The organism is Agromyces archimandritae (assembly GCF_018024495.1).
Classification (GTDB): domain Bacteria; phylum Actinomycetota; class Actinomycetes; order Actinomycetales; family Microbacteriaceae; genus Agromyces; species Agromyces archimandritae.
In genome coordinates this window covers 1,542,478-1,599,366 of the sequence record NZ_CP071696.1, presented here as the reverse complement: position 1 = coordinate 1,599,366, position 56,889 = coordinate 1,542,478, and the positions used below count along the sequence as shown (strand labels likewise).

At 71.9% G+C, this 56,889-nt stretch carries 48 protein-coding genes and 1 pseudogene (1 of these 49 only partly in view); 23 read left to right on the top strand and 26 right to left on the bottom strand.

Annotated features, from left to right (window positions below):
• Window positions 1-431: 431 nt before the first annotated feature.
• A complete protein-coding gene (locus G127AT_RS07205) occupies window positions 432-1,382 on the bottom strand; it encodes a cation diffusion facilitator family transporter (protein ID WP_210901453.1) in 951 nt (316 codons plus the stop codon).
• Window positions 1,383-1,614: 232 nt separating this feature from the next.
• Here G127AT_RS07205 and G127AT_RS07200 point away from each other — a divergent pair, with 232 nt between their 5' ends.
• The gene (locus G127AT_RS07200) at window positions 1,615-1,830 is read left to right on the top strand and encodes a hypothetical protein (RefSeq protein WP_210901451.1); all 216 of its coding nucleotides are present in this window, start codon (window positions 1,615-1,617) and stop codon (window positions 1,828-1,830) included.
• A 39-nt stretch (window positions 1,831-1,869) separates the two neighbouring features.
• On the opposite strand, the gene G127AT_RS07195 is transcribed toward G127AT_RS07200, so the two are convergent.
• Genes G127AT_RS07195 through G127AT_RS07185 form a run of 3 tightly spaced genes read right to left on the bottom strand, consistent with a single transcriptional unit; the run spans window position 1,870 to window position 3,547 of the window.
• Window positions 1,870-2,454: a hypothetical protein gene (locus G127AT_RS07195; RefSeq protein ID WP_244857820.1), complete on the bottom strand. Its 585-nt coding sequence runs from the start codon at window positions 2,452-2,454 to the stop codon at window positions 1,870-1,872.
• 1 nt (window position 2,455) lies between these two features.
• A complete protein-coding gene (locus tag G127AT_RS07190) occupies window positions 2,456-3,031 on the bottom strand; it encodes a helix-turn-helix domain-containing protein (RefSeq protein WP_210901450.1) in 576 nt (191 codons plus the stop codon).
• Window positions 3,032-3,073: 42 nt separating this feature from the next.
• Window positions 3,074-3,547 (bottom strand): MarR family winged helix-turn-helix transcriptional regulator, encoded by a 474-nt coding sequence (locus G127AT_RS07185; protein WP_210901446.1) that lies wholly within the window; start codon window positions 3,545-3,547, stop codon window positions 3,074-3,076.
• A gap of 182 nt (window positions 3,548-3,729) precedes the next feature.
• Here G127AT_RS07185 and G127AT_RS07180 point away from each other — a divergent pair, with 182 nt between their 5' ends.
• Window positions 3,730-6,993: an efflux RND transporter permease subunit gene (locus G127AT_RS07180; protein ID WP_210901444.1), complete on the top strand. Its 3,264-nt coding sequence runs from the start codon at window positions 3,730-3,732 to the stop codon at window positions 6,991-6,993.
• A 179-nt stretch (window positions 6,994-7,172) separates the two neighbouring features.
• Here the strand turns inward: G127AT_RS07180 and G127AT_RS07175 are convergent, their stop codons facing one another.
• Entirely contained in the window at window positions 7,173-8,132 is a 960-nt protein-coding gene (locus tag G127AT_RS07175; protein ID WP_210901442.1) for a DMT family transporter, read from the bottom strand.
• A 33-nt stretch (window positions 8,133-8,165) separates the two neighbouring features.
• Between G127AT_RS07175 and G127AT_RS07170 the strand changes: the two genes are divergently transcribed.
• The 4 genes from G127AT_RS07170 (at window position 8,166) to G127AT_RS07155 (ending at window position 11,539) form a co-directional block, all read left to right on the top strand.
• A complete protein-coding gene (locus G127AT_RS07170) occupies window positions 8,166-8,747 on the top strand; it encodes a TetR/AcrR family transcriptional regulator (RefSeq protein WP_210901440.1) in 582 nt (193 codons plus the stop codon).
• Window positions 8,748-8,927: 180 nt separating this feature from the next.
• The gene (locus G127AT_RS07165) at window positions 8,928-10,304 is read left to right on the top strand and encodes an MFS transporter (protein WP_210901438.1); all 1,377 of its coding nucleotides are present in this window, start codon (window positions 8,928-8,930) and stop codon (window positions 10,302-10,304) included.
• A gap of 597 nt (window positions 10,305-10,901) precedes the next feature.
• Window positions 10,902-11,156: a type II toxin-antitoxin system Phd/YefM family antitoxin gene (locus tag G127AT_RS07160; RefSeq protein ID WP_210901436.1), complete on the top strand. Its 255-nt coding sequence runs from the start codon at window positions 10,902-10,904 to the stop codon at window positions 11,154-11,156.
• A 5-nt stretch (window positions 11,157-11,161) separates the two neighbouring features.
• Window positions 11,162-11,539 (top strand): type II toxin-antitoxin system VapC family toxin, encoded by a 378-nt coding sequence (locus G127AT_RS07155; protein ID WP_210901434.1) that lies wholly within the window; start codon window positions 11,162-11,164, stop codon window positions 11,537-11,539.
• Window positions 11,540-12,713: 1,174 nt separating this feature from the next.
• Here G127AT_RS07155 and G127AT_RS07150 read toward each other — a convergent pair.
• On the bottom strand, window positions 12,714-13,586 hold the full coding sequence (locus G127AT_RS07150) for a LysR family transcriptional regulator (protein ID WP_244857818.1): 873 nt from the start codon (window positions 13,584-13,586) through the stop codon (window positions 12,714-12,716).
• Window positions 13,587-13,785: 199 nt separating this feature from the next.
• On the opposite strand from G127AT_RS07150, the gene G127AT_RS07145 reads away from it, so the two are divergent.
• Together G127AT_RS07145 and G127AT_RS07140 are read left to right on the top strand one after the other, a co-directional pair.
• The gene (locus G127AT_RS07145; RefSeq protein ID WP_210901432.1) at window positions 13,786-14,721 is read left to right on the top strand and encodes an NAD(P)-dependent oxidoreductase; all 936 of its coding nucleotides are present in this window, start codon (window positions 13,786-13,788) and stop codon (window positions 14,719-14,721) included.
• 37 nt (window positions 14,722-14,758) lie between these two features.
• Window positions 14,759-16,288 carry a CoA-acylating methylmalonate-semialdehyde dehydrogenase gene (locus tag G127AT_RS07140; protein ID WP_210901430.1) on the top strand — a complete coding sequence of 510 codons (1,530 nt, stop codon included), beginning with the start codon at window positions 14,759-14,761 and terminating at the stop codon, window positions 16,286-16,288.
• Window positions 16,289-16,546: 258 nt separating this feature from the next.
• Here G127AT_RS07140 and G127AT_RS07135 read toward each other — a convergent pair whose 3' ends face one another.
• Complete coding sequence (locus G127AT_RS07135) at window positions 16,547-16,915, bottom strand: DUF4180 domain-containing protein (RefSeq protein WP_210901428.1); 369 nt, start codon at window positions 16,913-16,915, stop codon at window positions 16,547-16,549.
• A gap of 37 nt (window positions 16,916-16,952) precedes the next feature.
• Here G127AT_RS07135 and G127AT_RS07130 point away from each other — a divergent pair, with 37 nt between their 5' ends.
• Complete coding sequence (locus tag G127AT_RS07130; RefSeq protein WP_244857816.1) at window positions 16,953-18,275, top strand: MFS transporter; 1,323 nt, start codon at window positions 16,953-16,955, stop codon at window positions 18,273-18,275.
• 219 nt (window positions 18,276-18,494) lie between these two features.
• Here the strand turns inward: G127AT_RS07130 and G127AT_RS07125 are convergent, their stop codons facing one another.
• On the bottom strand, window positions 18,495-20,639 hold the full coding sequence (locus tag G127AT_RS07125) for a S9 family peptidase (RefSeq protein ID WP_210901426.1): 2,145 nt from the start codon (window positions 20,637-20,639) through the stop codon (window positions 18,495-18,497).
• 139 nt (window positions 20,640-20,778) lie between these two features.
• Between G127AT_RS07125 and G127AT_RS07120 the strand changes: the two genes are divergently transcribed.
• Window positions 20,779-21,492 (top strand): IclR family transcriptional regulator, encoded by a 714-nt coding sequence (locus G127AT_RS07120; protein WP_210901424.1) that lies wholly within the window; start codon window positions 20,779-20,781, stop codon window positions 21,490-21,492.
• Between the two features lie 577 nt (window positions 21,493-22,069).
• Here G127AT_RS07120 and G127AT_RS07115 read toward each other — a convergent pair.
• The 3 genes from G127AT_RS07115 to G127AT_RS07105 form a co-directional block, all read right to left on the bottom strand.
• Window positions 22,070-23,986 carry an FAD-binding monooxygenase gene (locus G127AT_RS07115; RefSeq protein WP_210901422.1) on the bottom strand — a complete coding sequence of 639 codons (1,917 nt, stop codon included), beginning with the start codon at window positions 23,984-23,986 and terminating at the stop codon, window positions 22,070-22,072.
• Window positions 23,987-24,198: 212 nt separating this feature from the next.
• Window positions 24,199-24,900 (bottom strand): oleate hydratase, encoded by a 702-nt coding sequence (locus G127AT_RS07110; protein ID WP_210901420.1) that lies wholly within the window; start codon window positions 24,898-24,900, stop codon window positions 24,199-24,201.
• A 116-nt stretch (window positions 24,901-25,016) separates the two neighbouring features.
• Window positions 25,017-25,529, bottom strand: a complete 513-nt coding sequence (locus G127AT_RS07105; RefSeq protein WP_210901418.1) for a LysM peptidoglycan-binding domain-containing protein — start codon at window positions 25,527-25,529, stop codon at window positions 25,017-25,019.
• A 218-nt stretch (window positions 25,530-25,747) separates the two neighbouring features.
• Here G127AT_RS07105 and G127AT_RS07100 point away from each other — a divergent pair, with 218 nt between their 5' ends.
• Together G127AT_RS07100 and G127AT_RS07095 are read left to right on the top strand one after the other, a co-directional pair.
• Entirely contained in the window at window positions 25,748-25,909 is a 162-nt protein-coding gene (locus G127AT_RS07100) for a hypothetical protein (protein WP_210901416.1), read from the top strand.
• 473 nt (window positions 25,910-26,382) lie between these two features.
• A complete protein-coding gene (locus G127AT_RS07095) occupies window positions 26,383-29,403 on the top strand; it encodes a helix-turn-helix transcriptional regulator (protein WP_210901414.1) in 3,021 nt (1,006 codons plus the stop codon).
• 87 nt (window positions 29,404-29,490) lie between these two features.
• Here the strand turns inward: G127AT_RS07095 and G127AT_RS07090 are convergent, their stop codons facing one another.
• The 3 genes from G127AT_RS07090 to G127AT_RS07080 form a co-directional block, all read right to left on the bottom strand.
• Window positions 29,491-30,441: a DUF389 domain-containing protein gene (locus G127AT_RS07090; RefSeq protein ID WP_210901412.1), complete on the bottom strand. Its 951-nt coding sequence runs from the start codon at window positions 30,439-30,441 to the stop codon at window positions 29,491-29,493.
• Window positions 30,442-30,526: 85 nt separating this feature from the next.
• Window positions 30,527-31,534 carry a DUF2804 domain-containing protein gene (locus G127AT_RS07085; RefSeq protein WP_210901410.1) on the bottom strand — a complete coding sequence of 336 codons (1,008 nt, stop codon included), beginning with the start codon at window positions 31,532-31,534 and terminating at the stop codon, window positions 30,527-30,529.
• Window positions 31,535-31,628: 94 nt separating this feature from the next.
• A complete protein-coding gene (locus G127AT_RS07080; protein ID WP_210901408.1) occupies window positions 31,629-32,066 on the bottom strand; it encodes a nitroreductase family deazaflavin-dependent oxidoreductase in 438 nt (145 codons plus the stop codon).
• A 338-nt stretch (window positions 32,067-32,404) separates the two neighbouring features.
• On the opposite strand from G127AT_RS07080, the gene G127AT_RS07075 reads away from it, so the two are divergent.
• The gene (locus tag G127AT_RS07075) at window positions 32,405-34,579 is read left to right on the top strand and encodes an ATP-dependent Clp protease ATP-binding subunit (protein WP_210901406.1); all 2,175 of its coding nucleotides are present in this window, start codon (window positions 32,405-32,407) and stop codon (window positions 34,577-34,579) included.
• 700 nt (window positions 34,580-35,279) lie between these two features.
• Here G127AT_RS07075 and G127AT_RS07070 read toward each other — a convergent pair.
• On the bottom strand, window positions 35,280-36,548 hold the full coding sequence (locus G127AT_RS07070) for an MFS transporter (RefSeq protein WP_210901912.1): 1,269 nt from the start codon (window positions 36,546-36,548) through the stop codon (window positions 35,280-35,282).
• Window positions 36,549-36,661: 113 nt separating this feature from the next.
• Complete coding sequence (locus tag G127AT_RS07065; protein ID WP_210901404.1) at window positions 36,662-37,327, bottom strand: GNAT family N-acetyltransferase; 666 nt, start codon at window positions 37,325-37,327, stop codon at window positions 36,662-36,664.
• Between G127AT_RS07065 and G127AT_RS16295 the strand changes: the two are divergent.
• The 3 genes and pseudogenes from G127AT_RS16295 to G127AT_RS07055 form a co-directional block, all read left to right on the top strand.
• A pseudogene (locus tag G127AT_RS16295) lies at window positions 37,317-37,733 on the top strand (type IV toxin-antitoxin system AbiEi family antitoxin domain-containing protein); the annotation flags it as partial. The gene G127AT_RS07065 and the pseudogene G127AT_RS16295 overlap by 11 nt on opposite strands.
• Window positions 37,734-37,757: 24 nt before the next feature.
• Window positions 37,758-38,129 (top strand): hypothetical protein, encoded by a 372-nt coding sequence (locus tag G127AT_RS07060; protein ID WP_244857814.1) that lies wholly within the window; start codon window positions 37,758-37,760, stop codon window positions 38,127-38,129.
• The gene (locus G127AT_RS07055; RefSeq protein WP_244857812.1) at window positions 38,126-38,875 is read left to right on the top strand and encodes a nucleotidyl transferase AbiEii/AbiGii toxin family protein; all 750 of its coding nucleotides are present in this window, start codon (window positions 38,126-38,128) and stop codon (window positions 38,873-38,875) included. The genes G127AT_RS07060 and G127AT_RS07055 overlap by 4 nt, the downstream gene beginning before the upstream one ends.
• Before the next feature lie 18 nt (window positions 38,876-38,893).
• Here the strand turns inward: G127AT_RS07055 and G127AT_RS07050 are convergent, their stop codons facing one another.
• Window positions 38,894-39,481 (bottom strand): nitroreductase family protein, encoded by a 588-nt coding sequence (locus G127AT_RS07050; RefSeq protein ID WP_244857927.1) that lies wholly within the window; start codon window positions 39,479-39,481, stop codon window positions 38,894-38,896.
• Between the two features lie 235 nt (window positions 39,482-39,716).
• Between G127AT_RS07050 and G127AT_RS07045 the strand changes: the two genes are divergently transcribed.
• Window positions 39,717-40,769: a zinc-dependent alcohol dehydrogenase family protein gene (locus G127AT_RS07045; protein ID WP_210901400.1), complete on the top strand. Its 1,053-nt coding sequence runs from the start codon at window positions 39,717-39,719 to the stop codon at window positions 40,767-40,769.
• Between the two features lie 79 nt (window positions 40,770-40,848).
• Here the strand turns inward: G127AT_RS07045 and G127AT_RS07040 are convergent, their stop codons facing one another.
• From G127AT_RS07040 to G127AT_RS07030, 3 genes are all read right to left on the bottom strand, one after another.
• On the bottom strand, window positions 40,849-41,922 hold the full coding sequence (locus G127AT_RS07040) for a threonine aldolase family protein (RefSeq protein ID WP_210901398.1): 1,074 nt from the start codon (window positions 41,920-41,922) through the stop codon (window positions 40,849-40,851).
• Between the two features lie 98 nt (window positions 41,923-42,020).
• The gene (locus G127AT_RS07035) at window positions 42,021-43,139 is read right to left on the bottom strand and encodes an ABC transporter permease (RefSeq protein ID WP_210901396.1); all 1,119 of its coding nucleotides are present in this window, start codon (window positions 43,137-43,139) and stop codon (window positions 42,021-42,023) included.
• Window positions 43,136-44,020: an ABC transporter ATP-binding protein gene (locus tag G127AT_RS07030; RefSeq protein ID WP_210901394.1), complete on the bottom strand. Its 885-nt coding sequence runs from the start codon at window positions 44,018-44,020 to the stop codon at window positions 43,136-43,138. The genes G127AT_RS07035 and G127AT_RS07030 overlap by 4 nt, the downstream gene beginning before the upstream one ends.
• Before the next feature lie 280 nt (window positions 44,021-44,300).
• Here G127AT_RS07030 and G127AT_RS07025 point away from each other — a divergent pair, with 280 nt between their 5' ends.
• On the top strand, window positions 44,301-45,731 hold the full coding sequence (locus G127AT_RS07025; RefSeq protein ID WP_210901906.1) for an MFS transporter: 1,431 nt from the start codon (window positions 44,301-44,303) through the stop codon (window positions 45,729-45,731).
• A gap of 394 nt (window positions 45,732-46,125) precedes the next feature.
• Here G127AT_RS07025 and G127AT_RS07020 read toward each other — a convergent pair whose 3' ends face one another.
• Together G127AT_RS07020 and G127AT_RS07015 are read right to left on the bottom strand one after the other, a co-directional pair.
• Complete coding sequence (locus G127AT_RS07020) at window positions 46,126-46,932, bottom strand: response regulator (protein WP_210901904.1); 807 nt, start codon at window positions 46,930-46,932, stop codon at window positions 46,126-46,128.
• A complete protein-coding gene (locus G127AT_RS07015) occupies window positions 46,926-48,449 on the bottom strand; it encodes a sensor histidine kinase (protein WP_210901392.1) in 1,524 nt (507 codons plus the stop codon). Before G127AT_RS07015 ends, G127AT_RS07020 begins: the two co-directional genes overlap by 7 nt.
• Before the next feature lie 201 nt (window positions 48,450-48,650).
• Here G127AT_RS07015 and G127AT_RS07010 point away from each other — a divergent pair, with 201 nt between their 5' ends.
• The 5 genes from G127AT_RS07010 (at window position 48,651) to G127AT_RS06990 (ending at window position 52,888) form a co-directional block, all read left to right on the top strand.
• On the top strand, window positions 48,651-49,181 hold the full coding sequence (locus G127AT_RS07010) for an EXPERA domain-containing protein (RefSeq protein WP_210901390.1): 531 nt from the start codon (window positions 48,651-48,653) through the stop codon (window positions 49,179-49,181).
• A gap of 198 nt (window positions 49,182-49,379) precedes the next feature.
• On the top strand, window positions 49,380-50,684 hold the full coding sequence (locus G127AT_RS07005) for a hypothetical protein (RefSeq protein WP_210901388.1): 1,305 nt from the start codon (window positions 49,380-49,382) through the stop codon (window positions 50,682-50,684).
• Window positions 50,685-50,772: 88 nt separating this feature from the next.
• Window positions 50,773-51,153, top strand: a complete 381-nt coding sequence (locus G127AT_RS07000; RefSeq protein WP_210901386.1) for a PadR family transcriptional regulator — start codon at window positions 50,773-50,775, stop codon at window positions 51,151-51,153.
• Window positions 51,150-52,007, top strand: coding sequence for a hypothetical protein (locus G127AT_RS06995; RefSeq protein ID WP_210901384.1), 858 nt, complete (start codon window positions 51,150-51,152; stop codon window positions 52,005-52,007). Before G127AT_RS07000 ends, G127AT_RS06995 begins: the two co-directional genes overlap by 4 nt.
• Window positions 52,004-52,888, top strand: coding sequence for a hypothetical protein (locus G127AT_RS06990; protein ID WP_210901382.1), 885 nt, complete (start codon window positions 52,004-52,006; stop codon window positions 52,886-52,888). The genes G127AT_RS06995 and G127AT_RS06990 overlap by 4 nt, the downstream gene beginning before the upstream one ends.
• 182 nt (window positions 52,889-53,070) lie before the next feature.
• Here G127AT_RS06990 and G127AT_RS06985 read toward each other — a convergent pair whose 3' ends face one another.
• The 4 genes from G127AT_RS06985 to G127AT_RS06970 all read right to left on the bottom strand — a co-directional run.
• Window positions 53,071-53,796 (bottom strand): SDR family NAD(P)-dependent oxidoreductase, encoded by a 726-nt coding sequence (locus G127AT_RS06985; RefSeq protein ID WP_210901380.1) that lies wholly within the window; start codon window positions 53,794-53,796, stop codon window positions 53,071-53,073.
• Window positions 53,789-55,243: a DUF6421 family protein gene (locus G127AT_RS06980; protein WP_210901377.1), complete on the bottom strand. Its 1,455-nt coding sequence runs from the start codon at window positions 55,241-55,243 to the stop codon at window positions 53,789-53,791. Before G127AT_RS06980 ends, G127AT_RS06985 begins: the two co-directional genes overlap by 8 nt.
• Window positions 55,244-55,425: 182 nt before the next feature.
• On the bottom strand, window positions 55,426-56,241 hold the full coding sequence (locus tag G127AT_RS06975) for an ABC transporter permease (RefSeq protein WP_210901375.1): 816 nt from the start codon (window positions 56,239-56,241) through the stop codon (window positions 55,426-55,428).
• 13 nt (window positions 56,242-56,254) lie between these two features.
• Window positions 56,255-56,889, bottom strand: the 3' portion of a protein-coding gene (locus G127AT_RS06970) for an aliphatic sulfonate ABC transporter substrate-binding protein (RefSeq protein ID WP_210901373.1). 382 nt of this gene lie beyond the right edge of the window; the window shows 635 of its 1,017 coding nt (coding positions 383-1,017); its start codon lies off the right edge, out of view — the gene reads right to left on this strand; the stop codon is at window positions 56,255-56,257.

Here is a 56,889-nt window from a genome sequence, read left to right as displayed (position 1 = left end):
AGGCGACCTGCCCGGAGTGCCGATCTCCCGCCGGAGTACCAGGAGGTCGGTACTCCGGCGGGAGATCGGCACTCCTGCGAATCGCATTCCGGGAGATCGGCCCGCCTGCGGGAGTTCGGTACTCCGGCGGTGGATGCCGGGCGCTGCATCTTCCGGGGGTCGTATCCCGCCACTTCCGGTGCGATCCCCGCATGCCGGTGGCAGAATCCGACCCCCGGAACGGTGGGTGGCAGGTGGCGGGAGCGCGGGCACGCGCGCATGCCGGGCGCAGTGGATGCCGGGTGGCAGTCGCCCCCGCATGCGCACCGGCGCTGCGGGAGCCGCCCCCCCCCGCATCCGCACCGGCGCTGGCGGCAGTCGCCCCCATCCGCACCGGCGCTGCGGGCGCCGCCCCCGCTCCAGCACCGGCGCTGCGCGTGCCGCCCGCCCGATCAGAGCGCGGGCGCGCCCGGCGCCGACAGGGTGAACACGGCGACGGCGATGTGCGGCCGCTCGGCCTCGATGTGCCGCTCGAGTTCGCGCAGGCGGTCGGCGACGGCGGCCTCGGGTTCGTCGCCGACGAGGTCGACGGCGGCGACGAGGAACACCGTGCCGGGCCCCGTGTATTCGATGTGCAGGAAGGTGATGCGTTCGATGCGCGGTTCGGCGAGCAGCTCGGCGAGGATCGCGCCGCGCGTTTCGTCGTCGACGGCTTCGCCGAGCAGGAACGCCCGGTTGCGGGCGATGAGCACGACCGCGATGACGCCGAGCAGGATGCCGACGAGGATGGAGCCGATCGCGTCGGGCACGGGCGAGCCGGTGATCTCGTGCAGCGCGATGCCGGCCGCGGCGATCGCGAGGCCGATGAGGGCGGCCGCGTCCTCGGCGAAGACGGCGCGCAGGGTCGGGTTCGAGCTCTCGAGGACGTGTTCGAGGGTGGATGCCGCACGCTTCCTCGCGGCCTGTCGCGCCTGCCCGAAGGCGCGCACGAATGAGATCCCCTCGAGCACGAACGAGATCGCGAGCACCGCGTAGGCCAGGCCGAATTCGCCTGCCGGTTCGGGGTCGAGGAGTTCCTGGATGCCGTGCTGGATCGATACGACCGATCCGACGGTGAACAGGCCGAAGGCGGCGAACATCGACCAGATGTAGGCGTCTTTGCCGTAGCCGAGTGGATGCCGCGAGTCCGGTTTCCGCTGCGAACGCCGTTCGGCGACGAGCAGCAGCAGTTCGTTGCCGGTGTCGGCCCATGAGTGGGCGGCCTCGGCGAGCATGGAGGCGGCGCCCGTGATCATGGCGACGATCGTCTTCGCGACGGCGATGAGGGCGTTCGCGAGCAGGGCGATGATGACCGTGACGAGGCTCTCGTTCGCCGGCGGTGCCGGTTTCGGTTCCGCGCTCATCGGCGCCCCCTTCCCCGTCGCCAACGCTACTCGCGCCGGCCGGCGGCGTCGCGGAAGCAGGCCGCACCGGCCGCCGGGATGCCGATTCGGCCTGCGTTCGGTGCCGCCCGGTCGATCCGGCCTGCTTCGGTGACGCGCGCGCGACGCGCGACGTCGAGCGGCGGCGAGTGGATGCCCGGGGGCGACCGCCCGGAGTCAGCACTTCGGCAGGTGGGCTCCGTAGGCTCGGGGCATGGCGCGCGAGAAACAGACCGGGTACGCCGGTTTCATCGACCGGTTGAACGCCCGGCTGCTGCCGTGGATCGGCCCGCCGCCGCTCGGCCCGTACGATGAGCCGGCCGTGCCGCCGGCCGCTCCGGGGTGCCCGCTGTGCGGTGCGCCGATGGCCGCGCACGACATCGACCGCAGCGGCGAGCGCACGCAGCTGCGCTGCCCGATCCCGGCCTGAGCGCGCCCGGCTGGCCGCGGCGCGGTCGGTCCGAGACGTTCAGCCGAAGTCGGGAATGTCGAGCGGTTCGGGCCGTAGTCCGGGACCGTCGGCGAGGATCGCGGTGACGATGCGCACTGCCCGGTCGGTGAGGCCGTCGCCCGGGTAGTACTCCTCGTAGAAGTCCTCGGCGTCCTCGAGGGAGGAGATGCCGCACATGGCGAGGAGGTTTCTGATGTCGCGGGTGTCGCGGCCTGGGCGGTTGGCTCGGAGCTTCATCGCGAGGAGTGCTTCTTTCGCCGCGGTTTCGATGATGACCGTGCCGTCGTCGTAGAGGGCCTCCCATTCGACGGTGCGCCCGAGGGTCGGCAGTGCGTCTGCGGAGTTCACGGCGAAGTTCAGCCAGTCGGAATCCCATCCTCGGCGTTCGGCCACACGGCCGGCCGCGGCGGCGACGGCCTCGTCGCTGCCGGGCTTCACATGCAGTGCGTCGAGGTCGTGGGTGGTGCCCCGATCGAAATGTCGCAGTGCGAGCGCCGCGCCGCCGACGAGTCTGATTCCGGCGACTTCTCCGGCGCTGTGGAGTTCGGCGATCAGTTCCCGGAGGCCGAGGATGATGTCGTCGCGGTTCAGCACGGTGGCCATGTCAGATGCTTTCGAAGGTGTCGCGCCAGGCGAGGACGCCTCGTTCGAGGAACTCGGGCGGGACGTCCTCGGCGTCGGGCACGGGGTCGGCTGCGTCGATGATGAAGGGGCGCGGTGGATCGAGTCGTCGTGCGGGGTCGCCGACCCAGGCGGGCAGCGGAAGCCCGTGGTCGGCGAGGCGCCAAGCGACGAGCGCCGCGAGCGCCGCATCCCAGATGCGTTCGCCGGTCGGTTCCGGTTCGGCGAGGCCCAGGATGCCGCGGACGAGGCCGTGCTCGGCCTGCAGGTCGTCGTTCAGCTGGATGAGGGCGCGAAGTGCACGATCGCGGTCGCCTTCGCGGAGGCGGGTGCGGATCTCTTCCGCGGCTCCTGAGGCGTCGGTGCGCCGGGTCGGTGCCGCGTAGAGACCGTACCCGGCTGCGGCGAGCAGTCGGTCGGCGGTCTGGAAGGCGAGGTCGCGGCCGCGTTCCGACCGTGAGACGTCTCCTTGGTCGATTCGGGCGCGCGCGGCGATCTGGGCTTGGGTGAGTCCTCGGCTTTTGCGCGCCGCGCGGATGAGGGTGCTTGCGTGAGACATGCTGCCCCCTCTCGAATATGGTGTCTACACCATAACATCCCACTACCCCCGCGGCCGCTCCTCCTTCATGACGGCGAGCAGGGCGCCGAGCCCCTGGGCGAGGGCCCGCAGGTCGTCGAGGGCGAGGCGTTCGAGGGGGGCGCGATCCATCTGCGGCCGGGTCGAGAGCAGCTGCTGCACGATCGCGCGGCCGCCGTCGGTGATGAGCACGCGCCGCACCCGGTGGTCGCGGGGGTCTTCGACGCGTTCGACCATCTCCTGCGTGGCGAGCCGGTCGACGATGCCCGACATGGTCGCCAGCGACACCTCGAGGTCGCGGGCGAGGGCCTGCACGGTCGTGCCGTCGGGCTGCATGGTGACGAGGATGACGAGCACCTTCAGCTGCTGCGTGGTCAGCCGGATCTGCAGGAACGGCTCGATGAGGTCGGGCACGATGCTCGTCTCCATCTCGGCCTCCAGGCCGAGCAGGCGTTCGAGCAGCGCGTCGCGCTCGGCGCGTTCGTTCCCGGTGTCCATGCGACGAGCGTACGTGCTCCCGGCCGTCGTGCCGCGGACCCGGGTGCGGATGCCGTGCCGCGCCCTCACGGCATCCACTCGCTCACAGGATCGACTCAGCCGAAGAAACGTAGCCTGAAGCGAAGCTTCGTGCGGCACGACGTTCGCGCGGCATCCACTCACGACCTCCAGGCGGCAAACCGATGTTCCGACTCGCTCGTTTCAGTCTCGCCAACCGCGTCCTCGTCGCGCTCATCACGATCGTGATCGCCGCAGGCGGCCTCTTCACGATGACCCAGCTGAAGCAGGAGCTCATCCCGTCGATCGAGCTGCCGGCATCCACCGTCGTCACCGTCGTGCCCGGCGCGAGCCCCGAGGTGATGGACGAGCAGGTCAGCCTGCCGATCTCGAAGGCGATCGAGAACCTCGAGCACGTCGAGACGGTCGCCGCCGAATCGTCGAGCAACATGTCGATGGTGTCGATCTCGTACGAGTACGGCACCGACGCCGACGAGTTCGAGGCGTCGCTGAAGTCGGCGCTCGAGGGCGTGCAGGATCAGCTGCCGGACGACGCCGAACCGAGCGTCATGTCGGGCAGCACCTCGGCGATCCCCGTCATGTTCCTCACCGCGTCCAGCGACACCGCCTCAGCCAGCGAACTGTCCTCGAACCTCGACGACGTCGTCGTGCCGCGCCTCGAATCCATCGAGGGCATCGGTGCCGTGGCCGTCTCGGGCGGCGAGACGGAACGCGTCGTCATCACCCCCGACCAGATGCAGCTCGGGATGCTCGGCCTCACCCAGCAGGACATCGCCGCCGCCCTCGAGGCCAACGGCATGACCATCCCGGCCGGTTCGATCACCGCCGACGGCGAGATCCTGCCCGTGCAGGGCGGCGAAGCCCTCACCACCCTCGACGAGCTCGCATCCATCCCGCTGGCGAGCACCACGCAGCCCGGCACCGTCGTCGCCCTCGGCGACGTCGCCACCGTCGAACGCGTCGCCGAGGAGCAGAGCTCCATCACCCGCATGAACGGCGACGCCGCCCTGTCGATCTCGATCACCGCAGCCGGCTCGGGCGACACCGTCGCGATCTCGCACGCCGTCGCCGAGGCGATCGACGAGCTCTCCGACGAGTACGGCGACGACCTCGTGCTCACCGTCGTCTTCGACCAGGCGCCGTTCATCGAGGAATCCATCGAGCACCTCGCGATCGAAGGCCTGCTCGGCCTCGTGTTCGCGATCGTCGTCATCCTCGTCTTCCTGCTGTCGGCCCGGTCGACGATCGTCACGGCGATCTCGATCCCGCTGTCGGTGCTCGTCACCTTCATCGGCCTGTACCTCGGCGGCTACTCGCTGAACATGCTGACGCTCGGCGCGCTCACGATCGCGATCGGCCGCGTCGTCGACGACTCCATCGTCGTCATCGAGAACATCAAACGGCACCTCGAATACGGCGAGGAGAAGACGAAGGCGATCCTCTCCGCCGTGCGCGAGGTCGCGGGCGCCATCACGGCATCCACCCTCACCACCGTCGCCGTGTTCGTGCCGATCGCCCTCGTCGGCGGCATGGTCGGCGAACTGTTCTCGCCGTTCGCCCTCACCGTGACGATCGCGATGCTCTCCTCGCTCCTCGTCGCCCTCACGATCGTGCCGGTGCTCTCGTACTGGTTCCTGAAGCGGCCGAAGTCGGTCGAAGGCGCCGACCCCGCCGAACTCCGGGCCGCAGTGGATGCCCAGCGCGCCGCCGCGGAGGAGAAGGAGCACAACTCCTGGCTGCAGCGCGCCTACAAGCCGATCCTGCGCGGCACCCAGCGCCATCCCGTCGTCACCCTGCTCTCCTCGGTGCTGCTGCTCGTGCTCACCGTCGGCATGGTGCCGCTCATGAAGGTCGACTTCCTCGGATCCACCGGGCAGAACATGCTCATGGTCAGCCAGGAGTTCGAGCCCGGCACCGACCTCGACGAGGTCGGCGAGGGCGCGACGAAGGTCGAAGACGCGCTCGCCGACATCGACGGCGTCGAAGACGTCATGATGACCGCGGGCTCCGGCGAGGGCGGCATGGCCGCGATGCTCGGCGGCGGCGGCGGATCGGCGACGTTCATCGTGAACACCGACTCCGGCGTCGACCAGACCGAACTGCAGGACGAGGTGCGCGAGCGCCTCGCCGAGATCACCGGCGCCGGCGAGATCTCCCTGATGGATGCCGCGAGCATGGGCGGGTTCGGATCCACCGTCGACGTCGTCGTCACCGCCGGCGACGACAGCGAACTGGCCGACGCCGCAGACCTCGTCTACGACGGCCTGCAGGACGTCGACTACGCGGCCGAGGTCGCCACCGACCGCGCACCCGCGCAGCCCATCCTGCAGATCACCGTCGACCGCGTCGCCGCCCTGCAGCAGGGCCTGACCGAGATGCAGGTGCTCGGCATGGTCGCCGGAACGGTGACCCCGCAGTCGATCGGGCAGATCCAGCTCGACGGCGAGGACTACCGCATCTTCGTCGACACCGGCATGACCGCCCCCACGAGCGAGGACGAGCTCGCGGCGCTGCCGATCCCGACCGCCGCCGGCATCCAGCCGCTGTCGTCGCTCGCGACCGTCGAACGCCAGACCGTGCCGACCTCGATCTCGCGCGACGCCGGCGACCTCGTCGCGACCGTCTCCCTCACCCCCGAGGAGGGCGAGCTCGGCGCGCTCACGACCGCCGTGCAGACCGAACTCGACGAACTGGACCTGCCGAGCGGCGCCAAGGCCGAGATCGGCGGCCTCGCCGAGATGCAGGGCGAATCGTTCGAACAGCTCGGGCTCGCCATGCTCGTGGCGATCGCGATCGTGTTCCTGCTGCTCGTGGCGACGTTCCGCTCGCTCGCACAGCCGCTCATCCTGCTCGTGTCGATCCCGTTCGCCGCGACCGGCGCGCTGCTCATGCTGCTGGCCACCGGACGCCCGCTCGGGGTGTCGGCGCTCATCGGCATGCTCATGCTCATCGGCATCGTCGTGACGAACGCGATCGTGCTCATCGACCTCGTCAACCAGTACCGGCGTCAGGGTCAGAGCGTGAAGGACGCCGTGTTCAACGGCGCCCGCCAGCGCCTCCGGCCGATCCTCATGACGGCGCTCGCGACGATCTTCGCCCTGCTGCCGATGGCGCTCGGCGTCACCGGGTCGAGCGGCTTCATCTCGCAGGACCTCGCGATCGTCGTCATCGGCGGCCTCATCTCCTCGACCGCGCTGACGCTCATCCTCGTGCCCGTGCTGTACGCGCTCTTCGAGGGCCGCCGCGACCGGAAGCGCTCGCGCCGCGAGCGCAAGGCCGAACGCCTGCACGAGAAGGCCGAGGCCGCGGCCGAGCGGGCGGCGCTCGCCGCGTCGCGCGCCACCTCGGCCGGGCCGGCGCACGGTGCGGGCCCGGCGGGCTCCGGCCCGGCGGCCGGCACCGCGCCCGCGGCCGGCGCGGCCGACTAGACCCGCGGCGCGCGGGCGGGGTTTTCGGGTTCCCCGCCCGCCGCCGCCGGCGGCTCCATCGGAGCCGCGGCCCCGCCCCGGGCGCGACACCGCCCGGGGCGGGGTTCCGCGTTGTGCGGGGGCCGCACTCCCCACCCTCTCCCGTTCCGGGGGGTCATTTCCTGCCATCCGGAAGCGGTTCAGCGCGGAATTCTGGCGGGATTCGACCCCCGGAAGGATGCGGGCGGGGCTGTGGCGGATGCCGCGGGGCGCCGCTCGGCGAGGGCGACGGCTGCGACGCCGACGCCGCAGCAGAGGATGCCGAGGGCGGTCGCGACCGTGAAGGGTTCGCCGTAGAGCAATGCTCCGCCGACCGCGGTGGTCGGCACGACGAGGAAGAGGAGCGCGTTGAACACGGTGATGCCGAGGCGGCGGAGCATCGTCCAGTAGAGGGCGTACCCGGCCAGCGCCGGCACGAGGGCGATGTAGAGCACGGCGCCCCAGAAGGCGGGGGAGACGGGCGGCGCGATGGTGCCGGTGGCGGCGGCGAGCACGGCGCTCGCGGCGAAGGCGGCGACCATGTGCACGGCGAGCACGACGACGAGCGGCATCTCGGCGGGGCGGCGGCGGTCGAGCAGGGTCGCGGCGACGAGCGAGGCGACGGCACCGACGGGTGCGAGGTATGCGCCGGCGGGGGCAGCGGTCTGCTCGAGGTCGGGCACGATGATGACGGTGACGCCCGCGAAGGCGATGAGGAGGCCGGCCCATTGCACGGGTCGCACGGCGAGGCCGAGCAGGGGGCCGACGAGGGTGGCGATGGCGAGGGGCTGCACGGCATCCACGAGGGCGGTCACGCCCGTGCTGACGCCGTGGGCGATCGCGAGATAGACGAAGGCGACGTAGCCGAACTGCGAGAGCACGCCGATGAGGGCCTGCCGCAGCACGGGCCCAGGCCGGAGCGGATGCCGGCGGGCGAACGGGATCGCGACGAGGCTCATCACGACGGCGAGCAGCGCGAATCGCCAGAACAGCACGGTGGCCGGCGGGGCACCTGCGACGCCGAGTTTGGCGCTCAGGAATCCGCTCGACCAGGTCGCGACGAAGGCGATGGATGCCAGGGCGAGCCCGGCTCCGCGAAGTACACCGATCGGTTTACTCATCCCTTCACTATACAGACCGGTATACTTGTTCGCATGACCGAGCAGACGACGCTCACGCCCGGCGCGCGGAAGGTGCTCGCGGCCGCCTCCGAGCTCTTCTACGCCGAAGGCATCCACGCGGTCGGAGTGGATGCCGTGGCGCACCGCGCCGGCGTCACGAAGAAGACCATCTACGACCGCTTCGGCTCCAAAGACGCGCTCGCCGTCGCCTATCTGCGCGGCCGCGACGACGTCTGGCGCGCCGCCCTCGACGAGGCGCTCGCCGCCATGCCGGCCGGCGCGGACCGCCTCCTCGGCTTCTTCGACTTCGCCGGAACCTGGTCGCGCGAGCGATCCCCGCGCGGATGCAGTGCCATCAACGCCCGCGCCGAGACCGGCGACGACACCCATCCCATCGCCCGCGAGGTCGCCCGCGAGAAGGCGTGGCTGCTCGAACGCCTCCGCGAACTCGTGCGCGAGGCCGGCATCCGCCGCGGCGTCGACGAACTCGCCGACGCGCTCATGCTGCTCTACGAGGGCGCGCTCGTCACCGTCGGCCTCGACACCTTCGGCGACCCCTTCGCCGCCGCGCGCACCGCCGCGGCGGCGCTCCTCGCGGCGCGGTCCGACCGGTAGGGGCGCGCCCGGGCATCCACTCGGGGAAGCCGCGCACGCCCCGCCGCAAACCTGAACCGCTCGTCAGGTTTGTGCGTAGATGCACGGGTGCTGTGCAGGATCCCGCCTTGTCGCACGGCGCCGTCGTCGGGAGAATCGGCGGAGCGCACCCGAGCGCTCACTACAAGGAGGTAGTCGCACATGGCTGTCAGCAGTCCTGCCCCGGCGGGCAACGAACAGACCTTCGGCCGCAAACACCTGCGCAAGGTCGTCGCCGCCGCGATGGCCGGCACCGTCGTCGAATGGTACGAGTTCTTCCTCTACGCGACCGCGGCGACGCTCGTCTTCAACCACATCTTCTTCCCCGAATCCGGCGACCCGCTCGACAACATCATCAAGGCGTTCCTGACCTACGCGGTCGGCTTCGTCGCCCGCCCCCTCGGCGGCATCGTCTTCGGGCACTTCGGCGACAAGTACGGGCGCAAGAAGCTCCTGCAGCTGGCGATCATCCTCGTCGGCGTCACGACCTTCCTCATGGGCTGCCTGCCGACCTTCGACGCCGTCGGCTACGCGGCGCCGATCATGCTCATCGTGCTGCGCTTCTTCCAGGGCTTCGCCGTCGGCGGCGAATGGGGCGGCGCCGTGCTGCTCGTCGCCGAACACTCGCCCGACAAGGAGCGCGGCTTCTGGGCCAGCTGGCCGCAGGCGGCCGTGCCCGGCGGCAACCTGCTCGCCACCATCGTCCTCCTCGTGCTCTCGTACACGCTGTCGAACGAGGACTTCCTCGCCTGGGGCTGGAGGATCGGCTTCTGGCTGTCGGTCGTCATCGTCGCCGTCGGCTACTACATCCGCACCAAAGTCACCGACGCGCCCATCTTCGAAGAGGCGCAGGCCGAGCTCGAGGCCGAGAAGAAGGCCTCGTACGGCGTCGTCGAGGTGCTGAAGCGCTACCCGCGCGGCGTGTTCACCGCCATGGGCCTCCGCTTCGGCGAGAACGTCATGTACTACCTCGTCGTGACGTTCTCGATCACCTACCTGTCGGCGCACGTCGGCATGGACACCTCCGGCATCCTGCTGCTCATGCTCGTCGCGCACGCGATCCACTTCTGCGTCGTGCCGTTCGTCGGGCGCTTCAGCGACAAGCTCGGCCGGAAGCCCGTCTACGCCGCCGGCGCGATCCTCGGCATCGTGTGGGGCTTCATCGCGTTCCCGCTGTTCGACACGCAGAACGACCTGCTGATCGTCGGCGTGCTGATCGTCGGGCTCATCATCCACGCCCTCATGTACGCCGGACAGCCGGCGATCATGGCCGAGATGTTCCCGACGCGGATGCGCTACTCGGGCGTCTCGCTCGGCTACCAGGTCACCTCGATCGTCGCCGGATCGCTCGCGCCGATCATCGCGACCGCCCTGCTCAGCGACTTCGGCAGCTGGGTTCCGATCTCGATCTACCTCGCCCTGTGCTGCATCATCACGCTCGTCGCCGTCGCGGCGCTGCGCGAGACGAAGGGTTCGTCGCTGCGCGCGGTCGACGAGGCCGACCGGGTCCGCCTCGCCGAGGAGGCCGCCGCCAAGTAGGGGTGTGGATGCCGGGGCGCACCGCCCCTCCCGGTGCCGGGGCGCGCTGCGCGCCCCGGCACCGCTGCGCGCGGGCGGGTGCGCCGCACTGTTGCGCGCGGTCGGCCTCCTGTGCGCGGCCGGCCCGCGCCGCATCTGCTGTGCGCGGTCGGCCCGCGTGGGCCGCACCGCTGCGCGCGGCCGGCCCGCGTGGGCCGCACCGCTGCGCGCCTCGGCATCCCGCCACGGGTCCGGAGATCGCCACGGATTCGGATGCGTCCAGTCCTATCCATCCGAATCCGTGGCGATCTCCGATTCGGTGGTGCGCGCATCGCGTGCACCCGTCTGTATCCGGCGCGGCCGCATCTGCCGTGCGCGCCGCACCGCGATGCGCGGTCGGCCCGCGTGGGCCGCACTGCTGTGTGCGCACACCTCGGCCCCGCCACGGGTCCGGAGATCGCCACGGATCCGGATGCATCCAGCCCTATCCATCCGATTCCGTGGCGATCTCCGATTCGGTGGTGCGCGCGGCGGGGCCGGCGCCGGCGCGGGGGTGCCGCATCCACCGCGCGCTCGCGGCACCCAAACTTAGTCAGGTAGACTTAGTCCGGAGGCACCATGAGCGCACGCACGGTCAACATCCACGAGGCGAAGACGACCTTCTCGAAGCTCGTCGAAGCGGCCCGCGACGGTGAGACCATCGTGATCGCGAAGGCGGGCGCGCCGGTCGCGAAGCTGACCCGCCTCGGCGCACCCGAGCACGCCGTTTCCCGCCTCGGCTTCCTCAGCGGGCAGGCGACCATTCCCGACGACTTCGACGCCTGGGCCGCCGACGAGATCGCCGCCGGCTTCGGCATGGGCCCCGTCGCATGATCGCGTTGCTCGACACCCAGCTGCTGCTGTGGGCCGCCTACGAACCGGAACGGCTGCCGGATGCGGCACGGGCGCATATCGAGGACGAGGCGAACGCGATCTGGTTCAGCGCCGCGAGCATCTGGGAGGTCGGCATCAAGCAGCCGATGGGGCGCGCGGATTTCACGGTCGACGCGCGAGTGCTGCGGCGCGGCCTGATCGAGACCGGATACCTCGAACTGCCGATCACGAGCGAGCATGCGATCGAGGCGGCCGCACTTCCGCCGCTGCATCGCGACCCGTTCGACCGGATGCTCGTCGGGCAGTCCCGTGTCGAGGGCGTCACGCTGCTCAGCTCCGACGCGATGGTCGCCGCATACGGGTCGCCGGTGCAGCAGGTCTGAGCCGGCACGGCATCCAGGGCGTTGCGCCTGACCGGTGCCGACCGCGCCGGGACGGGCAGCGCGTTGCGGAACCGGCACGCGCCACGGCGCCGTCGAACGTTGCGCAATGCAGGAGCGTACTCGGCGTGTCGCAGCCCGTGGATGGGCGCACGTGGGCGCGACACGCGCAGGCTCCTGCATTGCGCAGAAGGGGCATGCGCAGAACGGACGTGCGCGGAAGGGCCGGGGAAGACCGGGGCGGTGCGCCCGCGGCATCCACTGCGCCGGGCATCCGCCCGGGCATTCGGCTGATGCGCGGGCCTTCGCCAGCGACTCTCGCGTGGTCGAGCGCCCGCGTGCGTGCCGCGCCGCTGTGTGCGACGGCCCTCGTGCACCGTATCGCTGTGCGCGGCCGGCCCGCGTGCCGCGCCGCTGTGTGCGACGGCCCTCGTGCACCGTATCGCTGTGCGCGGCCGGCCCGCGTGCACCCTGCACTGCTGTGCGCACGCACCTCGGCATCCCGCCACGGACCCGGAGATCACCACGGATCCGGATGCATCCAGTCCTATCCATCCGAATCCGTGGCGATCTCCGAATCGGTGGCGAGCGCGCAGCGCGTGTGCCCGCCTGCGCCGGGCGCGGTCACATCTGCTGTGCGCGGCGGCTTGCGTGCGCGCGCGCCTCGGCATCCCGCCACGGATCCGGGGATCACCACGGATCCGGATGCATCCAGCCCTATCCATCCGAATCCGTGGCGATCTCCGAATCGGTGGCGAGCGCGCAGCGCGTGTGCCCGCCTGCGCCGGGCGCGGTCACATCTGCTGTGCGCGGCGGCCTGCGTGCGCGCGCGCCTCGGCATCCCGCCACGGATCCGGGGATCACCACGGATCCGGATGCATCCAGCCCTATCCATCCGAATCCGTGGCGATCTCCGAATCGGTGGCGAGCGCGCAGCGCGTGTGCCCGCCTGCGCCGGGCGCGGTCACATCTGCTGTGCGCGGCGGCTTGCGTGCGCGCGCGCCTCGGCATCCCGCCACGGATCCGGGGATCACCACGGATCCGGATGCATCCAGCCCTATCCATCCGATTCCGTGGCGATCCCCGAATCGGTGACGGGCGCGCGCAGCGCGTGTGCCCGGCCCGGTCGGTGCGCAGCGCGTGGCCGCGTCGCGCGCGCCCAGCGCCCCCGCGCCGCCTACGCCGGCCGGTGCTCCACGATGGCGCGGAACGCGGCGGCGACCGCGGGGTTCCGCAGCGCCTCCTCGCGGGTGACGGCCCAGTAGGCGAGGGTGTGCTCGTACTCGTCGGGCAGCACGCGCACGAGGCGTGGATCGGCTGCGGCGAGGAAGTCGGGCAGCAGCCCGATGCCGGCGCCGGCCTGCGCGGCGGCGAGGTGGGCGAAGACCGAGGTCGAGCGGATGCTCGGGGCCGGTTCGGGCAGGCGCGCGCCGGCGGCGTCGAGCTCGTCGACCTGCAGGGCCGAGTCGATGTAGTAGGCGACGCGGTGGTGGGCGAGGCCGGCGATGGATGCCGGTGCGCCATGCCGTTCGAGGTACTCCGGGGCGGCATACAGTGCGAGCATGTACTCCAGCAGCGGGGTCGCGAGGGCCTTGCGCACGTGCGGGCGACCGACGGCGATCTCGATGTCGACCCCGGATCGGTGCTGGCGAACGCGCTGGGTCGCGCTGATGAGTTCGAACGCGAGACCCGGATGCGTTTCCTGCAACGGGGCGATCGCCGGCACCAGGTGCAGGGCGGTGAACGCGTCGGGTGCGGCGATGCGCACGAGACCCCCCAGACCGGTGTCGTCGTCGGTGACGAGGCCGGCCAGATCGGTCTCGATGCGTTCGGCGACGGCGAGGGCGCGCTGCCCGAGCAGCGTCGCCTCCCAGCCGGCGGCGGTGCGGGTGAGGACGTGGCCGCCCATCGCGTCCTCGAGGGCGGCGATGCGGCGCGAGACCGTCGAATGGTTGACGCCGAGCACCTGCGCGGCCGCGGTGTACTTGCCGAGGCGCGCGACAGCGAGGAAGGTCATGAGCCATTCCGGGTTCGGGTCGCGTGAGGGCACGGCACCATCGTGCATGAATGCACGGCCGCGGTGCAAGATTCCCGGACGAATGTGCATTGAGCGATCATGCGTCGCGAACGTATCGTGAGGGGAACGGCGCCCCTGGCGCCGCGAGCACGCACCGCCCGCACCGCACGCGGGCACGGCCCGCCGCGGGTCGCGGCTCGCACTTCACGCCGAAGACGTCGAGGAGGACACGATGGCGAAGATCGCATGGATCGGGCTGGGCAACATGGGCGGCCCGATGACCGCGAACCTGGTGGGCGCCGGCCACGAGGTCGTCGGGTACGACCTCGACGAGGGCGCCAAGGCGGCCGCGGAGGCGCATGGGGTGCGGATCGCGGCATCCACCGCCGACGCCGTCGCCGACGCCGACGCCGTCTTCACGAGCCTGCCCAAGGGCGCCCACGTGCGCCAGGTGTTCGAAGGCGACGGCGGCGTCTGGGCCAACGCGCCCAAGACCGCCCTGCTCATGGACTGCTCGACGGTCGACGTCGAAACCTCCAGGTACTGCCACGAGCACTCGGCCGAACTCGGCTTCCGCTTCGTCGACGCCCCCGTCTCCGGCGGGATCTCGGGCGCCGCCGCCGGCACCCTCACCTTCATGCTCGGCGGCGCCGACGCCGACGTCGCCGAAGCCCGCGGCTACGTCGAGCCCATGGCCGGCAACATCTTCGCGGTCGGCGGCCCCACCATGGGCATCGCCGCCAAACTCGCGAACAACATGATGCTGTTCATCTCGCTGCTCGCCGCCTCCGAAGGCTCGCAACTGGCCGCATCCATGGGCCTCGACGCGAAGACGTTCTGGGACATCGCCCGCGTCTCCTCCGGCGACTCGTGGGCCATGCGCACCTGGTACCCCGTGCCCGGGATCGTCGACTCCTCGGCCGCGAACCACGACTTCGACGCCACCTTCTCGACCCTGCTCGCGCAGAAGGACGTCTCGCTCGCGCTCGCCGCAGGCGACGGCGCCGGCCTGCACCTGCCGGCCGCCCACCTCGCCCTCGACCAGTTCGAGCAGCTCATCGAAGAGGGCTACGGCGGCAAGGACTGTTCGCTCATCGTGAAGTACGCGAGCGCCGACGGCACCGTCGCCGGCTTCGAGCCCGACCCGGCCCCCGCGACCGCCGAGTGACGCGCGCGCCGGCATCCGCACCCGAGAAAGGACCATCATGACCGATACCGCCACCGCCCCGGCCGAGCAAGCCGCCGCAGGCCTCACCGTCATCCCGCACGTCATCGGCGGTTCACGCGTCGACGCCGGCGAACGCCGCGCGCCCGTCTTCAACCCCGCGACCGGGCAGCAGTCCGGCGAGGTCGTGCTCGCCGACCCGGCCCGAGTGGATGCCGCCGTGCAGTCCGCGGCGGCCGCGCAGCGCGCCTGGCGCGCGACCGGGCTCGTCAAGCGCCAGCAGATCATGTTCCGCCTGCGCGAGGTGATCCAGTCGCGGCGGGAGGAGCTCGCCCGCATCATCACCGCCGAGCACGGCAAAACCGTCGACGACGCGCTCGGCGAGGTCGCCCGCGGCCTGGAGAACGTCGAGTTCTGCGCCGGCCTCATGCACCACCTGAAGGGCGAATACTCCGAGCAGGTCTCCAGCGGCGTCGACGTGCACCAGGTGCGCCAGCCGCTCGGCGTGGTCGCCTGCATCACGCCGTTCAACTTCCCCGCGATGGTGCCGCTGTGGATGGTGACGACGGCGATCGCCGCCGGGAACGCCGTCATCCTGAAGCCCTCGGAACGCGACCCCTCGGCCGCCGTGTGGCTTGCCGAGGCGTTCCTCGAAGCGGGTGTGCCGGACGGCATCCTGAACGTCGTCCACGGCGACAAGACCGCCGTCGACGCGATCCTCGACCACCCGACGGTCAAGTCGGTCTCGTTCGTCGGATCCACCCCGATCGCGAAGTACATCTACACGCGCGCCGCCGAGCAGGGCAAGCGCGTCCAGGCTCTCGGCGGGGCGAAGAACCACATGGTCGTCATGCCCGACGCCGATCTCGACGCCGCCGCCGACGCCGCCGTGTCGGCCGCGTTCGGGTCGGCCGGGGAACGCTGCATGGCCGTCTCGGTGCTCGTCGCCGTCGGCGACAGCGCCGACCCCGTGATCGAGAAGATCGGCTCGCGGATGGCCGACCTCGTCATCGGCGACGGCACCGATCCGGCCAGCGAGATGGGCCCGCTCATCACCGACGCCGCCCTGGAACGCGTCACCGGATACGTCGCCGGAGCCGCCGGCGAAGGCGCCACCGTCGTCGTCGACGGTCGTGAGAAGCACTTCGACGGCGGCGGATTCTTCATCGGGCCTTCGCTGCTGGATCGCGTCGAACCCGGCATGCGCGTCTACGACGAGGAGATCTTCGGCCCGGTGCTCTCGGTCGTGCGCGTGCCCTCGTACGAAGACGCCGTCGAGCTCATCAACGCCAACCGGTACGCGAACGGCGTCGCCGTCTTCACCCGCGACGGCGCGACGGCCCGCTCCTTCGAGTTCGACATCGAGGTCGGCATGGTCGGCGTGAACGTGCCGATCCCCGTCCCCGTCGGGGCGTTCTCGTTCGGCGGCTGGAAGGACTCCCTCTTCGGCGACACCCACATGTACGGCCCCGAGGCGTTCAACTTCTTCACTCGCCGCAAGGTCGTCACCAGCCGCTGGCCCGAACCGACCGAGTCCCAGGTCGACCTCGGGTTCCCGACCCACCACTGACCGGGTGCGGATGCCGGGGTGCGCCGCCGCTCGTGCGCCCCGGCACCGATGCGCCCGCGCGCCGCGCCCGCCCTGCGGTGTCGCCCGGGCGCTCGCGCCGCCACCGCCGGTCGAGTAGGCGCGACAGCGCCGCCACCGCCGGTCGAGTAGGCGCGACAGCGCCGTATCGAGACCAACCGATGGTCTCGATACGCTCGTGCCTCGCTACTCGACCGGCGAACGGCCGGCGCCCTCCCGATGGAGGTTCGGCGCGCGCGGTCAGCGCGCGGCGGCGGCGAGGCGGGCGTCGAGGGCGGCGGTGTCGGGGAGGAACCAGATCTGGGTGCCGCGGTTCGATTCCCACACGTAGGCGTCGAAGGCGTCACTGCGGGCGCGTTCGGCGGTCACATCGCCGAGGACGACGAAGCGGATGCGGTAGTTCACGAGCTTCTGCGTGATCTCGCCGGCGACCCGGGTCGAGAGGTCGAAGAATGCTGTGCCGAGGCGGGATGCCGGCACGACCACGGTGTCGGCCGTCGCCGACCAGGCGTCGCCGATGAGGTCGTTCGCCTGACCGGCCGAGTCGATCGCCGGCCCGTCGGCTGCGAGCGTGAGCACGGTGGCGCCGTGGCGAGTGGTGACGTTCATGCATCGAGCGTACGGGAGCAGGGGTAGCGTGGACGCGATGCCCGAGCCCGACCCCGCCGACCCGCAGCGCGGGGGCGTGTCGGCAGGGCAAGCATCCGTCCCGGATTCCGCGGCACCCGCGGCCGCAGCGCCCGCGGCATCCACACCCGACACCGACGCACCTCGCGCACCAGCACCCCGCCCGAAGCGCACGCGCCTCACGCGCGGCGACGCCGTGCGGCTGGGGGCGCTGTCGCTGCTCGAGGTCGTCGCGTGGGGCATCCTCTATTACGCGATGATCGTCGCCGCGCCCGAGGTGGCGCGCGAGACGGGCTGGCCGGTGCTCGCGGTGACGTCGGCGTTCTCGGCCGGGCTGGTCGCGTCGGCGATCGCCGGCATCCCGGTGGGGCGGATGCTGGATGCGCGCGGCCCCCGCACGGTCATGACGGCGGGCACCGCGCTCGGCGTCGCCGGCGTCGTCGGGGTCGCGCTCGCGCCGAACCTGTGGGTGTTCCTCGCGGCGTGGATCGTGTGCGGGCTCGCGCAGTCGACGCTGCTGTACCAGGCGGTGTTCACGGTCGTCATCCGCCGGCACGGGGCGGGCACGCAACTGCCGCTGACGGTGCTGACGCTCGCGGGCGGGCTCGCCTCGACGGTGTTCGCGCCGATCGTCGCGGCGCTCCTCGGCGGCCTCGACTGGCGGGCGACGTTCCTCGTGCTCGCCGGAATCCTCGCCGTCGTCGCGCTGCCGGTGACCTGGTTCTCGCTCGAGCGGCGCTGGCCGGAGCGGCGCGCCGCGGCATCCACCCCCGAACCCGCAGACCCGGTGCGCGCCGTGCTTCGCACCCGCCGGTTCTGGATGCTCGAGATCACGATGCTCGGCATCGTCGCCGCATCGTTCAGTGCGACGCTCGCGGCCGTGCCGCTGTACATGGAGAAGGGCTTCGGCTTCGAGCTGGCCGCCCTCGCGCTCGGGCTCATCGGGGCCGGGCAGGTCGTCGGGCGGTTGCTGTTCCTCGTCGTGCCGCGACGCGTCGCCCCGTGGATGCCGCTCGCGATCGTCGCCGTCGTCACCGCCGTGTGCCTCGGCCTCCTCGCGGTCGTGCCGGGGCCGCCGTGGCTGCTCGTCGCGATCGGGATGCTGGCCGGTGCCGTGCGCGGAGCGCAGACCCTCGTGCAGGCCTCCGCCGTCGCCGACCGGTGGGGAACCCGCAGCTACGGTGCGATCAACGGTGTCTTCGCGGCGCCCGTGACGATCATGATGGCGCTCGCCCCCGCGATCGGCCCGGCCGTCGCCGGCGGCGTCGGCGGCTATGCGGCGATGACCGCGATCATGGCCGGCGTCGCGCTCGTCGCGGCGTTCACGGCGCGCGCGAGCTGACCGGCGCCGGGTGACCCGGCGGCGCCCCGCGATGGCGTTCGCCGCCCGCGTCGCCCGGTGAGTGGACGCATATGCAGGGTTGCGGAGCGCCCGCACCCTGCATTCTTGTCCACTCACGTCGGGAAGGGCGCGCGGGGCGGGCGCGCGCAGAGGGCCGGCGGGGCGTGCAGGCGGGTGTGGATGCCGGGGCAGCGCCCTCCGGCATCCACACCCGGCGCGCTATTCGCCGCTGGGCCGTGCGCCGGCGGCATCCACCGCCCACGCCATCGAGAACGCGGCCTCGCGCCATGCCGAGTAGCGCCCCGAGACGCCGCCGTGGCCGGCGTTCATCTCGATCTTCAGCAGCGGGTCGGCGCCGACCTCGCGGAGCTTCGCGACCCACTTCGCCGGTTCGACGTAGAGGACGCGGGTGTCGTTCAGCGAGGTGACGGCGAGGATGGGCGGGTACGTCGTCTCGTGCACGTTCTCGTACGGAGTGTACGACTTCATGTAGGCGTAGACCTCGGGGTCGTGCAGCGGGTCGCCCCACTCGTCCCACTCGATGACCGTGAGCGGCAGCTCCGGATCGAGGATCGAGGTGAGCGCATCCACGAACGGCACCTGCGCGACGATGCCGCTGAACAGGCCCGGCGCCATGTTCGCCACCGCCCCCATGAGCAGGCCTCCGGCGCTGCCACCCTGGGCGACGAGGCGGTCCGGGGCCGTCCAGTCGTCGTCGATCAGCTGCCGGGCGCAGGCGATGAAGTCGGTGAAGGTGTTGCGTTTGTCGAGCTTCTTGCCGTGCTCGTACCAGAGGCGGCCCATCTCGCCGCCGCCGCGGACGTGCGCGACGGCGAACACCATGCCGCGGTCGAGGAACGACAGATGCCCGGCGCTGAACAGCGGGTCGAGGGAGTGCTCGTAGGAGCCGTAGCCGTAGAGCAGCATCGGCGCCGGCGTGCCGGGCGTGACGAGGTCGCGGCGGTAGACGAGGGAGATCGGGATGCGGGCGCCGTCGTCGGCGGTGGCCCATGCGCGCCGCTGCTCGTAGTCGGCGGGATCGTAACCGCCGAGCACCTCGCGACGCTTCCGCAGGCGCAGCTCGCCGGTGGCGACCAGGTAGTCGTACACGGTCGGCGGCGTGACGAAGCTCATGTAGGAGAGGCGGAGCGACGGCTGCTCCCAGGCCGGGTTGCCGGCCAGGCCTACCGCGACGAGCTCCTCGTCGAAGCGGAGCTCGTGCGGGGTGTCGTCCAGGCGGCGGCCCTCGACGACCGCACCGGCCGCGGGCAGCGCGGCGACCGCGACGCGCGGCAGGCCCTCGCGACGGTACTGGACGGCGACGAAGCCGGCGAACGCATCCACCCCCTCGAGGCGGATCATCGGCGAATGCGGGATCACGACCCGCCGCGCCCCCTGCGGGTCGTCGGCGTCGACGCTCACCAGCTCGAAGTTGACCGCCCCGCCGCCGTTGTGCACGATCAGCAGACGGTCGTGCCCGTCGGCGGTGACGAGATGCTCGACGTCGTACTCGACGCCCTCCTCCCGCGGCCAGACGACGCGGAACTGCCCCGTGGGATCGGCGGCGTCCAGGATGCGGGTCTCGCTCGTGATGCTCGAGCCGGCCTCGATGAGCAGGTAACGGCGGCTGCGGGTCAGGCCCGCGCCCAGCCAGAAATGCTCGTCGGGTTCGTGGAAGACGACCGTGTCGCCGGCCGGATCCGCACCCACCTCGTGCCGCCACACCGTGTCGGGTCGCCACGAGTCATCCACCGTCGAATAGAACAGGTACCGCCCGCCGGGGGCGAAGAACGCGCCGCCCGCCGTGCCCGGGATCTCGTCGGCGAACTCGCGCCCCGAGCCGTCGACGGCGCGCAGACGGATCGTGTACCGCTCGTCGCCGGCCGTGTCGACCGCGTACAGCAGCATCGTGCCGTCGTCGCTGATGTCGAAGCTGCCGAGCGAATAGAACTCGTGCCCCTCCGCCTCGGCATTGTCGTCGAGCAGGACCTGCTCGCCCGGCAGCGCCGAACCGTCCTCGGGCAGGGCGGGCGGCTCCCACTCATCCGGGCCGCCGGCCGGCACGCGGCAGTGGATGCCGTACTGCAGCCCCTCCACGGTGCGCGTGTAATACCACCACTCGCCCTCCCGCGACGGCACGGACAGGTCCGTCTCCTTCGTGCGCGCCTTGATCTCCTCGAAGATCTGCTCCCGCAGCACCGCCAGATGCTCCGTCTTCGCCTGCGTGTACGCGTTCTCCTCATGCAGATGCGCGAGCACCTCGGGGTCATCCTTCTCGCGGAGCCACTCGTAGTCGTCGACGAAGACGTCGCCGTGGTGGATGCGTTCGGTGGGCTTCTTCGCGGTCGCAGGCGGTGTTGGCACGGGCTCTACGCTACGCGGGTGGGGCGGGCGGGGGCCAGAGGGCGGCGCGAGGCCGTCGGGCGGGTGGATGCCGGTGCACCGGCGTGTGCGGATAGCGATCGGAGTGTCCTAGTATCGAACGCGCAAGGGAAGGGGCGGCATGACGGCATCCACTGCGGGAACCGCGGGCTCGCAGACGCTCTCGCGCGGCATCCGCATCCTCGAAGTCCTCGCCGCCTCGGAACGCGACCTCACGATCGACGAACTCGCCGTCGCACTCGGCGTGCACCGCTCGGTCGCCTATCGGCTGCTGCGCACACTCGAGTCGCACGGCCTCGTCATCCGCGACGCGGCCGGGCGCGTCGCCCTCGGCACCGGCCTGGCCGCGCTCGCCGCCGGCGTCGCCCGCGATCTGCAGCAGATCGCGCTGCCCGAGCTCAACGAGGTCGCCGACGAACTCGGGATGACCTGCCTCATCGCCGTCCTCGCCGACCCCGAAGAGGCGGTTACGCTCGTCAGCGCGGCGCCCCGCCGCTCGATGGCGGTCGTCTCGTATCGGCCGGGGCACCGGCACCCGATCACGCGCGGCGGGCCGGGCAAGGCCATCCTGCAGGCGCTGCCGGATGCGGCGTGGCCGGACTCGGTTCCGGATGCCGTGCGCGCGGAGATCGACACCGCGCGCGCCCGCGGCTACGCCGTCAGCCACGACGAGGTCGTGTCGTCGCTGCGCTCCGTCGCGGTGCCGCTGACGCTTCCGGGGCAGCTGCCGGCATCCATCGCGGTCATCCACGTGTCGCTGCCCGCGCCCGAGGCCGAGATCGCCGCCCGCCTCACCGCCGCCGCCGACGCGATCGCCCGCGCCTACGGCGCCTGAGAGGCGCTGCTGCCGGCATCCACTCGCCGCACCCGCGCCGCCCTCTGCTCGCGCCGCCCCTGCCGCCAGCGCTCACCGCCCCGCGGACTGCGCTCACCGACCCGCGGACTGCGCTCACCGTACTGCGGACTGCGCTCACCGCACCGCGGACTGCGCAATGCAGGAGCGCGATCGTGTCGCGGGGCCGCGCGCCGCATGGGAGGGGGCGACACGCCGTGCGGGTTCCTGCATTGCGCAGACACGGCAGCGCAGAAGCGGCGGCGTAGGTGGGGTAGATGCCGCGGCGCGGGGGTGGATGCCGCGGTGCCGGGTGGATGCGGCTGCGCAGCATGCCGGAGTGAGGGAATGCGCAATGCAGGAGCGCGATCGTGTCGCGGGGCCGCGCGCCGCATGGGAGGGGGCGACACGCCGTGCGGGTTCCTGCATTGCGCAGACACGGCAGCGCAGGCGGGGGTGGATGCCGCGGAGCGGGTGCCGGGTGGATGCCGCGGAGCGGTGTGCCCGGTGGATGGAGGCTCCACCGCACACGGAAGCGGGGCCGCCCCCGAAGGGGCGACCCCGCACCGGCGGCTGCGCGCTATGCGCCCACGGCGGCGCGGCGCGGCAGCAGGGCGCCCTCGAAGAAGGCGGCCAGTTCGGCGGTCGCGGTCAGCGGCAGCACGTGCGCGACGTACTGGTCGGGGCGGACGACGACGACGGCTCCCTCGCGCGAGATGCCGCGGGACTCGAAGATGTCCTCCTCGGGGGAGGTCGCGTAGACCTTCTCGTAGTCGGTGATCTGGAACGGCCCGACCTTCGGCAGGAACACCGCCGGCACGGCGCCGAGGTCGACCTCGGGGTGCTGCTGCTGGTAGACGACCTTGACGTCGAAGACGCTGTCGAGGTCGGCGCCCTCGGGGGTGTGGGCGGCCAGCGGCGACTCGGGGGAGGTGAGCATCCAGTCGGCCCATGCGCCGAGCTTCGACGGCGCGCCGGCCACGGGGGCGTCGGCGAAGGCGTAGACGCGCCAGCGGCCGTCGGCGCGGTGGTGGTGGCCGAGGTGGACGGGGTTGGCGTCGCCGACGCGGACGACGGGGGCCGACTTGAAGCGCTTGCCGAGGGGGAAGCCGGTCGCGAGGGCCTGCTCGGCCTCGCCCGAGACGATCATCGACGGCGTGTACTCGGTCATGAAGCCGGCGGGGAACTCGGCCGTGCGCACGTAGAAGTCCTCGAGCTCGGAGGGGTTCTCGAACTCCTCGGGGCGCTTGGCCATGAGGGTCGACCATTCGCGGTCGAAGTCGATGAGGTTCTGCGCGACGACCTGGCGCTCGGCGGAGTAGGTCGACAGCAGCGACTCGGGGGCGCGGCCGTCGAGCACGTGCGCGAGCTTCCAGGCGATGTTCCAGCCGTCCTGCATCGAGACGTTCATGCCCTGGCCGGCCTTGGCGCTGTGGGTGTGGCAGGCGTCGCCGGTGATGAAGACATGCGGGGTGCGGGTGCCCGCGGCATCCACCGGCACGTCGTCGAAGCGGTCGGTGACGCGGTGGCCGACCTCGTAGACGCTCGACCAGGCGACGTTCTTCACATCGACCGTGTAGGGGTGCATGATCTGGTTGGCGCGGGCGATGATCTCGTCGATGGAGGTCTTGCGCACGGCCCCGTTGTCGTCGGGGGCGACCTCGCCGAGGTCGACGTACATGCGGAAGAGGTAGCCGCCCTCGCGGGGGATGTGCAGGATGCTGCCGCCGTCGTGCGACTGGATGGCGCACTTGGTGCGAATGTCGGGGAAGTCGGTGTTGGCGAGCACGTCCATGACGCCCCAGGCGTGCTGCGAGACGCCGCCGATGTGCTTGGCGCCGATGGAGTCGCGGACGCCGGAGTGGGCTCCGTCGGCGCCGATGACGTACTTGGCGTGCACGGTGCGGCGGGTGCCGGCGGGGGTGCCGGCGTCTTCGCCGGCGGTGCGCTCGAGGGTGACGGCGACGGGGTATTCGCCTTCGCCGATCTCGAGGGAGACGAAGTTCCAGCCCCAGTCGGTCGTGAGGCGGGCCGGGCCGTTCGCGGCGACCTCGCTGTAGTAGTCGAGCACGCGGGCCTGGTTGACGATGAGGTGCGGGAACTCGCTGACGCCGGAGGGGTCGTCGGCGGGCCGGGCGGTGCGCACGATGTTCTCGGGGTGGTCGGTGTCGGGCTTCCAGAACGCCATCTCGGTGATGCGGTAGGCCTCGGCGATGATGCGTTCGGCGAAGCCGAAGGCCTGGAAGGTTTCGACGCTTCGCGCCTGGATGCCGTCGGCCTGCCCGATCGGCAGGCGGCCGTCGCGGCGGTCGATGATCCGGGTGTCGATGTTCGGGAACTGCGCGAGCTGGGCGGCGGCGATCACGCCGGCGGGGCCGGCCCCGACGATGAGGACGTCCATCTCGTCGGGCAGCTCGGGCGAACGGTTCAGGCCGACGCCCGCTGCGGGCTGGACGTTCGGGTCTTCGGACACGTAGCCGTAGTGGTGGAACTGCACGGCTTCTCCTCACTTCTCTGTGGGCATTCGCTGGGGTATGCCTGGTGCAGGGGGTGGATGCCCTCGCGCGTTCTCGGCCGCGGCTTCCATGCCGTGTTCGATAATAGAACGGAGCATTCGTTTATTGTTCAGACCAGCATAAGCCGGGCGGCGGCGAGCGACAAGTGCACCTGGGTGGATACCGTGAAGCGCCGGGCGCGGCAGGGTCGCCGTCAGGCGACCGGGGCGGGCGCAGCCGCCTGCGCGGGCGAGCGCAGAGGGTCGGCGGCGCCGGCCGGAACGGCGGCGCGGGCGAGGAGGGCGCGGGCGGCATCCACACCCGAGCGCACGGCGTGCCCGGGGTCGGAAGCCCCGGCGATCGTCGTGTGCGTGCCGGAACGCGGCAGCGGTGCGCCGCTCAGCACGAGGTCGCCGGGGGCCAGGGCGACGCCGCCGGGCGTGCCCGCGCGGGTCCAGGCGATGCGCGGGCCCGAAGCGGCGGCGTGGATGCCGGTGACCTCGGTCGCGAACCGGAACGCGACGCCCGCGTCGAGCAGCCACTTGTAGAGCGGCAGGGCGAGCGCATCGGCCGGGTGCGCGGGCGCGCCGTCGAGCTCATCGAGCACGCTCGCGCCGTCGATCTCGAGCGATGGGATCGCGGCGAGCAGTTCGCGCACCGCCGGCATCCGCTCGGGGAAGCCGCGCGAGCCGCCGGGCGCGCCCGAGCCGCCCGTCTCGCCCAGCACCGCCGCCGGAAGCTGCCGTCGTTCGAGCACCGTGATGCGCGGGCCCGGCATCCGCCCGTCGCGGATGAGGCTTCCGGCCGCCGCCATCGACGACAAGCCTGCCCCGACGATCCAGGCCGAGGCCTCGTCGGCCCACGCCGACGCGCCGGGCTTGCCTGCGGGCAGGATCTCGCCGCCGCTGGTGTACATGGATTCCCCCCGAACCATCCGCCGCATCGTCGCGGCGTCCGATCAGCGTATCCGTGTGCCGCGGACGGGGGAAGCATCTTCAGCGTGCTCCCAGCGCCGGCGGGCGGCCGCGCGCGCTATCCGACGCCCGTCTTCTGCCAGTCGAGGTTCAGCAGCTGCCCGATGTAGACGGTGTCGCCGTAGTCGTAGATCTGCGGATTCATGCGGAGCAGCTGCTGCTGCGGCAGATCGAAACGCTGCGCGATGTCGAAGAAGCTGTCGCCGGAGACGACGCTGTACCGCTCCGGTTCGCCCGTCTCGTCGACCTCGGGGGCGCCATTCGCTCCAGGCCGCGGGCCGTTGTCGTAGGCGGCGCCCCATTCGTAGACGGGTGCGGCATCGTTCGGCGACGGAGCGGGCGCCTCGGGGTCGGCGGCCTCGGCCGGGTCGGGCTCGGGCGCGGGCGGCGGCTCGGCGGTGACCGTCACGAACGCGGTCTCGGTGACGACGACGGTCTCGGTGACCGCCGGCGGCGCCTCCGGGGCGGTGCAGGCGGCGAGCACGAGCGCCGCGGCCCCGGTCGCAAGCAGCGCCAGCGCCCCGCCGAGCGCGCTGCGATGCACGGGCCGGGGTGGTCGTCGGGGGCGCACGAAGTCACGCTAGAGCACCCGGCGGCGAACGGGAACCCCCGGTCGAGGCGCGTTTCGCCTCCCGTTCGGGGGGTTTCGTGAGTGGATGCCGGAGCGCGCCGCCTTAAGGAACGGGGCGCCGGGGCATCCACCCGCCGCAGAAGATACGGCGATCACCCGATGAGCCGGCCCCGCCTCAGAGAGGAGCGTGGAAGCACGCTGACGAACAGGAGCACGACATGTTCACCTCGGATCTCACCCTCGGACTGCACCGTTCCACCGTCGAGCGCGCCGAGCGCGAGCTCGCCATCCGCCGCTCCATCGCCGAGCGCGCCGAACGCGAGCAGGAGGCCGAGCGCGCCGTCGCCCGCCACCTGCTGCCCCGCCTCGCCGCCCGCTGAGCGCTGGCCGCCGTCGGTCGAGTAGGCCGCTCGCGGCCGTATCGAGACCCGGTGCGGGGTCTCGAGACGCTCGCTGCGCTCGCTCCTCGACCGGCGGCCCCGGCGGTCGAGTAGGCCGCTCGCGGCCGTATCGAGACCCGGTGCGCGATCCGCCCGCTGCGCTCGCTCCTCGACCGGCGACCCCGTCGGTCGAGTAGGTCGCTCGCTGCGCTCGCTCCTCGACCGGCGCCCCCGGCGGTCGAGTAGGCCGCTTGCGGCCGTATCGAGACCCGGTGCGGGGTCTCGAGACGCTCGCTGCGCTCGCTCCTCGACCGGCGACCCCGTCGGTCGAGTAGGCCGCTCGCTGCGCTCGCTCCTCGACCGGCGACCCCGTCGGTCGAGTAGGTCGCTCGCGGCCGTATCGAGACCCGGTGCGCGATCCGCCCGCGGCGAACCCACCCCCGCATGTCGGTGGCCGGTGGCAGCATGAAGGAGTGACCTCAGCAGCCGTGAGCCCGACGATGGTCGGGCGGCAGTCGCAGCTCGCGCGCGTGCGCGAGGCGTACGAGGCCGCGGCCGACGGCGAGTTCCGCGCGGTCGTGCTCGGCGGCGAGGCCGGCGTCGGCAAGACGCGGTTGCTCCGCGAGCTCGGCGCCTCGATCGGCGACGAAGCCCATGTGCTGTTCGGCCAGTGCGTGGATCTCGGCGACGTCGCGGCACCGTATGCCCCGGTCACCTCGGCGCTGCGCGAGCTCGCCGGGCGGCTGGGCGCCGAACGGCTGCTCGATGCGGCCGGCCCCGGCCGCATCCTGCTCTCGGCGCTGTTGCCCGAACTCGCCGCCGGCGAGACCGGCGAGGCCGGCGACGCCGTGCGCATCGTCGACAGCGGCGGCCGGTTGCACGAGGCCGTCGCCGTGCTGCTCGAGTCGGTCTCCGCCGAACGCCCCGTCGTGCTCGTCGTCGAGGACTTGCACTGGGTCGACGGTTCGACGCTCGCGCTGCTCAGATTCCTGCTGCGCTCGCTCGCCGGGCGCGTGCTGCTCGTCCTCAGCTACCGCAGCGAAGACGTCGGCCGCGGCCACCCGGTGCGCGCGTTCCTCAGCGAATCGGACCGGCTGCGCGCGGTCGACCGCTGGGAGCTCTCGCGCCTGACCCGCGGGCAGGTGCGCAAGCAGATGCGGGCGATCACGGGCCGCACGCCGACGGATGCCGTGCTCGATCGGGTGTTCCGGCGCAGCGACGGGGTGCCGTTCTTCGTCGAGGAGTTGCTGGACTGCGACGACAGCGTGCCCGAGACGCTCCGGGAGCTCCTCCTCGGCCGCTACGAACGCTTGAGCGACGAGGCGCAGGCCCTGCTCCGGCTCGTGTCGACCGGCGGGGTGCGCGTCTCGCATGCGGCGCTCGCCGAGGTCTTCGACGGGCCCGCCGATGCGCTCGACGCAGGCGCGCGCGAGGCTGTCGCCGCCGGCGTGCTCGTCGTCGACGGCGACGACTACGTCTTCCGGCACGCGCTCGTGCGCGAGGCCGTGCTCGACGACCTGCTGCCGGGGGAGCGCGCACGCTTCCACGCCCGCTACGCCGCGTACTTCGAACGCGCGGCCGAGGCGGGCCGGCGTGTGGCCGCCGAGATCTCCTTCCACTGGATGGGCGCCCACGACGCCGAGAAGGCCTTCCCGGCGACGATCGACGCCATGCGGCAGGCCCGCGACGCCTACGCGTATGCGACCGCCGGCGCCCTCGGCGAGCGGGCCCTTGAACTCTGGGATCGGGTGGGCGAACCGGCATCCATCGCCGAGATGAGCCGCATCGTGCTCTTCAGCCGCACCGCCGCACATCTCGACAAAGCCGGCGAATCGGCACGCGCACGTGCCCTGCTCGAACGGGCGATCGAGGAATGCGCGCCCGACGACCCGCAGTTGCCGAGGCTGCTGCGCGACCTCTCGCGGTACACCTACGACGGTAACCAGCAGCGCGTCGAGCTGCTGGAGCGCTCCCTCGAATACCTGCCGCCGGGCACCGACGACATGCTCCGCACGACGGTCATCGCCGAACTCGCCGGTCGGCTCATGGTCGCCTCCCGCTACGACGAGGCCCTGGCCCTCGCCGACGAGGCCGTCGAACTCGGGTTGCGGAGCGATGCGCCGCGCTACTCCTCGGTCGCCGCGAACATCCGCGGCGTGACCCGCGCCCATGCCCGCGGCGAGATCGACGAGGCCTTCGCCGATCTGGCGCGGGCCCGCGAGTACGCCGGCAGCGACGGTGCCGCCCTGCTGCGGTACTGGGTCAACGCGAGCGACCTCACCCATCTCGTCGGCCGCTACGAAGACGCCCTGCACCTGGCCGAGGAGGGCATGCGCCGCGCCGCCGAGATCGGGGTCGCGCGAAGCTCGGGCACCATCCTCATGTCCAACGCCGCCGAACCGCTGCTCGAACTCGGCCGCCTCGACGAGGCCCGCCAGCTCGTCGACCGCGCGATCGGCATGGACCCGCCCGTCACCTACCGCGTCTACCTCGAAAGCTGCAGCCTCTGGCTCGCGATCTGGACCGGTGACCTCGCCGGCGCGCGCGAACTCCTCGACAATCGGCCGGCCACGGCCCGGCGCATCGCCGTCGACGAATCGCAGGTCCGCCACCCGCTGCTGCGCGCGCGCATCGAACTCGCCCTCGCCGAGGGCGACCCAGGCGGCGCGCTGACGCATGCGCAGGCGGCTGCGGACGACCTGGCCGCCCCCGACGGTTCGCTGCGCTCGCAGGAAGCCGGGCACACGCTGCCGCTCGTGTGGGCGATGACGCGCGCGGTGCGTGCCGTGCGCGGTGCGGATGAGCGCGGTGCGGGCGGGCGCGCCGGCGCGGTTGCTTCGAGCGGTGCGGATGCTTCGGGTGCGGATGCCGCGCTCACCGCGGTCGAGGCCGTCGCCCGACGGGTGCTCGCCGGGACGGCGTCGTGGCCGACGCACGGGGTCTGGGCGCCGATGGCCGCGGCCGAGCTCGCCGGCGACGCCCCGGCGTTCCGCGCCGCGATCGACGCGGCCGAGAGCGAGCTCGCCCCTGCGCACCTCATGCCGTACGCCCTGCTGCAGCTCGCCAGGGCGCTCCTCGCCGCCGGCGAACGCCGGGAGGGCCGCACGGTGCTCGGCCGGGCCCGCGAGACCGCCGCGGAGATCGGGCTCGGGCTCCTCGTCGCCGAAGCCGATGCGATGGGGCATGCCGCCGGCGGCATCGGTGCCGCGGCCGCCGGTGCTGATGCTTCGGGTGCGGATGCCGGGAGCGCGGCGGACGCCGGGCGGCGCGCCGCGGCATCCACCCCCGACCCGCTCGCGGAGCTCACCGCCCGCGAACGGCAGGTGCTCGACCTCGTCGCCGAGGGGCTCAGCAACCGGCAGATCGGCGAACGCCTCTTCATCTCGGGCAAGACCGCGAGCGTGCACGTCTCGGCGATCCTCCGGAAGCTCGGCGCATCCACTCGCACCGAGGCCGCCCGGCTCGCCGCGGGGCCCCCGGCGCGCGCCGGGTGAGGGGGCATCTACCGAACAAATCGCGGCCTTGCGGGGGCCTGTCCGCAGGGCAGCGCGCCGCGGCATCCACTCGCGGCCAGCGGGCGCTTACCGCCCGTTGCGCAGGCGTGCGGGCCAGCCGCGCACGCGACGGCCGAGCATCGTGAGCTGGAACGCGAGGGTTCCCGCGGCGCCGATGATGATCGACGCGAGGCTCAGCAGGAACTCGAGGCCGGCGCCGCCGACCTGCGCCCAGGCGCCGTAACTCGCGGCGACTCCGATCGCGGCGGCCGCGGGGATCGTGTTCATCGAGATCAGCACCCCGACCAGGGCGCTCGATTTCGCGGACGTCAGCGACAGCATGCCGGCGATGCCGGCGAACAAGCCGATCACCGTGCTCAGCACGTTCGGCTGCCAGATGAACGCCGCGAGCGGCTCGTGCTCGTAATCGAACATGGTGCGCGGGAAGACGCCCGTCGCGATCAGCAGCAGGCTCATGAGCAGGGTGAAGGCGATGCCGACCGCATACCCGACGACCGCGGTCAGCACCGAGCGGCGGATGCCACGCGCATGCCGCCGCACGAGGCCCACCGAGATCGCCGCGAGCGGGCCGAAATCCGGCCCCACGACCATCGCCGCGACGAGCAGCACCGGCTGATCGAGCACGACGCCGACGCCGCCGATGCCCGTCGCGACGGCGATGAACACGAGATACGTCGCCGACAGCCGCACCTCGGCCTCGGTGCGCGACTCCACCTCCTGCAGCACGAGCGCATCGTCGTCGCCGCCGAAGATGTGCTGCGGCTCCTTCGACTCGGGCACCACCGACAGGTCGATGTTCTCGACGGCGATCGACCCGTGCTCGTTCACGCCCAGCCGGTCCAGATCGCGGATCAGCCGCCCCATCGCCGCTCGCTGCACATCGCACAGGATGACGTCGCCGGCCGGCCGCACCCCCGAGCCCTCGATCACGATGACGTTCACCACATCGGGAACGTCGAGCGCGGCATCCACCGCCTCGCGCAGCCCCACCGGCACGATCAATCGCAGATGCTCCACGAGCCCAGTGTGCCCGCCGCGCGCCCCGCCGCGGCCGCGCCGCGCCCGCAGACGCTGCGCCGCGCGCTCGCCACGCCCGACCCGCTCACCAGCGCTGGCGGACGTCCTCGGCCCAGCCGAGGAGGCCGTCGATGGGGTGGACGGTGCCGTCGTCGGCGGTGACGGTGCCGCGGTAGCGGCCGAAGCACTGGTGGGTGTCGGAGGCGATGAGGCCGAGGTTCGTGTGCGCGACGCGGTCGTGGAAGGGGTCGAAGCGGAGGGCGACGCGGTCGCCGATGATGCGCCAGGGGTCCAGCCAGCGGCCCGGGGTGTAGCTCCACTCGAGTTCGTCGGAGATCTTGTGCAGGCGGCCGTCGATCGAGAAGGCGTTCTCGGTGGAGCCGGTGCCCAGCGTCCAGCGTCCGCCGAGTTGCAGGCCGATCGTGTGCCCGTTGTTGCGACCGGACGCGGCGCCCCAGTTCCACGCCATCCGGTACGGCCAGCGGCCGCGGCCGTGGTCGAGCACCGCCCAGGCGTCGTCGCCGAGCTCGGCCGGCTCGCCGTCGACTTCGATCACGCCGCGGGCGGGCCGGGCGACATCCTTCACCGTGTACTGGAACCTGGTCGCCGACCACGGCACGACGACCCCGAGCGCCTCATGGCCGGCGGGGCGTTCGGCGACGACGTCGAGGCGCACACGGTCGGTCGTGGCGCGGATGCGGGTGCCGCCGCTCGAGCCGAGCTCCTCGATCCGCACCCGCACGCCCGGCACGTCCGCCGAGGCGACCCCGCGCCCGAGCGTTCCCGGCAGCTCGACACCCTGCGAGAGCGGCGTGATCGCCGTCCGGTCGATCTCCTCGCCCGAGGCGCGGTCGAGCACCCACACTTCGGTGAGCGTCGCGTAGTCGAGCATCGACACGGTGACGGCGGCGATCCACCGCCGGCTCGTGAACGCCCAGTACTCCCACCGTTTGTTGCGCAGCCGGCCGCGGAGGCCCCGGCCGATGCCGTCGGTGTCGTGCAGCGGATGCCGGCTCCAGCCGACCGCTTCGGGGTTCAGCCGCCCGTCGGGGCGGCAGAGGGCGACGGGCTCGGTGAGTTCGCGTTCGGGCACGGCGCGCCTTCCGGTTCGGTGTGCGCCAAGCGTAACGGCGAGTGGATGCCGGGGCGCACGCCGATCGCGGCGCCCCGCGGCATCCACTCGCGGGCTACTCGACCGGCGTCAGCACGAACACGGGGATGAGCCGGTCGGTCTTCGTCTGGTAGTCGGCGTACGGCGGCCATGCTTCGACGGCGCGGGCCCACCATTCGTCGCGTTCGGATCCGGTCGCGATCCGCGCACGGTAATCGCGCGTGACCGGGCCGTCCTGCAGTTCGACGAGGGGGTTGGCGACGAGGTTGTGGTACCAGAGCGGGTGCTCCGGAGCCCCGCCCTTCGAGGCGACGACCGCGTATTCGCCGTCGTGCTCGACGCGCATCAGCGGCGTCTTGCGGATCTTGCCGCTCTTCGCGCCGAGCGAGCTCAGCACGATGATCGGCCGGCCTTGCAGCGTGGCGGCCTCGGCCCCCTGGGAGGCTTCGAAGGCCTCGGCCTGCTTGCGGGCCCATTCGGCGGTGCTCGGTGCGTATTCTCCCTGCAGCGGCATGCGACTCCTTTGCTCGGCGGTGCGATTCGCGATGTGGCGCGTCGGCGGGCGGAGGCCCGGAGGCCCTGTGGCCCGGCGGCCCCGAGTGGATGCCGCGGCGCGCTCTTCTGCGATGCACAACCGAGCATCCGCCTCCGCCATTCCCGGCGGCGGGTGCGACGGCGGGCGCGTCGGCTGGTTGCGACGCGCGAGACCCGCGATCGGCGCCCGTGGTGCTGGCGCGGCCTGCGGCATCCGTCTACCGTGAGATCTGGGGGATGCCCGGCGATGTGGCCGGAATACGCGCCCCTTCCGTGAAGTTGAGTCAACTAGACTCAAGTTTGAAGGAAGGATGCGAAGTGGCGAACATGCAGGGCGCGCCGAGCTCGCAGGAAGAACAGCAGTCGGCGCTCGAACAGTTCGGGGTGGATCTCACCGAGCTCGCCGAGGCCGGCAAGCTCGACCCGGTCATCGGCCGCGACTCCGAGATCCGCCGGGTCAGCCAAGTGCTCACCCGCCGCACCAAGAACAACCCCGTACTCATCGGCGAGCCCGGCGTCGGCAAGACCGCCGTCGTCGAAGGCCTCGCCCGCCGCATCGTCGCCGGCGACGTGCCCGAGAGCCTGAAGGGCAAGAAGCTCATCTCGCTCGACATCTCCGCCCTCGTCGCCGGCGCCATGTACCGCGGCCAGTTCGAGGAACGGCTGAAGAACGTCCTGAAAGAGATCAACGAGTCCGAGGGCGAGATCATCACCTTCGTCGACGAACTGCACCTGCTCATGGGCGCCGGCGGCGGCGAAGGGTCCGTCGCGGCATCCAACATGCTGAAGCCCATGCTCGCCCGCGGCGAACTGCACCTCATCGGCGCCACCACCCTCGACGAATACCGCGAGTACATCGAGAAGGACGCCGCGCTCGAACGCCGCTTCCAGCAGGTCTACGTCGGCGAGCCGAGCGTCGAAGACACCATCGCGATCCTCCGCGGGCTGAAGAGCCGCTACGAGGCGCACCACGGCGTCACGATCTCCGACGCCGCGCTCGTCGCCGCATCCACCCTGTCGAACCGGTACATCTCGGCCCGGCAGCTTCCCGACAAGGCCATCGACCTCATCGACGAGGCCATGTCGCGCCTGAAGATGGAGATCGACTCCAGCCCCGTCGAGATCGACGAGCTGAAACGCCAGGTCGACCGCATGAAGATCGAAGAGCTCGCCCTCAAGAAGGAGAAGGACGACGCCTCCAAGGAGCGCCTCGCGAAGCTCCGCGACGACCTCGTCGGCCTCGAACGCGAACTCGCCGAGCTCGAAGAGCGCTGGTCGCGCGAACGCAGCGGACTGAACCGCGTCGGCGACCTCAAGAAGCGCCTCGACGAAGCCGTCACCGACCGCGACCGCGCCATGCGCGACGCCGACTACGCACGCGCATCCAAACTCGAATACGAGACGATCGCGCAACTGCAGCGCGACCTCGAGGCCGCCGAGCAGGCCGAAGCCGCCGACGACGAACCCCGCATGGTCAACGAGCAGGTCACCGAAGACGACATCGCCGCCGTGATCTCGGCATGGACCGGCATCCCCGTCGGCCGGCTGCTGCAGGGCGAGACCGAAAAGCTCCTGCACCTCGAAGCCGAACTCGGGCGGCGGCTCATCGGGCAGAAGCAGGCGGTGACGGCGGTGGCGGATGCCGTGCGGCGATCCCGGGCCGGCATCAGCGACCCCAACCGCCCCACCGGCTCCTTCCTCTTCCTCGGCCCCACCGGTGTCGGCAAGACGGAGCTCGCCAAGGCGCTCGCCGAGTTCCTCTTCGACGACGAGAAGGCGATGATCCGCATCGACATGTCGGAGTACGGCGAGAAGTTCTCGGTCTCGCGGCTCGTCGGCGCCCCTCCGGGATACGTCGGCTACGACCAGGGCGGCCAGCTCACCGAGGCGGTGCGCCGCCGGCCCTACTCGGTCGTGCTCTTCGACGAGGTCGAGAAGGCCCACCCCGAAGTGTTCGACGTGCTCCTGCAGGTGCTCGACGACGGCCGCCTCACCGACGGGCAGGGGCGCACGGTCGACTTCCGCAACACGATCCTCATCCTCACCTCGAACCTCGGCTCGAACTACCTCGTCGACCCGTCGCTGTCGTGGGCCGAGAAGGAGGAGGCGGTCATGCAGACCGTCCGCCAGGCCTTCAAGCCCGAGTTCGTGAACCGCCTCGACGACATCGTCGTGTTCTCGGCGCTCACCGAGGACGAGCTCGCCGAGATCGTGAACCTCTACATCGACCGCCTCGCCGACCGCCTGCACGAGCGCCGCCTCAGCCTCGGCGTCACGCCCGACGCGCGCGCGTGGCTCGCCGAACGCGGCTACGACCCGATCTACGGGGCCCGGCCGCTGCGCCGCCTCATGCAGCACGAGATCGACGACCGGCTCGCGCAGGGGCTGCTGTCGGGGGAGATCCACGACGGGGACTCGGTCGTCGTCGGCCTCGCCGGCGACGGCGAGCGGCTCACCGTCCTGCCGACGACCGAGCCGCCGGTCGAGGAGTAGCGGCGCCCTCGACGCGCCGCTGTGCGGGCGCCGCCCCGGGCGCCGCCCCTGTGGGCGCCGCTGTGCGGTCGCTGCTGTGCGGCCGCCGCCCTGTGGGCGCCGCTGTGCGGGCGCTGCAGTCCTGCGCAATGCAGGAGTGCAACCGTGTCGTGGGGCCTTCTCCCGCATGGGCGGGTGCGACACGCCGTGCGTGTTCCTGCATTGCGCAGACGACACGGCTGCGGAGGGCGTCGCGGCGGGCGGATGAGGCCGGGCGCGCGGTGAGGGACGGGTAGGTGCCGGGTGTGGATGCCGCGCGGTCGGACGAGGGCCGGGAGCCGGGGTGCGCGGTGATCGGGTGCGTGCCGCCTCGCGCGGCGCCGGTGTTCTGCGCAATGCAGGAGTGCAACCGTGTCGAGGGGCGTTCTCCCGCATGGGCGGGTGCGACACGCCGTGCGTGTTCCTGCATTGCGCAGACGATGCAGTTGCGGAGGGCGTCGCGGCAGGCGGATGAGGCCGGGCAGGTGGTGAGGGACGGGTAGGTGCCGGGTGTGGATGCCGCGCGGCGCGGATGCCGGGCGCGGATGCCGCCGGGCGCGGATGCCGCGGGGGCGGATGCCGGGCGCGGATGCCGCCGGGCGCGGATGCCGCGGGGGCGGATGCCGGGCGCGGATGCCCCGGGGCACGGATGCCGGGGTGCAGGTGCCCGAGCGCCCTCCGGCTACTCCGCAGCCGGGGATGCGGCCGCCGCCGCGGGCACGCCGTTGGCGTGCGCCGGGAGGCGGCGTTCCAGTACGAGGGCGAGCACGGCGACGCCGAGGCAGCCGGCGACCATGACGGCGATGTAGATCCCCGAGAGGCCGTGGTCGAGCAGGAGCCCGGCGACGACGGGGCCGAGGATCGCGCCGGCCTGGAACGATGCCGAGTTGACCGCGTTCGCCCGGCCGCGGCTGCGGTCGTCGGCGAGGTCGTTCACGATCGCCGGGATCGAGGGCTGCATGAGGGTCTCGCCGAAGGCGAAGACCCCGGTGAACGCGAGCACTCCGGCGACCGCCGCCCAGGAGCCGGGCAGCAGCCCGGCGGTGCCGAGCAGCATCCACGACACGGTCCAGATGAGGGCCATGACGATGAGCACCCGGGTTCGGCGGTGCCCGGCGATGCGGTTCAGCACGGTGAACTGGAGCAGCACGATGACGGCGGTGTTCACGGCGAACGCGAAGCCGATTGTCTGCGTCGACACTTCGGCGACGCCGCGCGCATAGGCGGGGAAGCCGGCCTCGAACTGCCCGTAGCCGACGAAGACCGCGAGGAACGACAGCAGGGTCATCCAGCGCACCGCGGGTTGTCTCAACAGGTGCAGATAGCCGACGGATGCCGCAGGGCCCTCGCCTTCGACGGGCGCCGGCACCGTGTGCACGCGCCTGAGCGGCCCGAGCAGCAGCGCGATCGGCACGAAGCAGCTGACGGCGTCGATGAGGAAGATGAGGGTGAAGGTGAAGGGGTCGGCGACGTCGATGAAAAGACCGCCGATGATGCCGCCGAAGCCGATCCCGAGGTTCACGAGCGCGAAGTTCACGCCGAAGTAGCGCTGCCTGAGCTCGCCGTCGACGACGTGCGCGATGAGGGCGTTGTTCGCCGGCCACGAGGCGCCGAAGTTCACGCCGATGAGGCAGACGGCGATGGTCGCGGTGAGCGGATGCGTCGCGTACGCGAGCAGCGTGCACCCGGCGATCATCGACACGAGCGAGGCGAGCAGCACGGCGCGCGCCCCGAAGCGGTCGGTGAGGGCGCCGGAGGGGGCCGTCACGATCAGGCCGGTGACGGCGATGAGGCTCATCAGCAGCCCCGAGAAGCCGAGGTCGAAGCCGCGCACCTCGCTCAGGTAGATGATCGTGAAGGGCAGCGTGAGCCCGCGCCCGAACGTCGTGATGACGACGGTCGACAGCAGCCACCGCCCCTCGGTGGGAAGCGCCGCCCAGAACCCTCGCATGCCGTGCACTCGGCTATTCTGCACGGCCCCGCCGACATCGTCGTCGGCCGGGCGGATGATTCGGGATGACCGGCGGATGACCCGCGCGGTCGGCTGCGCAACGAGGCGCGGGTTCAGGCGGGGGTGGATGCCCCGGGCATCCGCCGCAGCCGTCGATGCCCGGCGTGCGCGCTCGCCTCGGCGAAGCCGAACCGCCGGCACAGCCGGATCGCGGGGCTCGCCGCCCACAGCTCCACCTCGACGGGGCATCCGGCCGCCTCGGCGGTGGAGGTGATCTCGGCGAGCACGGCGGTCGCGATGCCGCGCCCCCGGGCGTCGGGGCGGACGTACCCGTCGAGGATGCACAGGCATCCGTCGCCCGCGGCCGTCACGATGTAGCCGATGACCTCGCCGCCGCGCTCGATGAGCATCGCCGTCGCATCGCCCGTGCACAGCCGTTCGAGGCGCGCGTCGCGCTGCATGGCGATGAGCGAGGCCGCCGAGTCGAGGTCGATTTCGTCGAAGACCTCGGTGGCGAGTGCCTCGACGAGGCCGATGAACGCGGGATGCCACATCGGGATCGTCCGCAGCCTGAGGGGTTCGGACGCGACACCCGAGGGCGCGGCCCCGGATCTGCCCGCCCCGGCCTGCCCGGCCCCGGCCGCCTGCCCGGCCAGCCGGCCTGCCGGCCCGACTCCGGGGACGGCCGTGATCGGCCCCGTCCTGACCGAGGCGACGGCGCAGCGCGTCGCGCGTGCCTCCGATGCGACGGTGCGATCCGTCGGCGAGATGACGTCCATCCGACCCCCCAAAGTGCCCCCCGGCACCCGGCACACCTTAGCGCTGTCCGCGCTCCGCCGAAAGGGGGAGGCGGCGACGCCCCCGCTCAGCCCTCCGGCCGGATCCCGTTTCGCGGGCGTTGGGCTCCGGCCTCGCCCCAGTTCGCGAAGCTCGGCGGCTCTCGAACCTCGATACGGGTTGCCCGGCCGCGGGTCGGATCGCCATAAGCGAGATTCGGCTGTCAACAACGTACCAATTATGGTACGGTATTGCCCGCGAGGTGATCAGATGGGATATCGGCAAGATCTGTGGGAGATTGCAGCCTCTCGCAACGGAGTCGTCACGGTCGCCGAGGCGGAGGATGCAGGCGTGCCTGCCGTCGAGGTGCGGAAGCTTGCCGCTCGCGGCGCGCTCCGGGCCTACGGGCAGGGCGTCTACACGCACCGTGACGTGCCGACGACCCCGTTGACCGAGCCGACGATCGCCGTGGCACTCGCCGGGGAAGAGGCCTTCCTGCATCGTGAATCCGTGCTCGATCTGTTCGGGATCGGGCGGTTCAATCCGCCGAAGGTGCGTGTGGGTACGCGTCGCCGTGTGCGGCGCGCGCTGCCGGGATGGATGGAACTCGAGAACCGATCCGATGTGCCCGATGAGGACATCACGGCGTACGAAGGCATCCCGGCGACGACCGTCCGGCGGGCGCTGGACGACATGCGTGATCGCATGCCGCCGGACCGATGGGACGGCATGGTCGATGAGGCGCTCAGGCGAGACCTGATCGACGAGCACGACGCAACCGACCGGAAGACGGTGCAGCCGTGAACGACGCGACACCGCCGCTGAACGTGACTCAGCTCAATGCCAGGCTCGCGCAGGTCGCTGCCGCGCTGAGCATCCCCGTCGCTCGTGCGCGCGTCATGCTCTGCACGCTGATCGTGTCGCAGATGCTTCCCGACGCCGTCGCCGTCAAAGGCGGCATGGGAGTGAAGTTGCGCTTCGGCGAGCGCGGCACGCGCGCCACGTCCGACCTCGATGTCTCCACCCGCGTCCGTGGTGAGGAGTTCGAGCAGGCGTTCCGCGCGCGTCTGGCCGAGGGCTGGGGAACGGTGCCGGCGTCGAAAGGCGCGCAGCGCCGCAACCCGGATGCGCACGCGCGGAAGGGGCTCGACGGCGAACTCGTGCAATTCGGCGCGTACTTCGGCTTCGGGAATCTGCAGCCCGTAGAACTGATCGATCTGGAGTATCAGATCGCGCAGAAGCTCCACGCCGTCACCGATCCCACCTACGTGCGAGCGCATGATCTGGTCGACCTGCAGCTGCTGTGGAGCGCCGAGCCCGATCTGCTCGTCGTGCAAGACCTGTGCGTGCGCACGTTCGGCTGGCGACGCCAACAGGCCTGGCCGCCGCTCCCGTTGCGCCCGATGGACGGCTGGGAACTCGCGTACGCCGATGCACGTGCGGAAACCGAGATCGACGGCGGCACTCCCGTGCTGCCGGACGTCGTGGCGGCGCGCCGATGGCTTGAACGGGTCATCGGCCTGATCGTCTCGTCGCCCGCCGTCGATTGACACCGGCGACGCCCCCGGTCAGCCCTCCGGCCGGATGACGATCTCGGCGAGCGGCAGGCGCGTGCGCGGCGCGGATTCCCGGGCGAGGAAGCGCTCGTCGAGCTCGTCGATCGGTCCGAGCATGCCGACGGCGGTCACCGAGACGACCCGCATGCCTTCGCCGAGCCCGAAGGCGGCGGCGATCGCGTCGGCGTCGAAGCCGCCCATCTGGTGGGTGTGCAGCCCGTCGTGCTGGGCCTGGATCGTGAGGTGCGCGACCGCCTGGCCGAGGTCGTAGAGCCCCCACGGCATGGGCGTGCCGTCGTCGCCGACGGTGCGGGCGACGTTCGCGATGAGCACCGAGGCGCGGTCGGCCCAGACGCGGTTGAAGTCGCGCATCGTCTCGTGGATGGCGTCGAAGGCCGCCTCGCCGCGGCGCGCGACGATGAAGCGCCACGGCTGCGTGTTCGCCGCCGACGGCGCCCAGCGGGCGGCCTCGAGCATCGTCTTCAGCTGCGCTTCGGGAACGACGGCCTCGGGGTCGAACGCGCGAGGGCTCCAGCGTTCGATGAGCGGGTCGATGAGGGGCGCGTCGGTGTCGGCGGCACGGCTGGCGATGTCGGTGATGAGGGTCAATTCGGGCCTTTCTCGGGTGTGGATGCCGCGGCGCGCACGAACTGCCCGCGCGCCCGACGGCAGCGCGGCCGGCGCTGCACCGGGGGCACCCTGTCTCGAACGCGCACGCGTCGCCGCGCATTCCATGACACCGCATAGAGCCTCCGTGCTTCCTGTGCCCGGCATGTCGCATCCGTCCCGCATCCACCCTCGCCGCCTCGCAGCCCCCACTCGCTACGCTCGAAGCATGCTTGCGACGATCATCGACGGCGCGCACGAGGTGCGCGTGGAACATGTGCCCGACCCCGTCATCGCCGATCCGACGGATGCGATCGTGCGGGTGGTGGCGTCGTGCGTGTGCGGTTCCGACCTGTGGCGCTACCGAGGCATCAAGCAGGTGACGCCGGGTTCGCGCATCGGGCACGAGTTCATCGGCGTGGTCGAGGCGACGGGCGACGCGGTGGATGCCGTGAAGACCGGTGATTTCGTCATCGCCCCCTTCTACGTGTGCGACGACACGTGCGTGAACTGCCGGAACGGGGTGAGCACGTCGTGCCTGGCGGGGGAGTCGTGGGGTGCTCTCGATCGCAACGGGGTGCAGGTCGACGGCGGGCAGGGCGAACGGGTGCGGGTGCCGCTGGCCGACGGCACCCTGTTCGTCGTCGACGGCGACCCGGTGCGGACCGAGGAGATTCCGGGGCTGCTGAGCCTCAGCGACGTCATGGGCACCGGGCATCATGCGGCGGTGTCGGCCGGGGTGGGGCCCGGCGACACGGTCGCCGTCGTCGGCGACGGCGCGGTGGGCCTGTGCGCGGTGATCGCGGCCAAGCGCCTCGGGGCGACGACGATCATCGCGATGAGCCGCCACGAGGATCGCGCGGCCCTCGCCCGCGAGTTCGGCGCCACCCATGTCGTTCCGGAACGCGGCGACGAGGGCGTGGCCCGCATCCGCGAGCTCACCGGCGGCATCGGCGCCGACCGAGTACTCGAGTGCGTCGGCACGAAGGAGTCGATGGATCAGGCGATCCGCTCCACCCGCCCCGGCGGCATGGTCGGCTACGTGGGCGTGCCGGCCGGCGGCCCCGAACTGCCGATCGGGCGGCTGTTCGGCACGAACGTCGGCGTGAACGGCGGCGTCGCCCCGGTGCGCGGCTACATCCCCGAGCTCATCGACGATGTGCGCAGCGGACGCATCCACCCCGGCCGCGTCTTCGACCTCGAGCTGCCCCTCGTCGACGCCCCGGAAGCCTACGCGGCGATGGACGAGCGCCGCGCGATCAAGGTGCTGCTGCGCCCGTAGGGGGTGAGCGGATGCCGGTGCGCCCCGGCATCCACTCGGCGATGGATGCCCGGGCCCACGGCATCCACCCCCGCACTCGTCAGCGCGCGAGCTCTTCGCGGATGCCGGCGACGAAGGCGTCGATGTCGGCTTCGGTGGTGTCGAAGGAGCACATCCAGCGCACCTCGCCCTTGGCCGCGTCCCAGTCGTAGAAGCGGAACCGTTCCCGCAGGCGGTCGGCGACGCCGGGCGGCAGGATCGCGAAGACGCCGTTCGACTGCGTCTCCTGGCTGAAGCCGAGGCCCGGCATCGACCCGTCGGCGATGCCGGCGTCGAGGGCGTCGCGCAGGCGGCGGGCCATCGCGTTCGCGTGCGCGGCGCTGCGCAGCCACAGGTCCCCCTCGAGCAGGGCGATGAACTGCGCCGACAGGAACCGCATCTTCGACGCCAGCTGCATGTCGAGCTTGCGGAGGTACTTCATGCCGGGCGCCGCCTCGGGCTCGAACACGAGAACGACCTCGCCGAACATGAGCCCGTTCTTCGTGCCGCCGAAGGTCAGCGCGTCGACGCCCGCGTCGCGCGTGAAGGCGCGGAGCGGCAGGCCGAGGCTCGCCGCCGCGTTCGCGATCCGCGCGCCGTCCATGTGCAGGCGCATTCCGGCGGCGTGCACGTGGTCGGCGATGGCCCGGATCTCCTCGGCCGTGTACGCGGTGCCGAGCTCGGTGGTCTGCGTGATCGAGACGACCGCCGGCTGGGTGCGGTGCTCGTCGCCCCAGCCCCATGCCTCCCGGTCGATGAGTTCGGGGGTGAGCTTGCCGTCGGGGGCGTCGACGGTGAGCAGTTTCATGCCGCCGACGCGTTCCGGCGCGCCGCCCTCGTCGGAGTTGATGTGGGCGGTGGATGCCGCGATCACCGCCCCCCATCGGGGCTGCATCGCCTGCAGCCCGGTGACGTTCGCGCCCGTGCCGTTGAACACGGGGAAGAACTCGATCCCGGCGCCGAAGTGCGCTTCGAACACCTCCTGCAGGCGGGCCGTGTAGGCGTCCTCGCCGTAGGCGACCTGGTGGCCGCCGTTCGCCGCGGCGAGCGCGTCGAGGATCTCGGGGTGCACGCCGGCGTAGTTGTCGCTGGCGAAGCCGCGGTACTGGGGGTCGTGGAGGGTGCTGTCGGTCACCGATCCATCCTCGCACCGGACGGCGCCCGGGCATCCACTCGCGAAATGGATGCCCGGGCGCACGTCCCCCGTGCGGCACCCCGCACGCCCCCGCCCGTTCAGCCGCGCAGCGCCTCGCCGAGCTTCACACGCGCACCCATGCGCAGCAGCGAGTTCGAGTACACGCGCTCCCCGATGAGGATGACGAGCGCCGTCGACGCCACGAGCACGGCGAGCGAGACGAGCGGCTCCCACCACGCCGCCTGCTCGAGGAAGATCCGCATCGGCATGCCCACCGGTGCCGAGAACGGCACGTAGCTCATGATCGTCAGCACGAGCGAATTGTCGTTGAAGAACACGACGAGGAAGTACGGGATCATCACGAGCATCGTGATGGGCGAGGTCACCGAGCCGATGTCCTCCGACCGCGACACGAGCGCGGCGGCCGCGGCGAACATGGCGGCGAGCATCACGAAGCCGACGAGGAAGAAGACGACGAACCACGCGATGCTCGGCCCGAGGCCGGCGACGACGACGTCCTGACCCGTCACGAGCAGGCCGATGATCGCGACGGCCGCGATCAGCAGGATCTGCCCGAACGCCATGAGCGAGTTGCCGACGACCTTGCCCGTGAGCATCGCCCGGCTCGACACGGTCGACAGCAGGATCTCGACGACGCGGGTCTGCTTCTCTTCGACGACGCTGTACGCGATCGTCGAGCCGAACGTCGTCGCGGCCATGAGGAAGACGATGCCGAAGCCGAGCGCGACGAAGTACGCCAGGAACGGGTTCGGGGCGTCGGGGTTCAGGATCTCGACCTGCGGCGGGACGGAGAGCATCTGCACGACCGTGTCGGGGGCCGAGTCGAGGCCGATGACGGTGGTGGATGCGGCGTCGCCGCCGGGCACGACGATCGCGTCCACGTCGCCGTCGCGGAGCATCCGTTCGGCTTCGGCGCGGTCGCCGGCGGCGACGACGTCGAGGCCGCGGTCGGCGACGGCGGCGGACTGGCCGACGACGGCGACCTGGGGCGGTTCCGTGTTCTGCGCGGCGAACCCGCCGATCACGATCGAAGCGAGCACGGCGAGGGCGAGCAGCGCCGTCGAGACGAGGAACGATTTGCTGCGCACGCGGGAGGAGATCTCGCGGCCGGCGACGAGGCCGACGGCCTGGGTGAAGCGCGGTGCGCGGGGCGCCTCGGCGCCGGTCGCGGGGCGGAGCACGGCGGGATCGGTCATCGGACGACCTCCTTGAAGATCTCGGCGAGGGTGGTCTGTTCGCGGCCGAAGCTCACGACCTCGCCGGCGGCGACGGCCGCGGCCAGGGCGGCCCGGCGGGCCTCGGGGTCGTCGGCCTCGAACACGGCCCAGCCGCCGTCGAAGTCGATCACGTCGATGCCGGGCTGCTCGCGGAGCCACCCCGCATCCCCGGCGAGGAGGACTTCGTAGCGGGTGGATCCGTGCTGCTCGCGGAGCGCATCGCGGCCGCCGGCTGCGCGGATGCGACCGCCGGCGATGATGACGAGGTCGTCGCAGAGGCGTTCGACGATGTCGAGCTGGTGGCTGGAGAACAGCACGGGCGCGCCGCCGGCGGCGTAGTCGGTGAGCACCTGCTGCACGTTCTCGACCGCGATCGGGTCGAGACCCGAGAACGGTTCGTCGAGCACCAGCACCTCGGGGCGGTGCACGAGCGCGGCGGCGATCTGGGCGCGCTGCTGGTTGCCGAGGGAGAGGGATTCGACGGTGTCGTCCAGACGTTCGCCGAGGCCGAGGCGCTCCAGCAGGTCGGTGGCGTTGCGGGTGGCGGCGGCCGTCTTCCAGCCGTGCAGGCGGGCGAAGTAGACGATCTGCTCGAGGACCTTCATCTTCGGGTACAGGCCGCGTTCTTCGGGCATGTACCCGAAGCGTCGCCGGTCGTCGGGGCCGATCGGGGCGCCGTCGATCGTGACGGTGCCGCCGTCGGCGGCGAGCACGCCGAGGATGATCCGCATCGTGGTCGTCTTGCCGGCGCCGTTGCCGCCGACGAAGCCGGTCATGCGTCCGTCGCCGACGGCGAACGAGACGCCGTCGAGCACGCGTCTCGTCCCGAAGGACTTGTCGATTCCGCTGAGTTCGAGCATGCTTCCACGCTATGGATGCCGGGGCGCGGCGGCATCCGCCGCACGGCCGGTTTCCGGGGCGCCGGGCCGGCGCGACCTCCGCCGTGCGGGGGAGGCCGACGGGGTGGACATCGGTCCACGACCGCTCGGCGATGTCGGAGGTGCGGGTTAGCCTGCCGGAATGACTGGGGAACCCTCGAACGGCGCCGCCGGACCGGCCGACGCTGCGGCATCCACCGACGCCGCGGCATCCACCGGCGCTGCGGCATCCACCGGCGATCCTTCGCCGCCCGCGCACGGCATGCGCACCTTCCTGCAGGTGCTCGTCAACACGATGGTCGCGAACGTCACGACGAGCTACCTGTGGTTCGCGCTGACCTTCTGGATCTACCTCGAGACGCGATCGGTGCTCGCCACCGGCGTCATCGGAGGGGCGTACATGCTCTTCGTCGCCGTGTTCTCGATGCTGTTCGGCACCATCGTCGACCGGCACCGCAAGCACGCCGTGATGGTGCTCTCGAGCCTCGTCACGGTCGCGGCGTTCGGCGCGGCCGGCGTGCTGTTCCTGCTGCAGCCCGAAGCGGCCCTCATCGACATCGGCGGGCCGTGGTTCTGGCTGTTCACCGGCATCATCCTCTTCGGCGCCGTCGTCGAGCACATGCGCAACATCGCCCTGTCGACGACGGTGACCCTGCTCGTGCCCGTCGAACGGCACGCCAACGCGAACGGGCTCGTCGGCACCGTGCAGGGCATCGCCTTCATCGTGACGAGCGTGTTCAGCGGGCTCTCGGTCGGCCTGCTCGGCATGGGGTGGACGCTCGTGATCGCGCTCGCCGCGACCGCCGTCGCCCTCGCGCACCTGCTGTTCCTGCGCATCCCCGAGGCCGAACCGGTGCCCGCGGAAGGCGAGGCGGCCCCCGCGGTCGACCTGCGCGGGGCGATCGCCGCCGTGCGGAAGATCCCCGGCCTGTTCACGCTCATCTTCTTCTCGACGTTCAACAACCTCATCGGCGGCGTCTACATCGCACTGATGGACCCCTACGGGCTGACCCTGTTCCCCGTCGAAGCGTGGGGCGTCGTGCTCGGCATCTCATCGACCGGGTTCATCATCGGCGGCCTCGCCATCGCGAAGTTCGGTCTCGGCAAGAACCCGATCCGCACCATGCTGCTCGTCGTCGTCGGCATGGGCCTGCTCGGCGCCGTCTTCACGATCCGCGAATGGTGGCTGCTGTACGCCGTCGGCATCTGGTTCTACATGGCGCTCGTGCCCGCGGTGGAGGCCGCCGAGCAGACCGTGATCCAGAAGCTCGTGCCGTTCCGGCGGCAGGGCCGCGTGTTCGGCTTCGCGATGGCCGTCGAGTCGGCGGCCGCACCGATCACCGCGTTCGTCATCGCCCCCATCGCCGAGTTCGTCATCATCCCCTACATGAACAGCGAAGCCGGCCAGGCGACCTGGGGCTGGCTGCTCGGCGACGGCGAGGCCCGCGGCATCGCCCTCGTCTTCCTCATCGGCGGGCTCATCATGGTCGCCGTCGCCTTCCTCGCCTTCACCACCCGCGCCTACCGCATCCTCTCCGCCGAGTTCGCCGCCGGCGGCCCCGCCGCCTCCGCTGACTCGGCCGGCTCGGCCGGCTCAGGCGGCCCCGCCGGCTCGGCCGGCCCCGCCGATCCGGATGCCGCCGGTGCCGACGGCGCTGCGGATCCGGCCGCGGGCGGCGGAGCCGCCCGCTGAGCTCAGCGCCGGCCCACTCGCGTCCCCGCTCCTTCCGTCCCGTGCGCGCACCGCCACTTCTCCCTTCCGGGGGTCATATCCCGCCACTTTCGGGTGCTGGATCGCGGAAATGTGGCGGGATCTGACCCCGGGAAGCGTGCAGCAGCGGGTGGCAGTGCGGGGGCGGCCTGTGCGCGCGGTGCCCGCAGTGTGTGCAGGTGCACTGTTCTTCTCCCTTCCGGGGGTCGATTCCCGCCATTTTCGGGTGCTGGATCGCGGAAATGTGGCGGGATCTGACCCCGGGAAGCGGGTGGAAGGGTGGAGGAAGGGGCAGCGCGGAGGTGGTTGTGCGCGCGGGTGTCCGCAGTGTGTGCAGGTGCGCTGCTCTTCTCCCTTCCGGGCGGGGAGCGCAGGGTCAGTCGGCGGGGCGGGCGATGCCGTGCTCGTATGCGTAGACGACGGCGTGGACGCGGTCGCGCAGGCCGAGCTTCATGAGCACCTTCGAGACGTGCGACTTCACGGTCGCCTCGCCGACGTAGAGTCGCGCGGCGATCTCGGCGTTCGACAGCCCCTTCGCGAGCAGTTCGAGCACCTCGCGTTCCCGGTCGGTCAGGGCGTCGAGCCCGGGTGCGGATGCCGCGGGCGGCCGGATCGGGCCCGGCGCAACCGATTCGGCCGCGGCCGACGGGGTCCGTGCGGCGGACGGGGACGGTGCGGTGACGGGTGCGGCGGGCGCACCCGGTCCCGTGCTCGCCGGTGCGGCGGCGGGCGCCGCACCGGCATCCGCACCCGCCCGGCCGACGACCGCCTCGATCACGTGACGCGTCACGTCGGGCGCGAGGAGCGCGTCGCCGCGGCCGACGACGCGGACCGCCTCGAGGAGGTTCTCGGGGCTCGAATTCTTCAGCAGGAATCCGCTTGCGCCGGCGGCGAGGGCCTCGAAGAGGTAGTCCTCGCGATTGAAGGTCGTGAGCATGAGCACGGCGGCCCCGATGGCGGGGTCGGCGGTGATCGCGCGCGTCGCCTCGAGGCCGTCGACGCCGGGCATCTGTACGTCCATGCAGATCACATCGGGGTCGAGGCGCCGGGCCGCGTCGATCGCGGCGGCGCCGTCGGCCGCCTCGCCGACGACCTCGATGCCGGGGTCGGAGTCGAGGATCGTCCGGAAGCCGGCCCGCACGAGATCCTGGTCGTCGACGACGAGTACACGGACGGTCACGATGCCTCCTCGGGGGTGGATGCTGCGGGTGCGGCACCGCCGGCGGTACCGCCGGACTCGGCGTCGCCGGCCGGGGCGCTGCTCGGCGCGGCGCCCGCCGTGCCGCCACCGGGCGCGGCGCCCGGAGCCGGGAAGCGTGCCCGCACCCGGTACCCGCCGCGGGCGCGCGGGCCGAGTTCGATGGTCCCGCCGGCCGCGGCGACGCGCTCGCGCATGCCGATCTGCCCGAGGCCGGCACCGTTCGAGAGCGCCGATTCGGCGGCACCGCCCGCGGCATCCGCTCGCACCTGCCCGGTGTTCACGATCTCGACCTCGAAGGCGTCGGCCGTGTATCGCACGCGCACCTCGGCGGCCGCCGCCGGGCCGGCGTGCTTGCGCACGTTCGTCAGCGCCTCCTGCGCGATGCGGTACGCGCTGAAGCCGGCGAGCTGCGGAACCGGCCGCGCCGCCCCGACCTCCTCGAACGTCGCCGGGAGCCCGGCGGCGTTCGACTGCTCCACGAGCTCCGGGAGCTGGGCGAGCCCGCGCGTGCTCGCCGCATCCCCGCCCGCGCCCGCATCCGCCCCGCCGCGAAGCGTGCCGAGCAGGCGCTGCATCTCGTCGACGGCCTCGCGCGCGCTCGCCTCGATCGCCTCCAGCGAGGCCGCCGCAGCCGCCGGGTCGCGTTCGAGCATGAAACGCGCGGCCCCCGCCTGCACCCCCATGACCGACACATGATGGGCGACGACGTCGTGCAGTTCGCGGGCGATCCGCACCCGCTCGAGCGCGACCGCCTGCGCGCGCGTGCGCTCACGCTCGGCCGCGAGCTCGGCACTGCGCTGCTCGAGCGCCGCCCGCGTGCGCGCCCCGCGCCAGGCGTTGTCGCCGAAGAACCAGGCGCCGCCGAAGTACAGCAGATTCGTGAGGACGTTGATGAGCGAATACGCGATGTAGGGCGACATGGGCCCATCGCCGGAGCGTTCGATCTCCGGCAGGTAGTCGTCGACGTTCGACAGGTACGCGGACTGGATGAGCAGCCACGCGAACATCGCCGCCGTGACCGCCCCGCGCACGATGTTCGCCCGCAGACGGTTCGTGCTCCACGCGCCGACCGCGTAGAACGCCATGAACAGGGTGATGTTCGCGAACAGCGCCTCGCCGACACCGGCGATCGCACCGGTTGCGAACGCGACCGCGACGACGCCGAGCACGATCTCGGGGATGACGCGGCGCAGGGCCAGCGGCAGCGTGATCGCGGCGACCCACAGCACCACCGCCCATGCGGGAGCCTCGTCGTATGCGCCGGCTGCGCGGTACAGCAGCACGCTGATCGTCGTCAGTCCGGCGACGACGAGCGCGAGCCACAGGTCGCGGCGGCGCCCCTCGGGGCCGGGGCGCGGGCGCACCCATTCGATGCCGGGTTCGACGAGGGGTGCGGCGGGTGCGCCGTGGGCGGTGGATGCGTCGGGCGCGACCGCGGGTGCCGGCCGGTGCGGCCCGGGTGCGGATGCCGCGGGGCGCTCGGAATCGGTGGCGGCCATCTTCCTACGCTAGCGATGCGGGCGCGCGGGGGCATCCGCCGGCGGGACTCCGTCGTGCGGGGGAGGGCCGCCTCGTCGCGGGGGCGCCCCGCGAAGCCGATGTGCGGCGCAGGGCGGTGCGGCGCCGGGAGCGCCGCCCCCGGCATCGCGGGCCCCGCGCGGCGGCGCGCTCCGGCATCCACACCCGGCTAGCGTCGGAACATGACGACCGACACCGAGGCCCGGCCGGCGACCCGCCCCGCGAATCTGCCGTTGCGCAAGCGCCCGATCGACATCGCCTTCGCGATCGTGTTCACCCTGTTCATCGTGACCAGCTGCATCGCCGACATGGTGCCGACGCTCGGCATCGACTTCAACCAGCCGTCGTCGAACCCCATCGTCAACGCGAACTACTGGTACGCCGAAGGCACCGATCCGCTGTTCCAGAACCCGCCGGTGTGGATGCGGATCGTCACCGGCCTCTCCGCGTTCGTCTACCTGGCGTTCTACCTCGTGCTCGTGCCGGCGCTCATCCGCGGCTGGAACTGGATCCAACTGCCCGCCGTCATCTACGCGACCATGATCGCGTCGATCACGGGCATCATCGTCTTCGGCGTCGAATTCTTCGGCGAACCCGAATGGGTGACGCCGAACCCGGCGAAGTTCCTCGCGTTCAACCTGCCGTACGTGCTCATCCCCCTGCTGCTGCTCGTCCGCATGCGCAAGCCCCTGCCCTTCACCCGGCGGTTCTGAGCCGGCGGATGCGGCCCGGTCCGCCGCCCGCGGCGGCGAAGTCGCGCGAAATGCTGGTTCCGGAGGCCGGGACGGTTCATTCGCGCGACCTCGCGCCCGCGAGCGGGCGAGACCGCTCCCTGGGATGACCCCTGGAATGGGGGTTGACTGGGCCGGCAGAGCTTGTTTCTCGCCGAAGGGCCGCTTAAGATCGGCTGGATGCCGGGTACCCCCTCGAACCCCGACTCGCGGCGAGCGTCGCGCGTCCGTCGCGGCGAGCGCCGACGGCCCGCAGGCCGGCCGCCGCGCACCGCACGCGGGTTCCGCGGAACCGTTCGATCGGCCGCCGGAACCGTCGCCGCGACCGTTTCCGTCGCCGCACACCGGATCGCCCGCACGGCCGGCGCCGCCTCGCGCCGTGCCCGGGCCGCCCTCGCGCCGCTCCGCCGTCGGATGGTACGGATCGGGCGCCTGACCAGGCTCGCCGTGCGTCGCGGCATCCACCGTGCGTCGCTCGGGCACCCCGAGCGCCGCGGCGCGGCCTCAGGTCGGCGTCTCGTGCTGCTCGGCGCCGGTGCCCTCGCGACCGTCGCCATCGCCGGGTTCGCGATCAACACGGGCGTGCAGGCCGGCGTCGGCAACGGCGGCGATGTCGGCGCGGTGATCGACGCGATCGAGGCCGGCGAGTCGCTGCCGTACGACGACGCCGACGAGGCGGTCGCCGGCGACGGAACCCTCGGCACCCCGATCAAGGGCGGCGCACCCCGCGACGACGACGCAACCGACACCCCCGACCCCACCGTCGAGCAGCCGAGCCCCACCGGGAAACCCGAGGAGCCTGCCACGCAGCGCCCCACGCCGACCCCGACGCCGCCGGTGACCACGCAGCGCCCGCATCCGCCGGTCTCCCAGGACCCGGCCGACCCCATGTCGCCGAAGTACAACCCGTACACGACGCCCGGCGACCCCGCGTTCGTCAGCGACGCCGAGCGCCGCGCCTGGCTCGGCCGCGAAGCGGTCGTCCGCGAGTGCATGGCCGACGCCGGCTTCGAATACCTCGAATGGCAGTGGTGGTTCGGCGGCAGCCCGCAACCGCAGAACCTCGGGTCGGCCACGGCTGCGTGGATGCAGGCCCTCCGCGGCTCCGGATCGGGCTCCGCCGAGGGCTGCGAAGCCGTCGGGCAGCGCGCCGCCGACGAAGCCGAAGCCGCCGGCACCCCGCTGCAGGGCGAACTGCTGCCGCAGCCCGACGGGCCGACCGAGCGCGAACAGTGGATCCAGTTCCAGGATGCGGTGCGCGGATGCATGAACACCGCCGGCCAGGAATACCTCTACTGGGAGCACTGGAACCCCGCATACGAGAGCACCGACGGAGCCCTGCCGGCGATGCCCACGGGGCTCGACAAGGCCGAGCGGGCCGCGTGGGAAGACCTGCTCTACGGCGGCGCCGCCAGCAGCGAGGGCGCGACCTCGGGCTGCTGGGCGCAGGGCGCCGCCGAAACCGGCTACGCCTCCTGGCGCTGAGCGCGCCCGGCATCCATACGCATTCTGCTGCTGGGGCCACCCGAAGAGGGGCTTGGGGAGTAGGAAGATATCTTCCTAAACTCGGCTCATGCCGCGCAGACGTGAAGGAACGCTCCTGCCGCTCGAGCTCTCCATCCTCGAAGCGGGCCTCGAATTGCAAGCCGCCGACGGAGACTTCTACGGCTTCGCCCTCGCGAAGCGCATCGCCGAGCACGCGGGCGATTCCGGCGCCCTCACCGCGCACGGCACGCTCTACAAGGCGCTCGGGCGCCTCACCGAGGCCGGCCTGCTCGAATCCGAGTGGGAGGATCCGGCCGCGTCCGAACGCGAAGGCCGCCCCCGGCGGCGCCTGTACCGGGTGAGCGGGCTCGGCGAGCGCGCCGCGAGCGCGGCCGCCGCGGCGCAGGCTGCCGCGCGTGCGGCGGCCGCTCCCCGGACGGCGCCCGTCGGCAAGGCGGCGCTCGCATGAGCGGGGGCGTCACGGCATCCGCACCCGACGGCGCGGCAGGCGCACGGGCATCCACCCCCGACCCCGTGTCGGCGCGGCGCCACGCGAACGCATCCGCACCCGACCCTGCAGGGCCGACCGCCGCGGTCGTGCGGCTCGCCCCACGGTGCGAACTGCCGCGCGCCGAACGCTTCGTCATGGCGTGGTGCCGTTGGTACACGGCCGACCTCCCCGGGCCGGTCGCGACCGAGCGGCGCGCCGAGCTCGCCTCCGACCTCCATGAGCATCGGGTGGATGCCGGCGCCTCCGCCGGTCGCGCGATCGTCGGCCGCGCGCTGCACGGCATGCCCGCCGACCTGGCCTGGCGCCTCCGCACCCTTCGCCGGGAGAGTGCCGAACCCGGAACCCTCCCGATCGCGATGCCCGCCGCCACTCACCTCGTGACCGCGCTGCTGCTCGCCTGGGGCGTTACCGTCATCGTGCACGCGCTGCGCGCCGCCGGCGCGACGGGCGCGTCGGCCGCGTCCGAAATGCTCGGCGCCGGCATCGTCGGCTTCGCCCTGGCATCCATCGGGGCGATCCTCACCCTCGCGCCCGGCCGGCGCACCCTCGGCGCCTTCGCGCTCGCCTCGGCCGCGTACATCCTGCTGCGCCACGGTATGTACGCCGTGTTCGCGGCGAGCACCACCATGACCGACTTCTACGTCTCGCAACCCGCGCAGGCGATCCTCGTGAACCGGGTGCTGACCGTCGCCGGCGTGCTGTACTTCGTCGCCATGGCCGTGTGGTGGGCTCCCGAGCCCGGCGCGCGTCACAGCGGTGCACGCCGTCGCGGGTTCGCACCGGCATCCACCGTCGAACAGGAGCACGTATGAACACGAAACGCCTCGCCGTGGGTGTCGGCGCGACCGCCGGGCTCGTCGGGGCCGTCGCCCTCGGCGCGTTCGCTTTCGGAGCCGCCGGTCTGAAGCTGCCCGAGCCGCCGAGCATCGCGATCCAGGCGGCCGCGACGAACGACGCGGTGGATGCCGCGCCCGCTCCGACCACGACCGCGCCCGCGGAGCCGACCGCCGAACCGGTCGCCGAACCGGTCGCCGAACCGGCCCTCGAGCTCGACCCGACATCGCCGAAATACAACCCCTACCTCACGCCGGGCGACCCCGAATACCTCAGCGAACAGACTCGCATGGAATGGCTCGGCGAGCAGCAGGTCGTGCGGGCGTGCATGCAGGAGGCCGGCTTCGACTATCTCGTCGACCCGTGGTGGATCGGCGGACAGGCGCAACCGAAGGGGCTCGACTACGAGACCTCGATCCTGTGGCTGCAGGCGTTGTACGGCGGAGACGCCGGCATGTACGACGGGTCGGCGCCGTGGGAGGATCGCGGCTGCATCGGCCGCGGTGAGCACGAAGCCGAACTCGCGCGCGAGGCCGGCACTCCGCTGACGGCGCCGATCCCGCCGATCGATCCCGCCCGGCCCACCCAGCGCGAGGTCGTGCTCGCGTACCATCAGCTCACCGCGGACTGCATGGCCGAGCAGGGCTTCGAGTACCGCGTCGTCGGCTGGTGGCAGCTGACGGACGAGGAACACCTCGCGGGAGACCCGGCACGACCCGCCGACCTGACGGCCGCGGAGGTCGATGCGTGGAACCTCGCGCTCTACGGGGATGCCGGTCTGGGATCCGCTTACCGCTGGGAGGACGCCGGTTGCGCCGGGTACGCGACCCACGCCTCGGGGCAGGACAACATGCACTGAGGGCGGCCCGGCGGGCGGTGCGGCGGCTGAGCGGCGGCCCCACGGCGCGGTCGGCTCCCCGCTTCCGGGGGTCGAATCCCGCCATCCGCGAGCGGTATCTCGCGGAAACGTGGCAGGAAACGACCCCGGGAACGGATGTGGAGTCGCGCGGCGCGCCTATGAGGCCCGCCGCCCCCGGCCGCCTAGCCGAGCGGGACGACGGCGCCGTTGGCGGGGGCGTCTGCGCCCCAGAGTCCGGCGATGGATGCCGCGAGGGCGCCCTCCAGGCCGGCGAGCGAGCGCACCCGGTAGGTGACGGCGGCCGCATCCGGCGACTGCTTCGCGAAGCCGTCGGCGAGCGAGGCCATCCACGATTCGCTCGCGGCCTTGACGGCGGCGTAGTTCGCGCCGCCGGCCGTGGGGTGCGGCACCGAGGTCGAGGAGACGATCGCGACCCGGCCGGCGTCGGAGGAGACGAGATCGTCCCAGAAGAACCGGCTGGTCAGCCGCAGAGCGGTGAAGGACGTTTCGAGGAAGCGGAAGTCCTCCTCGGTCTGGCCCGGGATGCCGCCGCCTCCGCGCCAGCCGCCGACGAGGCTCACGAGGCCGTCGATGTCGCCCACGCGGGCGTGGACGTCCATGACGAGTTCGAGCACGGCCCGGTCGTCGCCGAGGTCGCAGCGCTGCACGAGCAGGCCGGGGATCTCGGCGGCCGCGGCGTCGAGCCGGTCCTGCCGGGACCCGACGGTGATGACGGTCGCCCCGGCATCCACGAGGGCCCGGGCGACGGCGAGGCCCGACGCCGAGGTGCCGCCGCCGATGAGCACGGTGCGGCCGGCGGCTCCGGATGCCGTGGCGCGGCCCGCGGGTGCGGTGCTCACGGCATCCGCACCCGCGCCCGCGGTGCCGGTCTCGCCGGCCTCAGGCATCGCTGCGGCCGGTGATGCCGCGCGTCGACTCGATGACGTCGCCCATCTTCTTGTTCAGCGCTTCGTAGAACATCGACAGCGGGAACTCGTCGTCCATCACGAGGTCGGTGTAGCCCTTCGGCGGGCCGGCGAGCACGTCGCGCGGCAGCCCGTCGGCCCACACGGAGGCGGGGTTCGGGGCGAGCACGGATCGCACGAGGTCGTAGGCGGCGAGCCAGTGCACCGTCTTCGGGCGGTCGATCGACTCCCAGTAGAGTTCGTCGATCGCGTCGCCGAGGGCGACGACGGCAGCCGGCACGGCGTCCCAGTCGAAGGTGAGGCGCACGTCGGTCCATTCGAGGGCGTGCCGGCGGTGCAACCAGGCGAACAGCAGCTGCCCACCGAGCCCGTCGTAGTTGCGCACGCGCGATCCGGTGATCGCGAAGCGGAAGATGCGGTCGAAGATCACCCCGTACTGCACGAGTTCGGCGTGTTCGAGGAGCTGGGCGTCGAGGTCGTCGAGGGCCTCGCCGGCATCCACACGCCCGCGCAGGCGCTGCTCGATCTTGACCGACTCGCGGAACGCGGTGAGGTCGCAGCGCATCTCTTCGAGGGAGTACAGGAAGAACGGCATGCGCTGTTTGATCATGAACGGGTCGAACGGCAGGTCGCCGCGCATGTGCGTGCGGTCGTGGATGAGGTCCCACATGACGAACATGCGCTCGGCGAGAGCCTGGTCGTCGAGCATTTCGGCGAGGCCTGCCGGCAGTTCGAGCTCGGTGATCTCGGCGGCGCGCTTGACGACGCGGCGGTAGCGGGCGGCCTCGCGGTCCTGGAAGATCGCGCCCCACGTGAACGGCGGGATCTCGCGCATCGCGACGGTCTCGGGGAACAGCACCGCCGAATTCGTGTCGTAGCCCGGGGTGAAGTCGATGAGGCGCAGGCTCACGAACAGCTTGTTCGAGTAGTCGGTCGCTTCGAGGCGCGCGATGAACTCGGGCCAGATCGTCTCGACGACGAGGGCCTCGACATGCCGGTCGGGGGAGCCGTTCTGCGTGTACATCGGGAACACGACGAGGTGGCGGATGCCGTCGACGCGCTGCCGCTGCGGCTGGAACGCGACGAGCGAGTCGAGGAAGTCGGGCACGCCGAAGCCCTCGTCCCGCCACCGGTCGAAGTCCGCGATGGATGCCGCGAGGTACTCGGCCTCGTGCGGGAACCGCGGCGCGAGGCGCCCGATGGCGCCCGTGATCTCGGCGACGAGTTCGGCGGCGCGCGGCTTGTCGGCTTCCTCGGGCACCGAGCCGTCCTTGACCTGCAGGCCCTGCAGCTCGGTCGCGGCGGCCTTCAGCGCGACCCAGGCAGCGTCGGTCTCGACGCCGTCGGCGAGGGCGATCTGCTCGGGCGTCGCGCGGTCTTCGAGGACCTCGGGTTCGCCGACGACGGCGTCGATGGTGACGTTCGACATGATGACCCTCCGTTCCCCATTGGGCTTCGCGTGTGGATGCCGGGGCGCGATCGGCCCCTGGTTTCAGGCTAGGCCGGGGGTCCGTCATTTGTGTTGCGGGTCGGCGCGGGTTCCTTGCGCGTCACGCCTCCGACGCGCTCGCCTCGCGCGTGCGGCGCGCGATGCGTGCACGGGCGCTGCGCTCACGCCCAGCGGCGGATCGCCCACTTCTCGAGGAGGCCGACGAGGGCGTCGCTCAGTTTGCCGAGCACGGCGAGCAGGATGATCGCGAGGAAGATGCGGTCGATCCGCCCGTTCTGACCCGAGTCGTTCAAGAGGAAACCGAGGCCCATCGAGGATGCCAGGAGCTCGGCGGCGACGAGGAACAGCCACGCCTGCGCGAGCGCCAGCCTGAGGCCCGACAGCACCGACGGCACGACCGCCGGCAGCTGCACGGTGCCGAACAGTCGAATCCCCCGAAGCCCGAAGGCGCGGCCGGCCTCGAGCAGCTGCCGGTCGACGTGCCGGAGCGAGGCGGCGACGATCGTATACACGGGGAAGAACGCGCCGATCGCGATGAGGATGACCTTCGAATCCTCGCCGATGCCGAACCACAGCAGCAGCAGTGGGATCCACGCGAGCGACGGCACCGCCCGCACCGCGCCGAGCGTCGGGGCGATGAGCACATCCGCCAGCCGCGACAGGCCCACCACGGCGCCGACGACGATGCCGATGACGGCGCCGAACGCGAAGCCGAGCAGCACCCGCTGCGTCGAGATCGCCACGTACAGCCCGAGCTGGCCGCGCTCGGCCAGATCGATGCCGGCGAGCCACACCATCTCGGGCGACGGCATCCGCGACACCGGCACGAGCCCCGACGTCGACACGATCTGCCAGGCCGCGAGCAGCACGACCGGGATGATCGCGCCGCCGGCGACCCGGAACCAGCGACGACGCGTCAGGGGTGCGGATGCCGTGGGGCGCCCCGCGGCATCCGCTCGCTGCAACACCTCGGCCATGCTCGAACCCGCCTTACGCGAAGCGGCCCGGGTCGGCCGCGGTGACGAAGGAGTCGTCGATGAGGGTGTCGAGGGCGTCGTCGACCAGCTGCTGGTTCGGCACGTCGCCGAGCTCGACGAAGACGGGGCCGATCTTCTTCAGCACGTCGATCTGCGCCTGGCCGGGCACCGGGTCGACGTCGAGGTTCGAGCGTTCCTCGATGACCTTCGTCGCGACCGCGAGGTCGAGGCCGGCGACGTCGGCGAGGATCTGCGCGGTCTCCTCGGGGTGCTCGGCGGCCCATGCGCGGGCCTGCTCGTAGGCGTCGACGACGGCCTGCGCGACCTCGGGGCGGTTCTCGAGGAACTCCTCGGTCGCGTTCAGGAACCCGTAGCTGTTGAAGTCGACGTTGCGGTAGAAGAGCGTCGCGCCCTCCTCCTCCGCGCCGGCCATGATCGGGTCGAGGCCCGACCACGCATCCACCGCGCCGGCCTGCAGGGCCGCCCATCCGTCGGCGTGCTGCAGGTTCTGCACCGTGATGTCGTCGGGCGCGAGACCGCCGGCCTCAAGCGACTGCAGCAGGAAGAAGTACGGGTCGGTGCCCTTCGTCGCCGCGACCTGCTTGCCCTTCAGCTGCTCGACCGAGGTGATCGGCGAGCCGTCGGGGG

What these genes read in the sequence shown, in the direction of transcription:
- G127AT_RS07205 (WP_210901453.1), bottom strand. Translation starts at nt 1,382, where the DNA reads ATGAGCGCGGAACCGAAACCGGCACCGCCGGCGAACGAGAGCCTCGTC.
- G127AT_RS07200 (WP_210901451.1), top strand. Translation starts at nt 1,615, where the DNA reads ATGGCGCGCGAGAAACAGACCGGGTACGCCGGTTTCATCGACCGGTTG.
- G127AT_RS07195 (WP_244857820.1), bottom strand. Translation starts at nt 2,454, where the DNA reads ATGGCCACCGTGCTGAACCGCGACGACATCATCCTCGGCCTCCGGGAA.
- G127AT_RS07190 (WP_210901450.1), bottom strand. Translation starts at nt 3,031, where the DNA reads ATGTCTCACGCAAGCACCCTCATCCGCGCGGCGCGCAAAAGCCGAGGA.
- G127AT_RS07185 (WP_210901446.1), bottom strand. Translation starts at nt 3,547, where the DNA reads ATGGACACCGGGAACGAACGCGCCGAGCGCGACGCGCTGCTCGAACGC.
- G127AT_RS07180 (WP_210901444.1), top strand. Translation starts at nt 3,730, where the DNA reads ATGTTCCGACTCGCTCGTTTCAGTCTCGCCAACCGCGTCCTCGTCGCG.
- G127AT_RS07175 (WP_210901442.1), bottom strand. Translation starts at nt 8,132, where the DNA reads ATGAGTAAACCGATCGGTGTACTTCGCGGAGCCGGGCTCGCCCTGGCA.
- G127AT_RS07170 (WP_210901440.1), top strand. Translation starts at nt 8,166, where the DNA reads ATGACCGAGCAGACGACGCTCACGCCCGGCGCGCGGAAGGTGCTCGCG.
- G127AT_RS07165 (WP_210901438.1), top strand. Translation starts at nt 8,928, where the DNA reads ATGGCTGTCAGCAGTCCTGCCCCGGCGGGCAACGAACAGACCTTCGGC.
- G127AT_RS07160 (WP_210901436.1), top strand. Translation starts at nt 10,902, where the DNA reads ATGAGCGCACGCACGGTCAACATCCACGAGGCGAAGACGACCTTCTCG.
- G127AT_RS07145 (WP_210901432.1), top strand. Translation starts at nt 13,786, where the DNA reads ATGGCGAAGATCGCATGGATCGGGCTGGGCAACATGGGCGGCCCGATG.
- G127AT_RS07140 (WP_210901430.1), top strand. Translation starts at nt 14,759, where the DNA reads ATGACCGATACCGCCACCGCCCCGGCCGAGCAAGCCGCCGCAGGCCTC.
- G127AT_RS07135 (WP_210901428.1), bottom strand. Translation starts at nt 16,915, where the DNA reads ATGAACGTCACCACTCGCCACGGCGCCACCGTGCTCACGCTCGCAGCC.
- G127AT_RS07130 (WP_244857816.1), top strand. Translation starts at nt 16,953, where the DNA reads ATGCCCGAGCCCGACCCCGCCGACCCGCAGCGCGGGGGCGTGTCGGCA.
- G127AT_RS07120 (WP_210901424.1), top strand. Translation starts at nt 20,779, where the DNA reads ATGACGGCATCCACTGCGGGAACCGCGGGCTCGCAGACGCTCTCGCGC.
- G127AT_RS07110 (WP_210901420.1), bottom strand. Translation starts at nt 24,900, where the DNA reads ATGTACACCAGCGGCGGCGAGATCCTGCCCGCAGGCAAGCCCGGCGCG.
- G127AT_RS07100 (WP_210901416.1), top strand. Translation starts at nt 25,748, where the DNA reads ATGTTCACCTCGGATCTCACCCTCGGACTGCACCGTTCCACCGTCGAG.
- G127AT_RS07080 (WP_210901408.1), bottom strand. Translation starts at nt 32,066, where the DNA reads ATGCCGCTGCAGGGAGAATACGCACCGAGCACCGCCGAATGGGCCCGC.
- G127AT_RS07070 (WP_210901912.1), bottom strand. Translation starts at nt 36,548, where the DNA reads ATGCGAGGGTTCTGGGCGGCGCTTCCCACCGAGGGGCGGTGGCTGCTG.
- G127AT_RS07065 (WP_210901404.1), bottom strand. Translation starts at nt 37,327, where the DNA reads ATGGACGTCATCTCGCCGACGGATCGCACCGTCGCATCGGAGGCACGC.
- G127AT_RS07045 (WP_210901400.1), top strand. Translation starts at nt 39,717, where the DNA reads ATGCTTGCGACGATCATCGACGGCGCGCACGAGGTGCGCGTGGAACAT.
- G127AT_RS07035 (WP_210901396.1), bottom strand. Translation starts at nt 43,139, where the DNA reads ATGACCGATCCCGCCGTGCTCCGCCCCGCGACCGGCGCCGAGGCGCCC.
- G127AT_RS07030 (WP_210901394.1), bottom strand. Translation starts at nt 44,020, where the DNA reads ATGCTCGAACTCAGCGGAATCGACAAGTCCTTCGGGACGAGACGCGTG.
- G127AT_RS07025 (WP_210901906.1), top strand. Translation starts at nt 44,301, where the DNA reads ATGCGCACCTTCCTGCAGGTGCTCGTCAACACGATGGTCGCGAACGTC.
- G127AT_RS07015 (WP_210901392.1), bottom strand. Translation starts at nt 48,449, where the DNA reads ATGGCCGCCACCGATTCCGAGCGCCCCGCGGCATCCGCACCCGGGCCG.
- G127AT_RS07010 (WP_210901390.1), top strand. Translation starts at nt 48,651, where the DNA reads ATGACGACCGACACCGAGGCCCGGCCGGCGACCCGCCCCGCGAATCTG.
- G127AT_RS07005 (WP_210901388.1), top strand. Translation starts at nt 49,380, where the DNA reads ATGCCGGGTACCCCCTCGAACCCCGACTCGCGGCGAGCGTCGCGCGTC.
- G127AT_RS07000 (WP_210901386.1), top strand. Translation starts at nt 50,773, where the DNA reads ATGCCGCGCAGACGTGAAGGAACGCTCCTGCCGCTCGAGCTCTCCATC.
- G127AT_RS06995 (WP_210901384.1), top strand. Translation starts at nt 51,150, where the DNA reads ATGAGCGGGGGCGTCACGGCATCCGCACCCGACGGCGCGGCAGGCGCA.
- G127AT_RS06990 (WP_210901382.1), top strand. Translation starts at nt 52,004, where the DNA reads ATGAACACGAAACGCCTCGCCGTGGGTGTCGGCGCGACCGCCGGGCTC.
- G127AT_RS06985 (WP_210901380.1), bottom strand. Translation starts at nt 53,796, where the DNA reads ATGCCTGAGGCCGGCGAGACCGGCACCGCGGGCGCGGGTGCGGATGCC.
- G127AT_RS06980 (WP_210901377.1), bottom strand. Translation starts at nt 55,243, where the DNA reads ATGTCGAACGTCACCATCGACGCCGTCGTCGGCGAACCCGAGGTCCTC.
- G127AT_RS06975 (WP_210901375.1), bottom strand. Translation starts at nt 56,241, where the DNA reads ATGGCCGAGGTGTTGCAGCGAGCGGATGCCGCGGGGCGCCCCACGGCA.